Origin of the sequence: Streptomyces sp. 8K308 (assembly GCF_004348315.1) — a bacterium.
Classification (GTDB): Bacteria; Actinomycetota; Actinomycetes; order Streptomycetales; family Streptomycetaceae; genus Streptomyces.
Map to the genome: position 1 here is coordinate 1 of NZ_SMKC01000019.1, position 42,801 is coordinate 42,801.

Consider the following 42,801-nt stretch of genomic DNA (forward strand, 5'->3'; position numbering starts at 1 on the left):
GCGCCCGAGGGCCCGGCAGGCGTCCGCGCCGCGGCTCCTCGGGCGGCGGGCGGCCCGCCTGCTCACCCCCTGGCTGTTCCTCGCCCCCGGCCTGCTGATCGCGCTGTACTTCAAGTTCATCCCCCTCGCCGAGGGCATCCGCTACAGCGCGCAGGAGGTGCAGCCCTTCCTCGGCAACGAGTGGGTGGGCCTGGACAACTACCAGCGGGTCCTCACCGACGAGCGGTTCCGCGAGGCGTTCGGCCACACCCTGCTGCTCGGCATCGGCCAGACCTTCGGCGCCATCGTCGTGGGCTTCCTGCTCGCCCTCCTCCTCGAGGGCCAGGCCCGCACTCTCTGGCTGGTGCGCAGCGCTGTCTTCCTGCCCGTCGTCACCGCGCTGGCCGTCGTCGGCGAGGTGTGGCGGCTGATCTACCAGCCCACGCCCGACGGGTTCCTCAACACCCTGCTCGGCTATCTCGGCGTGGGACCGCTGCCGTTCCTCGACAGCCCGGACAGCGCGCTGTGGTCCGTGATGGCCGTCGGCGTCTGGGTCGGCGCCCCCTACAACATGGTGATCATCCTCGCCGGTCTCGCCGGCGTCGACCGATCCCTCTACGAGGCCGCCGCCGTCGACGGTGCCTCCGTCTGGCAGCGGTTGCGGCACATCACCCTGCCCGCGCTCCGCCCGGCCATCACCATCATGCTCACCCTCGCCGCCATCCGCAGCCTGCGCATCTTCACCGAGGTGTACGTGCTCACCGGCGGCGGCCCGGCCGGCTCCACGGAGGTCTGGATGACCCGCGTGTTCTCCCTCGGCTTCCAGCGCAACGACATCGGTGTGGCCACCGCCGCCTCGATGCTGCTGCTGGCCGTCACCCTGCTCCTGACCGTCGCGGTCCGGGTGCTCCGCCGAGAGGAGAGCCGCTCGTGAGCGCCCGCCCGTCCGCCGCCAGGACCAGCCGGTTCGACACGGCCCTCGGCTGGTCGCCACGCCTTGGCCCCGCCCTGGTCCTGCGCGCCCTGCTGGCCGCGTTCGCGCTGTTCGTCTTCGCCGTGCCGTTCCTCACCATCGTCGCCGGCGCCTTCGGCGGCAGGACCACCGAGCTGTCCCTCTTCCCCGGCGAACCGACGCTGCGGAACTTCCAGGTCGCCGGCGAGCGCGGCCTGTGGGACTTCTTCGCCAACTCCCTCGTCATCGCCGGCGGCGGCCTGCTGCTCCAGATGACCGTCTCGGTGCTGGCCGCCTACGCACTGGCCCGCCGCCGCTTCCGCGGCCGCGCCCTGGTCATGGTGGCCTTCCTGTTGACGATGATGCTCCCCGAGGAGATCATCGCCGTGCCGCTGTCGCTGGTGCTCGGCGACCTGCCCGTGCTGCACCTGAGCCTGCGGGGCACCGTGCTCGGCGTGATCCTGCCCGTGGGTGCCTGGGGCTTCTCGGTGCTGGTCATGACCGAGTTCATGAAGGACATCCCCCACGAGATCGAGGAGTCGGCGCGGCTCGACGGGGTGGGCGAGCTGCGCATGCTGGCACAGATCATCCTTCCGCTGTGCCGCCCGGCCCTCGGCGTCATCGGCATCTTCGGCTTCCTGATGATCTGGGACCAGTACCTGCTGCCGATCATCGTCGCCGACAGCCCCGACGACTACACCCTCACCGTCGCGCTGTCCGTGCTGCGCTCCGACCCCCTCGTCGGCCAGGGCGTGTTGCTGGCCGGCGCGCTGATCGCCCTGCTGCCCAGCCTCATCGTCTACTTCTGCCTGCAGAGCTCCCTGATCCGCGGCATCACCGCCGGCGCCACCAAAGGATGACCCCGTGAGGATCGACGACCTGACCGTCACCCCCATCGCCTTCCCCGACCCGCCACTGCTCAACGCCGACGGCGTGCACGAGCCGCTGGTGCTGCGCTGCGTGTTGCGCCTACACGCCGGGGACGGCGAGGTCATCGGCCTCGGCGAGTGCGCCGGCGACCGCGACCAGCTCGACCGCCTCGCCGTCGCCCGCCGCGTCATCATCGGCATGGACGTGTTCGCCACGACCGCCGTCACCCAGGCCGTCGACCAGGCCCTCGGCGGCCCGGGCGGGCCGCTGACCGCGTTCCAGCGGGCACGGGTCGCCTCCGCCATCGAGGTCGCCTGCCTGGACGCCCAGGGCAGGATCACCGGCCGGCCGGTCAGCGACCTGCTCGGCGGAGCCGTCCGCGACGCCGTGCCCTACAGCGCCTACCTCTTCTACAAGTGGGCCGAGCACCCCGCGCTTGACGGCCGCCCCGCCATCGCCGACCCGTGGGGCCCCGCCCTGGACCCGGAGGGCGTGGTGCGGCAGGCCACCCGCATGATCGACCGCTACGGCTTCCGCTCCATCAAGCTCAAGGGCGGCGTCTTCCCACCGGATCAGGAGATCGCCGCCATCCGGGCGCTCGCCGAGGCCTTCCCTGATCGCCCGCTGCGGCTCGACCCCAACTGCGCCTGGACCCCGGAGACGTCCCACCACGTGGCGCGCGAACTCGACGGCGTGCTGGAGTACCTGGAGGACCCGACCCGCGGCCTCGACGGCATGGCCGACGTGGCGCGGACCGCACCCATGCCGCTGGCCACCAACATGTGCGTCGTCTCCTTCGAACACCTCCGCCCGGCGGTGGAGCGCGGCTCGGTGGGCGTGGTCCTCGCCGACCACCACTACTGGGGCGGGCTGCACCGCACCCGCCAACTGGCGGCCGTGTGCGAGGCGTTCGGCATCGGTCTCTCCATGCACTCCAACTCCCACCTCGGCATCAGTCTGGCCGCCATGACCCATGTGGCGGCCGCGACCCCCAACCTCACCTACGCCTGCGACACCCACTACCCATGGAACGCCGGCGAGTCGGGCGTCGACGTGGTGCGCCCCGGCACCCTGCGGTTCGTCGACGGCAGCGTGCCCGTCCCCACCGGCCCCGGCCTGGGCGTGGAGCTCGACCCGGACTCCCTCGCCCTGCTGCACGAGGCGTACCTGACGGCCGGGCGCGAACGCCGGGACGACACCGGCTACATGCGCCGGATCCATCCCGACTTCGACCCGACGCTGCCACGCTGGTAGCGCGCGTGCGCGGCGCGGCGGTCCCTCACCTGCCCCAGATCTGACGGTACGCCTCGCGGTAGCCGTCGGAGTCCCAGAAGACGGCGCCGCCGCTGTTGGCGGCCGTGGTGACGTGGACGGGCGCCACGTACTCGCTGGCGGGCTGGCCGGCGAAGGCGCGGTTGAACTCGTCGATGATCTGCCACCCCTGCTCGGTGAGCGGCTCCGGCACCGTGGCGGCCTGGTACTCCCGGCCGTTGACGCGCTCGAAGGCCGACGGGTCGCCGTCCCCCGCCCCGATGTTGAACGGCGCGCCGTCGCCCTCGATGCCGGCGGCGCGCAGCACGGGGGCGGCGTGGTCGAAGTACAGGTCGTTGATGGCGGCGGAGTGGGTCCAGCGGTCGCCGAAGCGGTCGAGCAGGGCGGTGATCTCGTCCGGGGTGCGGGCGTTGGCCTCGCCGATGGGGATGTCCTGGGAGCTCAGCACCGTGATGCCGGAGCAGGTCTCGAGCTCCCGCTCGATGAGGTCGGACTTCTGCCTGGCGAAGGGGATCGACGCGTCGGTGAACAGGACCACGCCCGCGTTGCCGTTGGAGTCGGCGATGATCCAGTCGGCGCTGATCCGCGCGACGTCCTCGGCCCTGGACGTGATGTTGGTGAACAGCGCCGGGTCCTGGCTGGGGCCCGGTTGGGCGACCGCGTGCCAGCCGATCAGCGGGATGCCGGCCTCGTCGGCCCGCTGGACCTGTTCGGCCGTGCTGGCGGGATCGAAGCCGCCGATGACGATGCCGTCGGGGTCGAGGGCGATGGCCTCGTCGAAGGCGGCGCCGATGCCCTCGGCCGTGCCCCGGCCGTTCAGGACCTGGACGTCCCAACCGACGACCTGCCCGGCCTCCTGGACGCCCCGGGCGACGCCGGCCACGCCGGGGTTGGTCATGGTCTGGGCGACGAAGGCGATGCGCTGGCCGGAGACGGCCGCCGGCCCCGTCGTGGGGCCCGACCACGTGGCGTCGACGTCCTGGGCCTCCTCCACGGCCTCCCTGGCCGCGTCGACGACCGTGGGGCAGCCGGACTCGGCGGACTCGCCGTCAGGGGGCGTGGGATCAGGGGAACCACTCTCGCAGCCGGCGACGGTGAGGGCGGCCAGGACGAGGAGCACGGCGGCTGGCACGGGCGCCTTGCGGACGGGGTGCACGGGATCTCCTTACAGGGCGCGAGGGTTCGGATCGGGCGGCATGGCGCGGGGCGGCGGGAGCGGAGACGGGACCGGCGGCGAAGGCGGCGGCCATGGCGCGCCCCGGACGGGAGAGGCCCACGCGGCTGACGGCGATGACGCCGGCCGCGACGGGACCACGAGGAAACCCCAGGTGGTGGCCGAGGCTCGTAGGGCAGGGAGGGTAGCAGGGTCCGGTTCCGACCGACACGCCCGGGTCCTGACAGCCGGTGCGGCTTCGTCCTCGACGCCGAAGAACACCTCCAGCACCAAGATTTAACGGAATTTTTGCAATCAGCGGCTGATCACATATACCTCCGAATGGATCACACCGGTAATGTCCCGCACCCCGGCCCCCGTGGTCCCGCGACTAGCGACGCCTCGGTCACCGTTCACCAGCACAACGAAGGAGGGACGTGGTGTCTGCGAACCCAGCGGACCCGTCACTCGCCCCTGAGCCACCCGACGAGGCCACGCCCGCTGACGAGTCGCCACGGCTCCGGACGAGGGCGGGCGCGGCTCTCGACCGGTGGCCGTTCCGCAGAAAGCTCAACGTCCTGGTCATCGCGCCCGTCGTGGTCCTCGGCACCCTGCTCGGCGTCGGCGTCGTCGACCGGGTGCAGGAGGCGGTGCGCGCCGGCAGGACCGCAGACCTGGCGCGCGACAGCGAGGAGGTCGCGCGGCTGATCAACGAGGTGCAGACCGAGCACCGCGAGGCGCTCGTGCTGTCCGTGGAGTACGAGTCCGCCGCACCGGGCGCCCCGTTGCCGTCGTTCAGCGACTACCGCGAGGCGCAGCGGAGGACCGACGCGCGCGTCGAGTCCGTGCGGTCGGCCTTCGGCTCCGACCTGTCGGACGACGAGACCCAGGCGCTCGACTACCTCCGCGGCCTCACCGTCCTGCGCGAGCGGCTCGAACGAGGCCACGTCCCCAGCGCCAACATCGACCCCGCCTACTCGTCGGCGGTCGACTTCCTGATCGACGGCATCGGTCTCGACCGGTTCCGGGAGGGCTCGTCCGCCTCGGTCATCGCGCGGCTCGACACGGTGCTGCGCGCCAACGCGGCGCACGCGTCGTTCGAGACGGCCGTGTTCTCCGCGCAGACCCGTGACTCCAACGCCCTCACCGAGTACTCCCGCGCGGTCGGCGCCCGCGAGCTCTTCGAGCGCCAGTCGGACCGGTTCGTCCGGATCGCCACCCCGGACCAGGCCCTGACGCTGAGCGGCATCGGGCGCGCCGCCGAGGAACAGGGGATCGAGGCCCGGTTCCTCGAGCTCCAGGTCGACCCGAGTTCGCTGCAGGCCCAGACGCCGGACGAGCTGAACGAGGCGATCAGCGCCGGAGCCGAGCAGTCCGACATCCGCCTCGGCATCACCCAGTCGCTGATCGAGGAGCTGGCCGTCCAGGCCGACGACGCCTCAGCCAGCGCCCTGCGCCAGGCGCTGCTGATGGTCGCGCTCTCCCTGCTCGGCTTCGCCGCCTGGCTCTCGTTCACGTTCCTGGTCAGGCGCTCCGTCGTCCGCCCCCTGACCGACCTGACCAGCGCCGCGCAGGACGTGGTCGACGTGGCCGGCGAGGAGCTCGCCCGCGTCGCGGACGACGAGTCGGGCGACGGCACGCCCCTGCGGCCGCGCCCCATCCCCGTCCCGGTCCGCGACGAGATCGGCAGGCTCGCCGAGACCTTCAACGAGGTGCAGGCCACCGCCGCCGCGCTGCTGGAGCGTCAGGTGCTGAGCCGCCGCAACGTCGCCGAGATGTTCGGCCACGTCGGGCACCGAGTCAGCAACCTGGTCACCCGTCAGCTCACGCTGATCGACGCCCTCGAACGCGAGCAGACCGACGCCGACCTCCTGGACCGGCTCTACCGCATCGACCACATCGCCGTGCGCCTCCAGCGCAACGCGGACAGCCTCATGCTGCTCGCCGGAACCCGCGAGTCAGCCGTCGACGCCCAGCCGACCACGCTGGCCAACGTCATTCGCGCGGCGCTCAGCCAGATCGAGGGATACCAGCGGGTGTCGCTCAGGTCCGAGACGGCGTTCTCCGTCGCCCCCGACATCGTCGGCGACCTGACGCTGATGCTCGCCGAACTGCTGGAGAACGCCGCCGCGTTCTCCCCGTCCCACACGCCCGTTGAGGTGATCGTCCGGCCCGGCACCGACGTCACCCAGGACGGCGGCTCCCTGGTCGAGATCATCGATCACGGCATCGGCATGAGCGCGGAACGCCTCGCCGAGGAGAACGCCCGGCTGGTCCGCCGTGCGCGGCTCGACCTCGTTCCGACCCAGGTGCTCGGCCTCTTCGTGGTCGGCGCGCTCGCCCGCCGCTGGGGCGTGCGGGTCGCGCTGAGCCGCACCCCGGGCGGCGGAGTCACCAGCACCGTCTGGATCCCCTCCGCGCTGCTGCTCGACGAGGACGACGCGAACGGCGGCCCGGCACCGACCCCGGTCCTGCCGAGCCCGGCGCCGCCGCGGGGTCCCACCCCGACGCCCGTCGACGCGGAACCGCGCCTCGTGGCCTCGGGGCTCCCCCTCCGCTCCATTGTGAGGCCGGCCGGCGACCCCGCCTCCGGAGCCGCCCCCACCCTCGAAGGGCCTCGTCGCCTGAAGCGGCGGGTGCGGGGGGCGACGCTGGCCAGGACGGCCCCACCGGTCGACCGGGAGACACTCGCCGTACGGCGGCCCCTCGACGCCGACGCGGTCCGCTCGGAACTCGACGAGTTCGAGTCCGCGGTACGCAGGGCGGAGCGGGACAGCACTCCGCCCGGGACGGACGACGCATCATCATCAGCCAAGGCACAGAAGGAACAAGAGGAGTTGGGCAGTGACCACGTCGACCGGTGACAGCAGCCCAGAGCTGGCGGAACCCACCAACCTGCAAGCCGCCGCGGCCGACTTCACCTGGTTGCTCGACCGGTTCGCCACCGAGACGGCGGGGGTCGTCGACGCCATCGCCGTGTCATCGGACGGCCTGCTGATCGCCGTCTCACAACTGCGTGACCAGGGCGACTCCGAGCGGCTCGCCGCGATCGTCTCCGGCCTCACCAGCCTCGCCGCGGGCGCGTCCGGCAACTACGGCCTCGGCGGCCTCAACAAGGTCATCATCGACCTGGAGGGCGGCCACCTGCTGGTGTCGGCCATCGGCTGCGGCGCCGTGCTCGGCGTGGTGGCGACCAAGGAGGCGAAGCTCGGCAACATCGCCTACGAGATGACCCTCTTCGCCAACCGGGCCGGTGCCGCGCTCACCCCCCAGCTGGTGCTCGAGCTGAAGAAGAGCGTCGGCGCCACACCGGCCGGCTGAACGGCATCGCTCGGGAGCGGACGGCATCGCTCAGCATCGCTCGGGAGCGGACGGCAGCGGGGAAGAAGGGATCGTCATGGACGTCGGGGAAGCCGCCGGCACGCCGGAGGAGCCGGCACGCCGCGCTTCGGCGATCCGGCCTTTCCTGCTGACCGCCGGCCGGGTGTCGGGGAACGGCACCGGGCCACCCATCCCCCTGGAGACCCAGGTCGTGTCGACGGCGACCGGGCTCTCCGCCCTGCACTCGCTCTCCTTCGAACACCACGACATCGTCGCCGCCTGCCGCCGACCACAGTCGGTGGCCGAGCTGGCCGCCCAACTGCGACTGCACCTCAACGTGGTGCGCGTGCTGGCCGAGGACCTGTGCACCGCCGGACATCTGGCGATCCACCGGCCGAACGCCGCGACAGTCCAGGACATCTCCACACTGCGAAGGGTTATCGATGGTCTCCGTGCCGTCCCCGACTGAACAGCCGCCGCTGCCGGTCAAGATGGTCATCGCCGGCGGCTTCGGAGTCGGTAAGACCACCGCCGTGGGCTCGATCTCCGAGATCCGCCCGCTCACCACGGAGGCCGCGATCACGGAGGTCGCGGCGGGCGTGGACGATCTCACCCACACCCCGGGCAAGACCACCACCACGGTCGCCATGGACTTCGGCTGCATCACCATCGACCCGACGCTGAAGCTCTACCTGTTCGGCACGCCAGGCCAGGACCGGTTCGGCTTCATGTGGGACGACATCGTCGAGGGTGCGATCGGCGGCCTGGTCATCGTGGACACCCGCCGTCTCGACGACTGCTACGCGGCGGTGGACTACTTCGAGCACCGGGAGATCCCCTTCGCGGTGGCCGTCAACGCGTTCGACGGCCAGGTCGAGCACGATCTGGACGAGGTGCGGTGGGCGCTGGACGTCGCCGCGCACACGCCGCTGCTCGTCTTCGACGCCCGCAAGACCGGCTCGGTCCGCGACGCGCTGCTGGTCGTCCTCGAGATCGCCCTGTCCCGCGCCGAAACGGCCCAGGTCGCGACCAGCGGCCGCGGCTGAGCGGGCCGGCCTTCTGCTCAGCGGTGCGCCCGGCCGCGCCGCTCCCGCGAGGTCGGCGGCGCAGCGCTCCCCGGTCAGCGGCGCCGTTTGCGGCCACCCTTAGCCCCGGCGGGGCGCCGTGCCATGCGAGCCCGGCCGAGGCGGGCGGCGGGGGTGCGAAAGGCGCGGGCGACCAGCTGCCTGAGCTCCTCAAGTCCGGCCCGGTCCGGATGCGCGGAGTCCAGGGCGGCGGCGACCGCGTCCCTGGCCTCCGGCCCCTGGGCACGCAACGCCTCCTCGGCGCCGTCCCGGCCCCCCGCCAGCTCCACGAGCTGGAGCAGGCTCTCGGCGAGCACCAGCAGCTGTTCGGCCTCGGTCATGTCCTCGGGGGCCAGCAGCTCACGGTGTGCCAGTTCGTTCAGCGCGAGCGGCGCCAGCTGGGCATCGCCCCGCAGTTGGCGCAGCAGCCGTTCGCCCTCGCCGTCCGGCAGACCCGTCAGCAGCACGGCCAGCATCGCCTGCGCACGGGTGCGGAAGGCCATGCTCCCCGCGGCTTCGGTGAGTTGTCGCAGTGCGGCGTCCCGCTCGCCGCGTGCCGAGAGCCAGCCCGCCAGCTCCACGCGGGCGGCATCCGGGGGGTAGTCCTCGGCCAGCACCCCAAGCAGGCCGGCCGCCGGCGCCTGGAGCAGCTCACCGATCAGCGGTGCGTCCCGGCCGGCCGCCAGCAGCCGCTGCCGTACGCCCCGGGTGCCCAGCTCGGTGAGACGGACGAGTTCGACCGACTCGGCGGTCAGCTCCGCTCGCCGGGCGCTGGCGCGCTTCCGTACCGCCGGGTCCGCCGCCACCCCGGCGACGCCCAGCAGCTCCGCGATCTCCGGCGGCATGTCAGCGGGCGGCTCCCCTCCGGGTTCGGGAAGGTCGGCGTCAAGAAACACCGGATCGGCCACGCCACGACCGCGGTCGATCGCGCCGAGGTCGACCAGGGCGTCGAGCACCGTGCGCAGGTCCCGGTCGGCGTGGTCGAACCACATCCGGTGTTCGGCGTCCGACCCGCCGTTCAGCTGGAAGCGGGCCCGGTAGGCCAGGTGTACGGAGTCACGCAGCCACGGCCAGGGCATCGGGTGCGGCAGGCTGTAGAGCGTGTTCAGCACGTCCGCCAGAACGTCCTCGTAGATGTCGAAGAGCATCGACTCCACGTGCCAGCCGCCGCGCGGACCGATCAGGGGCTGCCGCAGCTCGAAGCACGCCTCAAAGGCACGCAGCCACAGCTGAAGCGGGTCGGCCAGCACCGGCCGTGCCTTGGCCACCGCGTACAACCGCCCCCTGGTCACCCGGACCAGCCGTGCCTTCTTCGCCCATTCCACCAGCAGCCCGAGACGCGGCAGGTCGGCCGACGAGCGCACCCCCTCGACGTTGTCGCCGGTGCCCAGCACGTCCACCAGCTCACGGGCGTCGGCCATCCGCAGCCGCCCCGTCGCCGTCACCGCGCGGCCGTCGCGCCCCGCCCACTCGGCGAGCCCGCGCAACCGTGCCACGATCGCCGACGACTCGGCCTGTCGGCACAGCTCGTCGTCCGGGGGAAGCGCCACGGGCAGCTGCGGTTCGGCCCGGTCCACGCCGGACAGCGCACGGCCGGTCAGCCTCCGCTCCATGATCGCGTTGAGGACCTGCCTGTCGTAGGCGACCTCTCCGCTCCGCGCCCGCTTTCCGAACCGCTGCAACGCCGCCGGGTCGAAGACGTCCACGCCCTGCTCGGCCGCCGTCGTCGCCCAGAACTTCGCCAGGCCCCAGCGGGTGCGGTCCGCCATCGCCGCCGGATAACGCCCCGCCGCCGCGTCGACCGCCGCGAGGGAGTCCTGGAGTGCGGGGCCGCGCGGGTCCGCAAGACGCTCGGCGTGCAGATAGCTCAGCAGCGTGCGCAGCGTGCCCGGCGCGACGCCGCGCTCCTCCCCGGGGAGCTCGGTGATCGTCTCCGGCAGCCAGGAGAGCAGCAGCTCCTCCACGTGCCGCGGCTCCCAGAGGCCCAGCCGGCCGTCGGCCGTCGCCCGGTGCCGGTAGTCAAGCGCCGCCTCGGCCAGCGGCTCGTCAACTGGCATGTCCCGCTCGCCGGCCCACCGGAGCAGCCGGTCGACGAACAGCCGGCGGGCCGCCTCGTACTCCTCCTCGGCCCCAGCCTCGAACCGCATTCGCATGTGCCCGCCCAACCTGTCCCGGTGCTCTTCCTGCCACGCCACGCTACCGCCGAACCACGACTCGGATGTGGCACGAGCCCTCCAGAGCCCCCTGCGCGACCTGGAGGTGAGCCTGCGCAACTGGATCCATCGTCGAGTTCATGAGGTGCCTGGTCGAGCTGGCGAAGGAGGTGTCCGCCGACCGGGGCCAGGCCAGAACCCTCGGTTTCACGGAAGACGAGCTCGCCTTCTACGACGCACTGGCCGCCGCCCCGTCCGCCGCAGAGCAGATGGAGGACACACTGCTGGCGAAGATCACACATGAGTTGTACGAGCAGATCCGTAAGGCCGTCACAGTCGACTGGAAGGTCAAGGAGCAGGCCCGTGACCGGATCATGGCCAGAGTGCTCCGGCTCCTACGAAAGCGCGGCCACCCACCGGACCGGCAGCCGGCGGCGGCGATCGAGCGTGTGCTGAAGCAGGCGGAGGACATGGCGGACACGCTGGCGTCAACGACGCATCCTGAAGCGCGCCACATGCTCATAGGCCCCCTCGACCAGCGTCGATGTCCGCGAACATCCCTGCCTTGACGGAGGCTATAAGTGCACCGACAGCCATGCGGCTAGTGACGACCACCCGAGTGGGGTCCTCGCTCTCGCGCAGCGCAATGCCTGTGTGAGCTGCGGCAAGCTCAACGCAATTATTGCCGCCTCCACCAGAATGACGATCGCTGCCAACCGGTCCTCACGGCTCCTCTCAGATCTCACGCGCAATAGATGTGATCACACCCTGCGACCTACTCGCGGACAACGCCGACTCCTCCATGAGGTCAAGCAGGGAACGATAATTCGCCAACGGCGTCGCCGCATCCGCGAACAGCGGCCCATAGGCGGTGTCCAACTGAACGGTGTCAAGCTGTGGCACTACCCCCTGCGCATACAGGATGGACTGTCCCGCTCCGTGGAAGCTTCCCGCGCTGAACGGAATCACGACAATGGTGACGTTGTCCCGGTCAGCGGCCTCTGCCAGATGATTCAGTTGTCGACGTGCTACATCCCTGCCACCGAACTGCATGCGCAGCGCGGCCTCGTGAATGATGCCGACATAGAGAATCGACCCGTCCCCATCCGAAATCGCCTGACGGCCAAGCCGGTGAGCCACACGCAGCTCAACCTCCAGACGCGGAAGCGCCGGCACCACGAGATCGAACAGGGCTCGGGCGTGTTCCTCGGTTTGGAAGAGTCCTGGCAGGTGCACCGTCTGCGCCGTCCGGATGCGCGTCGCGTAGTACTCGACCTCGCACACGTCGAGGAAGCCGTCGGGCAGCTTTCCTCGGTACTCGTCCCACCAGTGCTTCGCTGTCCTCGTCCGAGCCATCTCGGCAAGCGCGTCAGTCAAAGCCTGGTCGGGGCACCCGTACAGGCGGGCGAGTTGCCGAACCTTCTGTTCGTGATCCCCGTGCGCCCCGCCTCGATGTTGGAGACCATGGTGCGGTCCACGCCAAGCAGCCGAGCCGCTTCTCCGACAGGGATGGCGGCGTGTTCCCGTATCCGCCTGAGCTCGGTTGCCAGTCGCCGCTGACGCCCTGTTGGCGTGCTCCGCTGAGCCATCGGCCTCTCTCCAAGCGCGCCGCTACGCCAGCGCATCCACACACAGTTAGTGAGCAGCCAGTCAACTCACTCTTTTGTGGAAACTGAACTCACACGTGAGTTCTTCAGCTACTGACGAGACGCCACCACACCGCCACGCGGAAGCGCACCGCCCCACCACCCCGGAGGCGGCAATGACACCGCCGACGGTACAAACCCGGGTGGCGCCGACCCCATCCGTCACGTACGCGCCGCAGGGGGTGCACGTGTATCGAGAGCCCCAGCCCATCCCGCTCACCGAATCCTGGTTCTACGAGCTTCAGTTCCCCCGCGACCCGCGCGGACCGCGTATCGCACGGCTGACGCTGCGCACCGTTCTCACCCACCACGGTCTGGACGAACTCACCGACCGCGCCGAGGTTCTGACGTCGGAGCTGGCCACCAATGCCGTGTGCCACACGACCGGGCCGGCCTCCGTCAGCCTCACCTGGGCCCACCCGACCCTCCGGGTCAGCGTGTGGGACGCGTGTCCTACGCTCCCGGCAATGCTCCCCGACGCCGCACTGCCGCTCGACGCCGTCGGTGGCCGCGGGCTGTTCCTCCTCGACCGCTTGGCCGACCGGTGGGGCGGCTGCGCCATCGGTGATGGACCATGGGGCCCTGGCGGCAAGACCCTGTGGTTCAAACTGCTTCTGGGGAACGCCGAGTCGGCGGCCGCAGCCGCCGCATAACGCGGCCGCCGGTCGAGTAATCGGCCGCGAGAGGCCGAACGCACGTGGGCTGACGCCAGCCCGAGGTGCTTCGCTACCCGGCGGGACCGCTCGGGCGGGACGGTTTCTCCAGCCCGCCTCGGTCAGTGCCGCCGCTCGCGGACACCTGCACCCCTGCGGGACGCCGGGTTCGCCAGGCACGGCCGCGGCGGGGCCAGGGCGAGTGAAAGGCCCCGGCCGCGAACTGCCTGCGCTCTCAAGTTCGGCCCGGTTCGGAAGGCTGGAGTCCGAGGTGCGGCAGGCGACCGACTCCCTGGCCTCCGCCCCCTGGGCGCGCGACGCCTCCTCGACGCTGTCCCGGCCGCCCGCCAACTCCACGAACTGAAGCATGGTCTCGGCAAGCACCAGCGGATACCCGAGCCTCGGTCATGTCCTCGGGGGCGGCAGGTCACGGTGCGCCGGTGCGTTCGGCGCGAGCGGCGCCAGCTGGACGCCGCCGCGAGCCCGGGTGACGCACCCGGCCCGCCGACATCGCACCTGCCGTCCCCACTCGCCGCACGCGGCGGCGGGTGAGACACCGGGGACACCGGCGGCGGCCTCATCGCCCGGATCGTGGAGATCCCCGTTCCCGCCCTCACCGCCCCGGATCTGCACGTGGTGATGCGCTGTGCACGGTGCACGGTCACCTGTGCGGTGTGCTGAGCTACTCCGTGACGAGGGGAATCGAACCCCCGCGCTGCTCACCACGCGCCAGGAAGAGCCGGATCAACCGCCGGCCCACGGTCTGTGCACGCCTCCGAGAACGGCTACCCGCTCCACGATCCCGAGCCTGGCTCAGTCCACCAGGTCGACCTCCCAGTTGGCACGCTGTATCCGTACGTCGACCTCCCGGATCTCGCGGGCCAGCGCATCGGCCTGAGCACGGAGTTCGCCGACCGGCAGCGCGGAAAGCATCCGCAGCTCCGACCGCAACTGGCGGACGGCCCCACGCTGATCCCGACCCGCGGCCGCGTCGGCCGCCGAGGTGATCACCGCGTGCCGCAGGCGCAACACGTCCCGGCGCGCGAGCGCGTCGGTGAGGGTGACACCTCCGTCGATCACCGTCATGGCGTTGGTCCTGTTGATCCGCCGGATCAGGGTCTCGAGCTCGTCCAGGGTCTCCCCGGTCTCGGTCAGCAGGCTTGCCGCGTCCTCAGCGGGCACCTCGCCCTCCTGATAGCGGGCGCTACCGACCACCCGAGCACGCAGCTGCTCGATCCGGCGCGCCGCCTCCGCACGCAGGGCCAGCCCCTCGGCAAGCTTCACGACTCCCCACCTCTCTCCGTCCCACTGGAGTGTGTCCCCCAACGGTCCTCCGTGCACGGGGTTTTCCGGCGTCACTACGCCCACCGATACCGTGCTCCCGGACAGGACGGCGGAGCCACGTGGAGGCGGGATGACGTTCCAGGGCCGGGTCGGCGCGGTGAACCGACTCACGGCACGGTGGGCTGCGACGACCGAGGGCGGCACGGTCTGCTCGGCGGTCGGGGTCTGGCCGCTCCTGGCCTACCTGGCCGACGGCGCGGCGGGCGCGGCCCGGGCCGAGTTGGCCGAGGCGCTGGGGGTGGCGGCGGATCAGGCGGCCACCGCCGCGAGCGAGTTGCTGGGCGCGCTGGACGCCGTCCCCGGCCTGGACGCGGCGCTCGGCCTGTGGACCCACGCCACCATGCGGCTCCGGGAGGACTGGCGGGCCACGCTGCCGGCCGGGACGCACGGAACGTTTGGGGACGACCTCGACGCCGCGCAGGAGAAGCTCGACGCCTGGGCGGCGGAGCGGACCGGCGGCCTCGTGGAGCGGCTGCCGGTGCAGCTGACGCGGGGCGCGCGCATGGTGCTGGCCAGCGCCCTTGCCCTGCGCACGGACTGGCAACAGCCCTTCACGGAAACCCTGCTGCGCCCGGACACCGGGCCCTGGCGGAGACGCGACCTGCTCGGACTGCGCCGCAGGAGCGCACGGCCGGAAGACGTCGAGGTGGCGGAAACGCCGGACGGCCTTGTCACCGGTCTTGGCGTGCACGGCGACAACGGCATCGACGTACACCTGGTGATCGGCGCGGAGCGAATGACGCCCGGCCAGGTGCTCACGGCCGGCATCCGGATCGTGACGGGCACCCTCACCGCCACCGACGGCGGCCGGCTCTCGGTCGGTCACACCGGTCCCGGGCTGCGCGTCGAGCGGGAACCCGCCGGCACACCGGAGTCGAGAACGCTGGACGTGCGTACGGTGGCCTACGAGGTGCGAGCCGACCACGATCTGCTGAAGCGGCACGCCCTCTTCGGCCTCACCACGGCCCGGGGCCACCGCCGGGGCCACTTCCCGGGGGTCAGCGAGTCTCCGCTCGCCATCGGGGCTGCCCGGCAGTCGGCCCTCGCCCGGTTCGGCGCACGTGGTTTCCACGCGGCCGCGGTGACCGCGATCATGGCGAGGCCGGGCAGCGCGCCGCGCCACCACCACGAGGCGACGGTCGTCCGCGTCTCCCTCGACCGCCCCTTCGGCTTCCTCGCGGTCCACCGCGAGTCCCGGCTGGTCCTGGTGGCGGGGTGGGTGACGGACCCGGCGCCCTACCGCGCGCCCACGCCGCCCGGCGGTGCGGTCACACGTTGAAGCGGAACTCCACGACGTCGCCGTCGCGCATCACGTAGTCCTTGCCCTCCATGCGGGCCTTGCCGCGGGAGCGGGCCTCGGCGACGGAGCCGGCTTCGAGGAGGTCGTCGTAGGAGATGACCTCGGCCTTGATGAACCCCTTCTGGAAGTCGGTGTGGATGACGCCGGCCGCCTCGGGGGCGGTGGCGCCCTTGGGGATGGTCCAGGCGCGGGCTTCCTTGGGCCCTGCGGTCAGGTAGGTCTGGAGGCCGAGGGTGTCGAAGCCGACACGGGCCAGCGTGGCCAGGCCCGGCTCCTGCTGGCCGACGGTCTCGAGCAGTTCGAGGGCCTCGTCGTCGTCGAGCTCGGCGAGGTCCGCCTCCAGCTTGGCGTTGAGGAAGATCGCCTCGGCCGGCGCCACCAGGGCGCGTTGCTCGGCCTTGAAGGTCTCGTCGGTCAGCTCGTCCTCGTCCACGTTGAAGACGTAGAGGAAGGGCTTGACCGTCAGCAGGTGCAGCTCGCGCAGCGGCTCGGCCTGCTCGGAGCCCTGGGCGATGCCGGCCGAGAAGAGGGTGCGGCCGTCCTCGAGGATCGCCTTGGCCGCCTCGACGGCGGCGACGACCGGCTGCCTGTCCTTCTTGATCCTGGCTTCCTTCTGGAGCCTGGGCAGCACCTTCTCGACGGTCTGCAGGTCGGCCAGGATCAGCTCGGTGTCGATGGTCTCGATGTCGCTCTTCGGCGACACCTTGCCGTCGACGTGGACCACGTTCTCGTCCTTGAAGGCCCGGATGACCTGGCAGATCGCGTCCGACTCGCGGATGTGGTGGAGGAACTTGTTGCCCAGGCCCTCGCCCTCGCTCGCGCCGCGCACGATGCCCGCGATGTCCACGAAATCGACGGTGGCCGGCAGGACCCGCTGCGAGCCGAAGAGCTCGCCGAGCCGCGCGAGGCGCGAGTCGGGCACGCCGACGACGCCGATGTTGGGCTCGATGGTGGCGAAGGGGTAGTTGGCCGCCAGGACGTCGTTCTTGGTCAGGGCGTTGAACAGGGTCGACTTGCCGACGTTCGGCAGGCCGACGATTCCGATCGTGAGCGACACGTGAGACTTCCCGGGCGAGAATGCGTGGACGGTGGGCCGACGGACCGTGGGCCGATGAACCAGTCTACGGGCGCGCCCGGGGCCGACTACCCCCGACGGGTGAGCCCTCGACCGACTGTCATATGGGCCGCAAGCGTGTCCATCGCCCTTTTCACCCCCTTCGCCACCTTACCTTGGTGACGTGGAACACATTACGCACACAACCCGTCACCCAGAGCACTACACGGCGGCCCCGGTGCGGACGAGGGTGCCCCGGCCGGCCGGGCGGGTGCCCGCGGTGGGAAACCCGCCGCGGCCGAGGCGGCGACTCCCCAGGGCGCGCCTCACCGGGCTCGGCTGCGGGGTCCTCGCGGTGGCGTCGATGGTCGCGGCGGCCTGGCTCTGCGAGCTGGTCGGGGACGACGGGGCGCCGACCTACTACGGGGCGCTGTTCGTCGTCACGGCGGCGGCCGTCTCGCTCTGGGTGCGGCCGGCCGACCTGGTCTGTGCCCCGGTCGCGGCCCCCATCGCGTTCGCCATCGGCCTGCTCACCACGAACGGCCTGCTGGAGACGGTGACGAGCCTGGCGCTCAGCGCGCCCTGGGTCTTCGCCGGCACCATGACGGCCTGCGCCGTCACGCTCTCCCGCTCCTGCCACCAGCTGCTGCGCAGGCGGGCCGCGCGGCGGGCCGCGGCGCGCGGCCGCTAGCCGGGCTCAGGTGCCGGCCCCGGCCCCGGCCTCGACGCGCAGCGCGGCCGCCTCGGCGCGCAGGTCACGGCGCAGCTCCTTGGGCAGCGAGAACTGGATGTGCTCGCGCATCGGCTGCACGACCTCGACCTGGCCGAAGCCACGCTCGGCCAGCCACTCGAGCACGCCGTCCACCAGCACCTCGGGGACCGAGGCGCCCGAGGAGAGCCCGACCGTGGTCACGCCGGCCAGCCACGCCTCGTCGATCTCGCCGGCGTTGTCCACCAGGTAGGCGGCCCCGGCGCCGGCGCCGAGCGCCACCTCGACCATGCGGGCCGAGTTGGACGAGTTGCGCGAGCCGACCACGAGCACCAGGTCCGCCTCGGCGGCGACCTGCTTGATCGCGGTCTGCCGGTTCTGCGTGGCGTAGCAGATGTCGTCGCTCGGCGGGTCGTTCAGCAGGGGGAAGCGGCGCTTGAGGGCGCCGACGGTCTCCATGGTCTCGTCGACCGAGAGCGTCGTCTGGGAGAGCCAGACCACCCGGGAGGGGTCCTTGACCTCGACCTGCTCGGCCGCCTCCGGGCCGTCGACCAGGGTGATGTGGTCGGGCGCCTCGCCGCTGGTGCCGACGACCTCCTCGTGGCCCTGGTGGCCGATGAGCAGGATCTCGTAGTCGTCCCTGGCGAAGCGGACGGCCTCCTTGTGGACCTTGGTGACCAACGGGCAGGTGGCGTCCACGGTGGCCAGGCCGCCGCGCTCGGCCTCGCGGTGCACCTCGGGGGCGACCCCGTGGGCCGAGAAGACCACGATCTCGCCGCGCGGAACCTCGGAGGTCTCGTCGACGAAGACGGCGCCCTTCTGCTCCAGCATGCGCACCACGTACTTGTTGTGCACGATCTCGTGGCGCACGTAGATGGGCGCCCCGTACTGCTCGAGGGCGCGCTCGACGGCGATCACGGCCCGGTCCACGCCCGCGCAGTATCCACGGGGGGCGGCGAGAAGTACGCGGCGGTTGGTGTCAGACGGGTCAACCATGCGCCTATCGTACGGGGGCGCTCCGACAACCCCGACGGCCGCTTCGGCCGGCTGTCGGTGGCCGACGATAGCGTGAGGCCATGGCTGTGCAGACGTCGGCGGAGACGCCGATCCCGGTGGGCGAGGTGTCCAGGCTCATCGGGAGTTGGGTCGAGCGCCTGGGCGCGGTGTGGGTGGAGGGGCAGATCACCCAGCTGAGCCGCCGGCCCGGCTTCGGGGTGGTCTTCCTCACGCTGCGGGACCCCGCGCAGGACGTCTCGCTCCGAGTCACCTGCTATCGCGGGGTGTTCGACCGGGTCGCGGACGTGATACGCGAGGGCGCCCGGGTGGTGGTCCTCGGCAAGCCCGAGTGGTACGCGCCGCGTGGCGAGTTGTCGTTGCGCGCGTCCGAGATCCGCGCGGTGGGGGTGGGCGAGCTGCTGCTCCGCCTTGACCGGCTCAAACGCGCCCTGGCCGCCGAGGGGTTGTTCGCGGCCGAGCGGAAGCGGCCGCTGCCGTTCCTGCCAGGCTGCGTCGGCCTGGTGACCGGCCGCGCCTCGGCCGCCGAGCGCGACGTGTTGGAGAACGCGCGGCTGCGCTGGCCCGCGGTCCGCTTCGCGGTGCGCAACGTGGCGGTGCAGGGCGTGCACGCCGTGCCCCAGGTGGTCGACGCGGTGCGGGAGTTGGACGCGGATCCGGCGGTGGACGTGATCATCGTGGCCCGGGGCGGCGGCAGCGTGGAGGACCTGTTGCCCTTCTCCGACGAGGCGTTGGTGCGGGCGGTGGCCGAGTGCCGCACGCCGGTGGTGTCGGCCATCGGCCACGAGCCCGACACCCCGCTGCTCGACCTGGTGGCGGACGTGCGGGCCTCCACGCCGACGGACGCGGCCAAGCGCACCGTACCGGACGTGGGCGAGGAGCTGGCGCGGGTGCGGCAGCTGCGGGAGCGCGCCAGGCGGGTGCTCGGCTCGCTGCTCGACCGGGAGGAGCGGGGCCTGGCGGCGGCGCGCAGCCGGCCCTCGATGGCCCATCCGCACCGGATGGTGGACGGGCGCCAGGAGGAGCTCGCGGCCCTGCTCGAGCGCTCCCGGCGCACGCTTCGGCACCTGCTCGACCGGGCGGCGGGCGATCTGGAGCACACCAGGGCGCGCGTGGTGGCGCTCTCCCCCGCGGCCACCCTGCGCCGCGGCTACGCGGTGCTCCAGCGCGCGGACGGCGCGGCGGTGCGCGCGGTGGGCGAGGTGGCGGCGGGCGAGCGGCTGCGGGCCCGGGTGGCGGACGGCGCCTTCCCCGTGACGGTGGAGAACGAGCGTGAGGCGACGTGAGGGAGCGGCGGACCGGTGGAGAGGCGGAGCTTAGGGTGACGGACGTGACGAATCTGACGGATGCGACGGACGGGACGGACGAGGAGGCCGCGGCGGACGGTGCCGGCGCGGCGGCACTCGGCTACGAGCAGGCGCGGGACGAGCTGGTCGACGTGGTGCGCCGGCTTGAGGCGGGCGGCGTGACGCTCGAGGAGTCGCTCGCGCTGTGGGAGCGCGGCGAGGAGCTGGCGCGGATCTGCGGCCACTGGCTGGAGGGCGCCAGGGCCAGGCTGGACGCGGCGATCGCGGAGAGCGAGGGCGCCGCCGCGCGGGAGGCGGCGGACGGCACCGGGGAATAGCCACCCCGGGGCGCCGGTTGCGCGGTGTGTGCGGCCGGTCGCGCCGCTCACCCCCGCTCCTTCCCACCTTGCGAAAGGCACGCCAGGATGACCAGTCTCGCCCTCGACTCCGCCGCCCAGGACCTGCTCTTCCACGAGGCGCACACGGCCCGCGCCTTCACGGACGAGCCGGTGACCGACGAGCAGGTCGCGGCCGTCTACGACCTGATCAAGCTGGCGCCGACCGCGTACAACTCGTCGCCGCTGCGGATCACGCTGATCCGCAGCGCGGAGGCCAAGCAGCGGCTGCTGCGGCACGTGGCCTCCGGCAACCAGCGGCAGACGGCGGAGGCCCCGGTCACCGCGATCCTCTCCGCCGACCTGCACTTCCACGAGAGGCTGCCGGAGCTGTTCCCCGCGGTGCCGACCCTCAAGGACGACGCCTTCGGCGACGCCGAGGCGCGCGCCAGGCAGGCCCAGCTGAACGCGACGCTGCAGATCGGCTACTTCGTGCTCGGCGTGCGGGCGGCTGGACTCGCGGCGGGCCCGATGTCCGGCTTCGACGCGGCGGGCGTGGACAAGGAGTTCTTCGGGGACGGCAGGCAGCGCTCGCTGGTGCTGGTGAACATCGGCCGGCCGGCCGAGTCGGCGTTCGCGCCCCGGCAGCCGCGGCTGGCCGCCGAAGAGGCGGTCAGCTCGCTCTGACCTCGAGGGACTCCGCGAAGGCGGCGAGTTGGTCGGTGGCCGCCGTGCCGAACACCACGGTGGTCACCTCCGACTCCCTGAGCACCAGCGCGTCGTACCGGTCGCCCTCGTAGCGGGCCCAGTCCCGGCCGGCCACCGCCACCGTCTCGCCGGTGTCCTCGGCTTCCCTGGTGATCGAGGCCACGAAGGGCTCGGGGCCGGCGACGATCGCGTCGGACTGGGCGAGCGCGACGTAGTCGTCCTCCGGATCGATCATGCCGAGCCGCCAGGTGGCGCCGAACTCGCCCTGCGGCTCGTACCGGACGGAGGTGGCCCGCCAGTCGGCCGGCAGCCCCTCGGGCGCCAGCAGCTCGTACGGGGCGACGCGGGCCGCGGTGCTGGCCGCCACGTCGTACTCCACCTCGCGCACCGGGTCGATGGACTCGTCGTGCGGGATGAAGAAGTACATGGCGAAGGCGCCGACGCAGATGATCGCCATGGACAGCACCATGTTCCTGATCGTCTGGAGGCGGAGGCGCTGCCGCGACCTCCCGGCGGGCCGCTCACCCGCCGGCTCCGTCTCCCCCGCCGGCTCCGCCCCGCTCACCGTCTCCGCCTGCCGCTCGCTCTCGGTCGTCTCGCTCGCCACCCAGCCATCGTCGCGCACGCCGCCCGGCGCCGAGCAACCGCCCCCGGCAACGCTCATCCGAAGGGCACTCTGCTCATGTGTACGGTTCCGGGCTAGAGTCGAAAGTACCCTCCGCCCAGAAAGGCGTGTTTCGATGCCCGAACACCTTCCGCCCCAACTCGACGTCGATCCGCAGGCCCCCGACCGCAACCTGGCCCTGGAGCTGGTCCGGGTCACCGAGGCCGGCGCCATGGCCTCCGGTCGCTGGGTCGGCCGCGGCGACAAGAACGGGGCCGACGGCGCCGCCGTGCGGGCCATGCGCACGCTGGTCTCCACGGTGTCGATGAACGGCGTGGTGGTGATCGGCGAGGGCGAGAAGGACGAGGCGCCAATGCTGTTCAACGGCGAGCGGGTGGGCGACGGGACGGGCCCCGAGTGCGACGTGGCCGTCGACCCGGTGGACGGCACCACGCTCACCGCCAAGGGCATGGGAAACGCGGTCTCGGTGCTGGCCGTGGCCGAGCGCGGCGCGATGTTCGACCCGAGCGCCGTCTTCTACATGGACAAGCTGGCCACGGGCCCCGAGGCCGCAGAGTTCGTCGACATCGACGCGCCGGCGGCCGTCAACATCCGCCGGGTCGCCAAGGCCAAGGGCGGCAGCCCGGAGGACGTCACGGTGGTCATCCTGGACCGGCCGCGCCACGCGGACCTGGTGCGGGAGGTGCGGGAGAGCGGCGCGCGGATCAAGTTCATCTCGGACGGCGACGTGGCCGGCGCGATCATGAGCGTCCGCGAGGGCACGGGCGTCGACCTGCTGCTCGGCGTCGGCGGCACCCCCGAGGGCATCATCGCGGCCTGCGCCATCAAGTGCCTGGGCGGCACCATCCAGGGCAAGCTGTGGCCCAAGGACGAGGCGGAGCGTCGGGCGGCGCTGGACGCCGGCCACGACCTGGACCGGGTGCTGCACACCGACGACCTGGTGCGCGGCGAGAACGTCTTCTTCGTCGCCACCGGCATCACCGACGGCGAGCTGCTCCGCGGCGTCCGCTACCGCGGCGAGACGGCCACCACCCAGTCCCTGGTGGTCCGCTCCCGCTCGGGCACGATCCGCCAGATCGACTCCACCCACCGCCTCTCCAAGCTCCGCGCCTACAGCGCCATCGACTTCGCCCGCGGACGCTAGGCGCGGGCGCTCAGCGCGCGAGCGCTGGGCAGCGACGCGGGCTTCGCCGACCCGCCGACGGCGGCCGGCGCGCCGGCCGGATGGTGGATCGGCGCGGCACGGCGGCACGACGCCCCGGGGCATGCGCCGGGGGCCAGACGCCCTGGGGCGGACCCAACGCCAGGCGCCTCCCGGAGGCGCCGGCCGCGAAGCGGGACCAGCGAGCCCGGAGTGGGCGTTGGGGCCCTGTCCCGACACGGCGGCGCGGGCGCTGCGCGCGGCGCCGGCTGTGCCGGGTCACTGGGTGCGGCCCGGCAAGGCCAAGCGCCCGGGACCGAGACGGGCTCGCCGGTCCGGGGCCTGGCCCCCTTCCGGCCGGGGCAGGGCGGCCACGGCCGAACTGCGGCCAGCCGGAAGGCGGCGAGCAACGGACGGAGGCCCCTCCCACGGCCGGAACCGCCGGCCGGCGGAGGGGCCTTGCGGCCGGGGCGGGTAGGGCGGCCACGCCCGAACCCGCTCTCCCCGGCCGGCCAGGCCATCGGTCGGGGAGAGCAGCGAGTCGCGGGACGGCTGCCCCGGCGCCTGATACCGCAGGTGGCGAGGGGCCTTGCGGCCGGACGGGCAGGGCGGCCACGCCCGGACGGCAACCGGAGCCGGCTGGCCCCCGGTGACAACCGGGACAGGCAGGGCGAACGCCCGGTCCGTCAGGCGATGCGGCTGATGTCGGCGGCCCGGCCGCCAGGGCCGGTGGCCTCGCGCCGCCGGCGCCTGCTCAGCACCACGCGCCGCTCCGCGGCCGTGAGGCCGCCCCACACCCCGTAAGGCTCCGGTTGGAGCAGCGCGTGCTCCCGGCATTCGAGCAGCACCGGGCACCGGGCACAGACCGACTTGGCGGCCTGCTCCCTGGACAGCCGCGCCGCGGTGGGCTCCTGAGACGGAGCGAAGAACAGCCCCGCCTCATCCCGGCGGCAGGCGGCCTCCGAATGCCAGGGACCGGCCAGGTCCCTCGGGCTGCGCTGAGTGGGTACGGCTGGGGACCACTGGGACTCTTGTGGCGGTGACGATTGCAGCACGGTCAACTCCTGATGACGGCTACGGAGGTCGCTCCTGGCGTGGACCCTCACCCGTCCGTGGGGGAGCCGCGGTTCGCCCTTCCCACCATGCGGCCATACGAGTGACGGTCCCCCGAGCCCTACCCGCTGTGCGCACGCTTATGCACGGAGCGACAACAAGCCGGTCGTATCAGTCGTTACGTCAGTCGTTCCGGTTAATCGTCCCCGTTATGCGTCGCCGAGCGGTGTTGTTGGCCGTCATGCGTCACGGAGGTCGCGGATCCGCTTGCCGCGCACCACCTTCGCGTCCACGCCGCCCCAGATGGCCACGCCCTGGACGGTGATCACCGGAGCGCCCGGCTCGGTGGACTCGATCTCCCTGACGTCGAAGCCACCCATCACGCCGCTGCCCGCGCTGCGCAGCGTCACGTTCTCCGGGACCTTGATCTCGATGCCGCCGCAGATCGCCGTGGCGTTGATGACCACCTGCTGCTGCTCGAAGATGGCCTCGGTCAGGTCGAGTTCGACGCCGCCGCAGACGGCGACCGCGTTGATCTTCGCGCCGACCCGCCAACGCCCCTGCCGGTTGGCGCCGCTGAGCACCGCCACCACGTTCTTCGCGCCGGCCACCTGGATCCCGTGGCCCGCGGCCCGCACCCCGGCGGACCGTGGCCCGACGCCCACGGCCGGAGAGGCGGCGGGCGCGGCGTATCGCTGACCGGCCGGCAGGTCGCCGATCAGCGGCTCGAGTTCGGCCAGCGTCTTGGCCCGGTAGACCGCGTCGATCCGCTCGGCGTGCTCCTCGGCGTCGATGCGGCCCTCGGCCAGGGCCTCGCGCAGGATGTCGGCTATCCGGTCCCGGTCCGCGTCTGAGGCGCGGACCGCCGGCGGACCGGCAACGGCTTGCTGCGGCGCCGCCTTGTCCAGCGGCACCTTCCCCAACGGCACGGCGGGCGGGTTCTCGGCTGTCACTCGTTCAGCGTACCGAAACGCGATACATCGCGACCAGTCCCGAGGGCGCCGAGTCGGCCCCGCGGGCGCCCAATCCCCGTCAACCACGAAACCACCCGAAACGGTGATTCCGGGAGCACTGCCGCGTATGCGACGGTGGGAACTTCCATCCGCACAACCACGATCATGGAGCCCCGTCACATGCTCACCATCGGCGACCAGTTCCCCGCCTACCGACTGACCGGCGTGGTCGGCCCGTCCGACGCCTTGGAGTTCCGCACCTTCTCCAGCGAGGACCGAGAGAAGAGCTGGACCGTCGTCTTCTTCTGGCCCAAGGACTTCACCTTCGTCTGCCCCACCGAGATCGCCGCCTTCGGGCGCCTGCACGAAGAGTTCGCCGAGCGCGACGCCCAACTCCTCGGCGTCTCGGGGGACTCCGAGTACGTCCACCACGCCTGGCGCCGCGACCACCAGGACCTCCGCGAGCTGCCGATCCCGATGCTCTCCGACGCCCGCCAGGACCTGATGCGGGCCTGCGGCATCCGCGGCGCCGACGGCTTCGCGCAGCGCGCCGTGTTCATCGTCGACCCGCACAACGAGGTCCAGTTCACGATGGTCACGGCGGGCTCCGTGGGCCGCAACCCCGCCGAGGTGCTCCGGGTGTTGGACGCGCTGCAGACCGACGAGCTGTGCCCGTGCAACTGGAACCGGGGCGACGAGACCCTGGACCCGGTCAAGCTGCTCGCGGGCGTCTGAGGCGTCGGCACCGATGGCACTCGACGACCTCAGGGCCGCCCTGCCCAACCACGCCAAGGACCTGCGGCTCAACCTCGGCTCGGTGACCACCACCTCCCAGCTCTCCCCGCAGCAGCTCTGGGGCACCCTGCTGGCCTGCGCCGTCGCCACCCGCTCCCCGCGGGTGCTGCGCGAGCTCCAACCGGAGGCCCGCGCGCGGCTGACGGCCGAGGCGTTCGGCGCGGTCAGGGCGGTGGCCGCCACCATGGCGATGAACAACGTCTACTACCGCGCCCGGCACCAGCTATCCGATCCCGGCTACGGCACGCTGCGGGCCGGCCTGCGGATGTCCGCGCTCGCCGACCCGGCCGTGCCGAAGGCCGACCTGGAGCTGTGGTCGTTCGCGGTCTCCGCGGTCAACGGCTGCGGCCAGTGCCTCGACGCGCACGAGAAGGCCCTGCGCGAGGCCGGCCTTGCGCGCGAGACCATTCACGACGCGCTGCGCGTCGCGGCGGTGCTCCAGGCCGTGGCCACCACACTGGACACCGAGGCGGCGCTGAGCGGCGCGCCCGAGGCGCTGCCGCTCGGCGAGCCGGCGACTTAGGGAGCCGGCCTAGCCGGCCGCGGCGGGTGGGGCCACCTCGAACCAGACCAGCTTGCCGGTGGACAGGCGCGTCGCGCCCCACTGCCTGGCGAGCCGCTGGACGAGGTACAGGCCCCGCCCGCCCTCGTCGGCCGGTCCCGCCTGCCGCAGCCGCGGCAGCTGCGGCACGTCGTCGCCGACCTCGCAGCGCAGCACGTCCGTGCGCAGGAGACGGACGGTAACCGGCCGTTCGGCGTACCGGACGGCGTTGGTCACGACCTCGCTGACGAGCAGCTCGACCGAGTCCTCAAGCTCGCCGAGCTGCCACTTCTCCAGGCTCTCGCGCACCAGCCGCCTGGCCTCGCGCACCGACTCGGCGCGCGGGTCGAGGCGGCGGAAGGCGACGCTCTCGGGCGCGATGCCCTCGAACCTGGCCGCCAGCAGGGCGATGTCGTCGTCCCGGTCGCCGGGGCCCACGATGTCCAGGATCTCGTCGCACAGCGGCTCCAGCGGAAGGGCCGCGTCCGGCCGGGTGAGCCCGGAGATCGCGGCCAGCTTCTCGCGCAGGTGCTCCACGCCGGTCCACACGTCCCTGGTGCGCGACTCGACCAGGCCGTCGGTGTAGAGCAGCAGCGTGGCGCCGGCCGGCGCGTCGAACTCGACGGTCTCGAAGTCGACGCCGCCCACGCCGATCGGCGCGTTGGGCGGCAGCTCGACCAGCTCGGTCGAGCCGTCGACGTGCAGCAGCACGGGCGGCGGGTGGCCGGCGTTGGCGGCGGTGATGCGGTGTGCGACCGGGTCGTAGACCGCGTAGAGGCAGGTGGCCATCCGGTCGGTACCGAGCCGCTGGGCCTGCTCGTCGAGGTGGTGCAGCACCTCCTGCGGCGGCAGGTCGAGCCCGGCCAGGGTCTGCACGGTGGTCCGCAGCTGGCCCATGATGGCGGCCGAGGTGGTCGAGTGACCCATCACGTCTCCCACGACCAACGCCACCCTGCTGCCGGGCAGCGGGATGGCGTCGTACCAGTCGCCGCCGACGCGGGCGGACTGGGCGGCGGGAAGATAGCGACTGGCGAGCCGCACCCCGGTGGGCGCCGGCAGATCGTCGGGGAGCATCGTGCGCTGCAACTCGTCGGCGATGGACGCCTCGCGGCCGTACAGCATGGCCTTGTCGACGCCGAGCGCCGAGTGGGTGGCCAGCTGCGCCGCGACCTGGAGGTCCTCGTGCTCGAACGGCTCGCGCTCGGGCGACCTGAGGAAGACCGCGATGCCGATCACCCGGCGCCGGCCGCGCAGCGGGGCGATGATCGCGCGCCGGTCCTCGGGGACCGCGTCGGCACCGGTCAGCTCGCGCAGCGCCGCCCTCGGGACCTGGGACTCGGTGAACAGCGGCCGCACCCCGCGCATCACCTCGGCCAGCGGCCCGTTGCCCCTGACCTCGACGGTCGAGGTGGCGCCGGCCAGCAGCGGCAGCAGCCAGCCGCCGGCGTCGGCCGTGCCGGGGGCGCGGGTGTTGCCAAAGGCCAGCTGCTCGGGGATGCGGTCGGTACGGCGGAGCTTGAGCACCCAGGGGGTGGCCGGCATCTCGTCGCCCACCGGCATGGGGTTGAGGAGGTAGACCAGGATGGCGTCGGAGAAGGCCGGGACCGAGGCCCGGCACAGGCCGATCACGATCTCGTCCACGTCGATGCCCCGCGCGATCCGGCGGGTGGCCGACCCCACGAACCGCAGCCGGTCGGTCTCGCGCATCCCGCCGTTCAACCCCTCGCCGGCGGCGGGGTGAACGGGCGGGTGTTCGGCGGTACCGGGCTCGGAGCGGGCGTGCGGCAGCGCTGAGCTCTCGGCGAACGAGGGTACGTCCGCCGTGCGAGCCACGGGCTGCGGTGGGGTCGGGTCCGTCACGAGGGGATGTCCATCCAGGCGGGGAACTAGCGTGCGGTGAGGGGGCATTGTGCAGTTGTGTGGTCGTGGGGGTGATCCTACGTTTGGCGCCCCGGTCGACTTCAAGAGCCTCTCGGGTGCCTCGGCAGTCTTGCCACCTCGGTCGAGGGCGCCATGGGCGCCTCAGGTGAGGGTGCCATGGCAGGACCTGATCTGTCCCAGCCGTGCGGCAACTTGGCCCAGTCGGGGGGCAGCCGGGGAACGTCCCAGCGGGGGTCGGGACGCCACGAGACCCAGCGCTCCGAGAAGGGCGGGCCCCAGTCGCCGATCAGCGCGGCCGCCCGGCGGCCGGCCTCCCGGACGCCCGCCGCCTGCTCCTCGGTCAACAGGCCGGCCCGCAGCGCCTGGGCGAATTCGTCCTCGTCCCGCCACTCCCAGCTGTGATCGGGGTAGACCGCGATGTCGAGGAAGTGGTCCTCGGAATCCACCCCGCCCGACCACCTGCTCCGGGGCTCTTCAAGGTTGACGTACCAGTTCTTGAAGCGCCAGCCCCGCTCCCAGAAAAGCCAGACCGACCAGGGCTCGTCGGGGCGCGCGAGCTTGAGCACCCCCGCGCCCAGCCACTGCGTTCGAACGGTGACACGGGGCTTGGTGTAGCGGGTCGCCAGCGGCTCCAGGTGGATGGGGGTGCCGTCAGCGAGCTCGGGGCGCACGCACTCGGTGCCGGGGGCCATCCAGACGGCCAGCAGCTCGGGGGTGTCGTGGACCACGGTGACGGGCCGGCAGATGTGGAACCCGGTACCGCCGTTGGCCCGGTAACGCCACAGGATGTGGTCACCGGGCCGCCAGCGGTCCGCGCCCTGGGGCCGGTCAGTTCCCGTTGTCATCTCCTCATGCTATTCGGGCCGGCGCGGGGAGTGGGCGCATCCGGCCGCGCCGACGGGAGCGCGACCTGCCGTGGAACGGCTGGGAAACTCCCGGGAAATACTCAGGGCCGCGTCATGCGCAGCACGTCGAGCGCCTCGTCCAGTTGCTCGACGGTCAGGTCTCCCCGCTCCACGTAGCCGCCGTCGAGCACCGCCTCGCGGATCGTCTTGCGCTCCCTGAGGGCGCGCTTGGCGACCTTGGCGGCCTCCTCGTAGCCGATGTAGCGGTTGAGCGGGGTGACCACGGATGGCGAGGATTCGGCGTACTCGCGGGCCCGCTCCTCGTTGGCGGTGACGCCGTCGACGGTGCGGTCGGCCAGCAGCCGGGAGGCGTTGGCCAGCAGCCGGACGGACTCCAGCAGGTTCTTGGCGATGACCGGCAGCATCACGTTCAACTCGAAGTTGCCGGAGGCGCCGGCCGTGGTGACGGTGACGTCGTTGCCGATGACCTGGGCGGCCACCATCAGCACGGCCTCGGGGATCACCGGGTTGACCTTGCCCGGCATGATGGAGGAACCGGGCTGGAGGTCGGGCAGGTTGATCTCGGCGAGCCCGGTGCGCGGCCCGGAGGACATCCAGCGCAGGTCGTTGCAGATCTTGGTGAGCGAGACGGCGATGGTGCGCAGCTGCCCCGAGGTCTCGACCAGGCCGTCGCGGGCGCCCTGGGCCTCGAAGTGGTCCCGGGCCTCGGTGAGCGGCAGTCCCGTGGTGCGGGCGACCTCGGCGATGACGGCGGCGGAGAAGCCGGGCGGGGTGTTGATGCCGGTGCCGACGGCGGTGCCGCCGAGCGGCAGCTCGGCGAGGCGGGGCAGCGAGGCGTTCAGCCGCTCGATGCCGTAGCGGATCTGGGCCGCGTAGCCGTCGAACTCCTGGCCAAGGGTGACGGGGGTGGCGTCCATCAGGTGGGTGCGGCCGGACTTGACGACGCCGGCGAACTCCTGGCCCTTGCGCTCCAGCGACTCGGCCAGGTGGGAGAGCGCCGGGATCAGCTCGCCGGTGACCGCGCCGGTGGCGGCGATGTGGATGGAGGAGGGGAAGACGTCGTTGGACGACTGGCTGGCGTTGACGTGGTCGTTGGGGTGGACCGGCCGGCCGAGGCGCTCGCTCGCGAGGGTCGCGAGCACCTCGTTGGTGTTCATGTTGGAGGAGGTGCCGGACCCGGTCTGGAAGACGTCGATCGGGAAGTGCTCGTCCCAACGCCCCTCGACCACCTCGTCGGCGGCCGCCACGATCGCCTCGGCCATGTCCTTGTCGATCACGCCGAGTTCGGCGTTGACGGTGGCGGCCGCCGCCTTGATCCGGGCCAGGGCCGCGATGTGCGCGCGCTCGATCCGCTGGCCGGAGATCGGGAAGTTCTCCACGGCCCGCTGGGTCTGCGCGCGCCACCGTGCCTCGGCCGGGACCCGCACCTCTCCCATGGAGTCGTGCTCGATCCGGTACTCATTCGTCCCACTCATAAGGACGAATCTACCGGCAGCCCTCGCCGCGCCGTCCTCCACCCGAACGAGCCACGCCCCCACGTCGCGCGGCCGCCCGGGCGACGGCCCCGCTACTCGGTCCGCAGCCCCTCAGGACGCATCACGTACCAGAGGGAAGGCAGGCTGACCAGCGTCACCAGGACGATCACGCCGCCGCCGACGGCCGCCATCGGCAGGAAGGCCAACCAGTCGCCCACCGGGAGGTTGACCATGCCCATCAGCAGGGCGCCGAGCCCTGTGCCCACGGCGGCGGCCAGCGCCAGGCCGAGCACCACCGGAATCGCCGTCTGCCAGAGGAGGGACGCGCTGAGGGTGCGACGCCGGGTGCCGACCGCGACCAGCGCGGACAGCAGGCGCCTGCGCTCCCGCAGCTGCTCCACGGTGGTCACGATCATGCTGGCGCCTATGAGGACCAGCACGCCGGTGGCCCCGATCAGCAGGCCGAGCTGGATCCGGGCCATGGTCCGGTCGGTGCGCTCGTCCTGGAGCTCCATGACGGACGGGTCCCCCGGGGTGCCCCAGACGGCGTTCCGCACCCGCTCGACGGCGTCCCGGTCGGCCGGGTCAAGGCTGAGCAGGACGTCGGTCGAGGCGTGGCCGAGCAGTTCGGTGTCGAGCGCGGCGGGGGTGGCGAGGATGCCGGTGTAGACCACACCGACCGGGTCCGGGTGGGCCGGCACCTCGGTGATGGTCTCCGGCACCGTCCACTGGGCGGCGGCCGGCTCCGGCTCGACCGACGGCTCGCCGACGCTCAGGTCGAGGAGTACCCGCTCACCGGGCTGGAACGCCGCCTCGCCGCCGCCCGCGATGGAGAAGACGTCCCCGTCGACACAGCCGGCGACCTCGGCGAGCTCCCGCAGGGCCGCGCAGTCCCCCACGGTGACGGGGGAGGTCAGCGGGTGTCCCTCGGCGTCCTGCCGGTTGGGACTGCTGGCGGTGCCGGTGACCACGGCCCGGGCGGACTCGACGCCCGGCAGGCTCTCCAGGCCGCCGACGAACCTGACGCTCTCCGCTCCCTTGATCCCCGAGGCCGAGACCTGCACCTGGGCTCGGCTCGTGTCCTGGCCGGTCTCGACGGTGTTCGCGGTGCGGACCCCGGCGAAGAACATGTAGAGGGCGGTGGCCGCGGCGACCGCGACGGTGATGCCACTGACCGCACGCGTCGCCGGACCGCTGCTCAACTGGAGCCGCCTGGTGGCCAGCTGCCAGGAGAGCGGACCGCCGCGCAGCGCGCCGACCAGCCGCTCGACGAGCCAGGGCAGCACGACGGTGGCGCCGGTGAGCAGCAGCACGATGCCCACGCCGACCTGAGTGAGGGTCCCGTCGCCTGCGCCGACGAAGCGGAAGGTGAGCGGCACCAGCAGGAGGAGGCCGAGCAGCAGCGGCACCGCGCGCCAACCGAACCGGCGGGGCGTGCCCTCGGCGTGCCTGACCACCCCGAGCGGCTCGACCGTGACGCCGCGCAGCGCGAAGAGGGTGACCATGAGCGCGGAGGCCGGCACGGACACCAGGACGATCAGGATCAGGCCGACCCCGGGCGACAGGTCCTCGGGGTAGGCGCTGAGGTCGGCGGCCCTGAGGGTGCCGAGGTGCTGACGCACCGCCAGGAAGAGCGGAGTGCCGACGAGCAGACCGAGGAGGGAGCCGGTCAGCGACTCGCCCGCCGCGATCCGGCGGGTCATGGCCATGTCGGCACCGACCAGGCGCAGCGCGGCGAGCCTGCGGTCCCGGCGCTCGCCGCCGAATCTCGCGGCGGTGCCCATGAAGACGGCGACGGGCATCAGCAGCCCGACGCAGATCACGAGCACGAGCAGGGCCATCGCAGGCGTCAGCGGCTCGCGGAAGACGGGGTTTCCGAAGCCGAGGGCCCGGGGCGCCTCGTCCGCGAGGGAGTCGCTGCCCAGGTAGTAGTAGAGGTCTCCCGGGCCGTCGAGACCCTCGTCGCCGATGATGCCGACCCGCTCGTGGTCGAGACGCTCGGCGAGCAGCCGCCCGTCCGCCGAGTCGAGGAGCTCGGCGAGGGCGGGCGAGACAACCATCTCGCCCGGGCCCGGGAACGCGTCGAGTCCGGGCGGCGGGGTGGCGGTGGCGGCCTCCGGCTGGAGGACCAGGCCGTCGATCCCCTCGCCGTGGTACTCGGTGGCGGCGCCTGCGGCCAGGAAGCTGTCGGGCCCCGGCCCGGTGTCGTCCATGTCCCAGAGAGGCTGGCGCGCGTCCACCCGCTGCGAGCGGGCCTCCAGGGCGCTCGGGATCGAGGCGGCGAGCAGCAGCACGACCACCCCGAGGCCGACGCCCACGGCCGTGAGCGTGGTGCGGGCCCAGCCGGAGCTGCCGCCCGCGAGCGCGAACCGGGCGCCGATGCCGAGGTCGCGCGCCCAGGCGCGGACGGCGCTCATGCCACCCCCGCCATGTCCCTGGCGCGCCCGTCCCGGACGACGACCTCGCGGTCCGAGTACGCGGCGACACGCGACTCGTGGGTGACGAGCACCACGGCGGCGCCCGTGTCCCTGGCGGCGGCGACCAGCAGCTCCATCACGCGCTCGCCGTTGAGCGAGTCGAGCGCGCCGGTGGGCTCGTCGGCGAAGATCACCCGGGGGTTGTTCACCAGGGCGCGGGCGACCGCGACGCGCTGGCCCTGGCCGCCGGAGATCTGCCCCGGCCGGTGGTGGCGCACGTCCGCCACCTCGAGCCGCTCAAGCCACTCGGCCGCCCTCGCCTCGGCGGCCCTGCGCGAGACGCCGGTGAGGCGCAGCGGCAGCGCCACGTTCTCCGCGCAGGTGAGCTCGGGCACCAACTGGCCGAACTGGAAGACGAAGCCGAAGTCGGAGCGGCGCAGCGCGCTGCGCTCGGCGTCGGATCCTCGGGACACCTCGCGACCCGCGTAGCGCACGGTGCCCGCGTCGGGCGGGACGATGCCGGCCAGGCAGTGCAGCAGCGTGGACTTGCCCGATCCCGAGGGGCCCATCACCGCGACCACCTCCCCGGCCCCGATGGCGAAGCTCGCGCCGGCCAGGGCCGGCGTGGCGCCGTAGGTCTTGTGCAGGTCGGTGGCGGTCAGCAGGAACTGGTCGGTCATGAACGGACCTCCGAGGCGAGCCGGTCAAGGCGGGCCGCGGTGAGCTCTAGCCAGCGCAGGTCGGCCTCCAGGTGGAACAGGGCGTGGTCGCAGATCAGCTGGTCCGCCAGGTCCCCGCCGGTCTTGCGCCTGGTGAGCTCGCGCATCAGCCGCAGGTGCTCGGCGCGTTGGGTGTCGAGCAGCACCCCCGCGTCCCGGCCGGTGAGCAGCGCGAGCACGACCTTGGTGTAGAGCACACTCTGCAGATAGGGCTCGGGCTTCTCGGGTCTGGTGAGCCAGCCCTCCACGTCCGTGACCCCGGCGTCGGTGATGGCGTACCGCTTGCGCTCGGGGCCACCGCCCGGCTCGATGCCGTCGACCTCGACCAGGCCGTTCTTCAGCAGGCGGGACATCGTCGAGTACACCTGCCCGTAGTGCAGCGGGCGGTCCTGCCCGAAGTGGGCGTCGAAGGTGCGCTTGAGGTCGTATCCGTGCCGGGGGCCGGACTCCAGGAGGCCGAGAAGCGTGTGACTGATGGACATGGGGACGACTATACACGGCGTGTATAAACACAGTGTATACATCTCCGGCATACCTGTCCGGCCGGCGGCGAGGACGACCGTCACCCCCGTGGCACGGATCGGCATAGGACAGGCAACGCCGCATACCCGAGCGGCGTCTGACCATCTAGCGTGGACTACAGCGAGTGCCGGCCTGGGGCTGAGGTGGACGGGGGCCTTCCGTGGACAAGCAGATCGCGCGGGAGGAGCCGCCGGCGCCCGCGCCGGAGGAGCGCGCGGACGTACCCTCCACCCCGCACGCGCTGCGCGCCGCCGGCGCACGGGCCTTCGAGCGCGCCGCCGCCGTCGCCCGTCACCCCTACTGGGAGCGCCCGAGCAGCGAGTGGCTGATCAGGCGCTGGCCCGACCTCACCGCCGCGCTCGCCGCCACCTTCTTCTTCTGGCTCTCGCTCACCCCGTCCCTGGTGCCCCGCCCCTGGTACTACCAGGGCGCCATCGGCGGCATCACCGCCGCCATCGGGTACGGGCTCGGCGCGCTGCTCAGCTGGATCTACCGGCTGTTGTTCCCGTGGCGGCCGAGCGAGCTCGTCAGGGCCCGCTGCTGGCTCGCCTTCCTGGTCCTGCTCCCGTTCGCCATCGCCTTCCTGCTCGGGCGCAGCGCGGACGGGCAACGCGAGCTGCGCCGGCTCCAGGAGCTGCCGCCCACCCTCACCTGGCACTCGCTGATGATCGCGCTGATCTCGTTGACGGTGCTCGGACTGCTGCTGCTCCTCGCCAGGTCCATCAGGCTCGGCACCCGGCAGCTCACCAGGCTCCTCAACCGGATCATGCCCTGGCCGGCGGCGGTCGCCCTCGGCCTCACGCTCAGCACCGCGATCGTGGTCATCGGCATGCGGGACGTGGTCTGGGACCGCGGCATCCTCGAGATCGCCGACCGGCTCGCGGCGGCCAAGGACGAGTCCACCGACCCCGGGGTCATGCGGCCCTACACGCCCACGCTCTCCGGCAGCCCCGACTCGCTGATCTCCTGGGACGACCTGGGCAACAAGGGCCGCACCTTCACCGGCACCGCCCTGTCCGCCGACGAGATCGCGGAGTTCGGCGGCGAGGAGGCGATCGACCCGATACGCGTCTACGTGGGCCGCAAGGCGTACGACGACTACGCGGACGGCGCGGAGCTCGCGGTGCGCGAGCTGGAGCGCACCGGCGCGTTCGACCGCGAGGTGCTGGCCATCACGGGCACCACCGGCACCGGCTGGGTCAACCCGACCACCGTCGAGGCCCTGGAGTACATGCACGGGGGCGACACGGCCGTGGTGGCCATGCAGTACTCCTACTTACCGAGTTGGGCCTCGTTCATGGTGGACAGGGAGGAGGCCGGCCGGGCCACCGAGGAGCTGTTCGACGCGGTCCACGCGCGCTGGGAGCAGGAACCGGCGGACGAGCGGCCGAAGCTGCTGGTGTTCGGCGAGAGCCTGGCGGTCTCCGCGATCGAGTCGGCCTTCGACGACCTGGACGACCTGCTCTCCCGCACCGACGGCGCGCTGCTGATCGGCCCACCCGACTTCAGCCCGATCCACTCAGAGCTCACCGAGCGGCGGGACGCCGGCAGCCCGATCTGGCGGCCCGTCTACGACGACGGGCGGCACGTCAGGTTCGCCCAGTTCCCCGACCGCGACCTGCGGCTGCCGGAGGGCGAGCCGTGGCTCGAACCGCGCGTCGTCTACCTGCAGAACGCCTCGGACCCGGTGGTCTGGTGGTCACCCGACCTGCTGTTCCGGCGCCCCGAGTGGCTCAACCGCCCGCTCGGCCCCGATGTCACCTCGTCCATCGACTGGTTCCCGTTCGTCACCTTCTGGCAGACGACGGTCGACATGGCCAACTCCTACGGCGCCCCGGCCCCGCACGGCCACCGCTACGGCTCCAACCCGGTCGGCGCCTGGGCCGCGATCGCCCCGCCCGACGACTGGACCGAGGCCGACACGGAACGCCTCTCCTGGCTCCTCGAAGTCCGCCACCCACCACGCCACGGCTGGGCGGGCTAGGCCGGGCCGGCCTGCCGGCCTGCCGGCCTACCGGCCTACCGGCCCGAAGGGGCGCGGCACGTCAGCTCAACTGACGGCGAACGGCCGTGCCAACAGGCCGGTCACGTGCGCCGCGCCGGGCCCGGGCCGCGTGCGCGACGGGCCCGCCCGTCCGGCCTGCCGGCCTACCGGTTCGAAGGGGCGGAGGGGCACGGCACGTCAACGCGACCGACGGCGAACGGCCGCCACGGGCGGCCCGGGAGATATTGAGCCGGCCGGCGGCCGGCGGCGGAGGGCCACCGGCCAACCGTCCTGGCCGAACGAACCGTCGAGCCCGGCCTGCGAGTCCGGACTTCCGCCCAGAAGAGCGGGGTCTCAACGGCCGGTTCGGAGAAACCGCCCGCAGCGGCGGCTCATGGCCGTGGGACGGGGCTCACCGGTCCGTAGGCGCGGTGAGCCCCGGGGAAGCCGACGCCGGTCGGCCGGTCGGCCGGTCGGCACCCGGCGATCGCCGGCTCCGCCCGAAGGCGACGCACCGGCCGCCAGGCCGGGCCCCGCTCCGGAGGAGCGTGGCCGCCGGCGGGCCCTCGGCCCGCCGAGGCCGAAGGCCCTTCGGACCGGCAGGCCGGACGGGAGGCCGGACGGGAGGCCGGACGGAAGGCCGGTCGCCTGCCGGGCCGCGGGACCAGGGGCCTGCGCTCCTTCGGAACGGTAGGCCGCCAGGCCGGTCAGGCGTCGCCCGCCGAAGACGGTTTCGTCGGGGCGAGTTCGGCGATGGTCGCGCCGCTGATGGCGGCGCGGCCGGCGCGGGCGTCGAGTTCCTCCTGGTAGGCCCGCAGGTAGCCGACGACCGTGCTGGTCACCGCGATCAGCGGCACCGCGACGACCGCGCCCGGGATGCCGGCCAGCATCGAGCCGGCGGCGACGCCGAGCACCACGGCCAGCGGGTGCACCCGCACCATCCGGCCCAGGATGAACGGCTGGAGGATGTGCCCCTCGATCTGCTGCACGAGCAGCACCACGCCCAGCACGATCAGCGCGTCCACCGCGGTGGTGGTGACGAGGGCCACCACCACGGCGAGGGCGCCGGAGGCGATCGCGCCGACCAGCGGCACGAAGGCGGAGAGGAAGACGATCACGCCGAGCGGCACGGCCATCGGCACCCCGACGGCAAAGAGGCCGATGCCGATGCCGAGCGCGTCGATCAGCGCGACTATCACCGTGCCCCGCACATAGCCGGTCAGGGTGATCCAGGCGCGGGGCCCGGCGCCCGCCACGCCCTCCCTGGCCGCCCGCGGCACCAGCCGCAGGAACCACTGCCACACGCCGGCGCCGTCGTAGAGCAGGAAGAGCACCACGAAGAGCGCGAGACCGGCGCCGGTGAAGAACTCCACCGCGTAGTTGACGCCTTCGAGGCCGGCCGAGGTCAACTCGGAGCTGTGGTCAGCGATCCAGTCGTTGATGTTATCGGTCCACTCGTTGATGTTCTCCTCGGTGATGTCGAACGGCAGCTCGAGGACCCAGTTCCGCAGCTTGTCGATGCCCTCCTGCACCTGATCGACCAGTCTGTCCGAGTTCTCGATGACCTGCCAGACCACGAACCAGCCGACCAGGCCCATCGCCGCGAAGCCGCCGAGCGCCGTGATGGCGGTAGCCGGGCCCCGGCCGATGCCGAGCCGCCTGAGCCAGCCGACGAACGGCTGCAGCGCGGCGGTGATCAGCAGGCCGGCGGCGAACGACATCACCAGCAGGCTGACCGAGCTGACCACCTGCATCACGACCCAGACCACGCCGGCGAGCACCAGCATCCGCCAGCCGGCCTCGGCCGCCACCCGCACGCCCCAGGGGATCGCCTCCGCCGGCTGGGGTCGGCGCGGCACCGGCGCCTCGGCCGTGCCACCGGGCGGCGGCTCCTCGCCGCCGCCCCCCTCGCCGGCCGCCTTCGGTTCGAGCGCGGGCCCACCGGTCAGCACGGCCTGCCTCGCCCTGGGCTCGAGCGACTTCCCGCCCCCGCCCTCGGGCCCCGTGTCGGCGCGCGCCGCCGACACCTCCGCCTCGCCGCGCTCGCCGGCCTCGCGCTCCCGGCGCTCCTGCTCGCGCTCGGCGTCGCCGCGCAACCGCGACACCCGCGAGCCGACCCGCGACAAACCGGCCCCGAGCCGGCCAAGTCTCGACATCCCTGGTCCCTCCGCCCCCAGCTTTCGTCTCACGCAAACGCGCCTCGACGTTACCTTGGGCCGCCGGACACCGGGGTATCCAACCGGAATCAGTGCTGTCACAAGCGAGGCCCCCGAGCCGCATGGCTCGGGGGCCTCGCGTGAAAGATCGCCGGGATCCTCCGGATCAGTACCAGTTGTTGACGGTCCAGAAGTCCCACGCGCCGCACGGGCTGCCGTACCGCTCGTTCATGTAGTTCAGGCCCCAGCGGATCTGGGTGGCCGGGTTGGTCTGCCAGTCGGCGCCGGCGGAGGCCATCTTGGAGCCGGGCAGGGCCTGCATCAGGCCGTACGCGCCGGACGAGGGGTTGGTGGCCTGGTAGTTCCAGTCGCTCTCGTGGTCCACGATGTTCGAGAAGCACTGGAACTGGTCGGCGCCGACGATCTCCCTGGCCATCTGCTGGATCTCGGCCACGGTGTACGAGGACTGGACGGCGTAGTCGGCCGACGCGCTCGCGGACTGGGCCTCGGCGGCGGCCGCCGCGGCGGCGGCCTCCGCGGCCTCGCGCTCGGCGCGCTCCTGGGCCTCACGCTCCTCGGCGGCCCGGCGCTCGGTGGCGTCCTCGGCGGCCTGGATGCGGGCCGCCTCCTGGGCGGCGATGCGCGCCTCCGCGTCGGCGGCGACGGACTGGATCTCCGCCTGCTGGGTCAACGACGCGGTGTGCAGCTGGGCATTCGTGCCAGCGGGTATCTCCGAGAGCAGCGTCGCTGAGGCCGGGACGACCTCAAGACCCTCGGCGGCGGCGCCCTGCTCGTCCCCCGACGCCACGCCTACGACGGCGCCGACGCTGGTCACAGCGGTGGCGGACGCCACTGCGAATCCCCGGACCGAAATCCCGGTCACACGGTTTCCTTCCGACATCGCCCGCTCGTCACCTCACGGGCACAATCGTGCCCCTGACTCGGGCCTCCCCTGGTGCCGTGGTGGCGGGAGGCGCTGGCCCGGACGGGACCCGGCGCGCGGCGCGCTTGGGGACCCGCGTGGTGCTTCGGGCGGCATACGGCGAGCGGCTGTTCAGTTGTGAAAACGCAGTCCTTGCGGTGCCCTTGGGGGCATCGGTTGCCGTATGCGGGGCCTGACAGACGCACACACTGCCGGAAGCGAGAGCCGGGAAGCAATTCGACCCCGTGTGGGAAAGCTCACACGGGGTCGGGGCTTGTCAAGCTGGGGAATATCGGAATTGACGCGCCTGCCTGGGATTTCGCCGAGGGACCGGGCGGCCCGGCGGGTGGATAACCGCCGAGACGCCCGGTTCACGCCCTTGGGGCGACTAAATGCGCCCCTCCTCCAGCATTTCGGTCACCAGTGCGGCGATCGGGGAGCGTTCCGAGCGGGTGAGGGTGACGTGCGCGAAGAGCGGATGGCCCTTCAACTTCTCGACCACGGCGACCACTCCGTCGTACCGGCCGACCCGCAGGTTGTCCCGCTGGGCCACGTCATGCGTCAACACCACCCGGGAGTCCTGCCCGATCCGGGAGAGCACCGTCAGCAGCACGTTGCGCTCGAGCGACTGGGCCTCGTCCACGATGACGAACGCGTCGTGCAGCGAACGGCCGCGGATGTGGGTGAGCGGCAGCACCTCGAGCATGCCGCGCGCCACGACCTCCTCGATGACCTCGCGGGTGGTGACCGCGGACAGGGTGTCGAACACGGCCTGCGCCCACGGGTTCATCTTCTCGGCCTCGGTGCCCGGCAGGTAGCCGAGGTCCTGGCCGCCGACCGCGTACAGCGGTCGGAAGACCATCACCTTGCTGTGCTGCCGCCGCTCGAGCACCGCCTCGAGGCCGGCGCACAGCGCGAGCGCCGACTTGCCGGTGCCGGCCCGGCCGCCCATCGAGACGATCCCCACCTCCGGGTCGAGCAGCAGGTCGAGCGCGATGCGCTGCTCGGCGCTGCGGCCGTGGATGCCGAACGCCTCCCGGTCGCCCCGGACCAGCCGGATCCCGCCGTCGGGCGCGACCCGGCCGAGCGCGCGACCGCGCTCCGAGGAGATCACCAGGCCGGTGTGCACCGGCAGCTCGGCGGCCGCCGGGTCCTTGACGGTCTCGGCGGCGAAGAGCTCGTCGACCGCCTCGGCGCCCAGCGAGATCTCCACCATCCCCGTCCAGCCGTCGGCCTCGGTGATGGCCAGCTCGGCCCGGTACTCCTCGGCGGCGAGCCCCACCGACGACGCCTTGATGCGCAGCGGCAGGTCCTTGGAGACGACCGTCACGTCGTGGCCCTCGGCCTGCAGGTTGCGGGCCACGGCCAGGATGCGGGAGTCGTTGTCGGGGAGCCGGCCGCCGCCGGCGCGCATGGCCGGGGGCAGGATGGTCGGGTCCGAGTGGTTGAGCTCGACGCGGAGCGTGCCGCCGAGCTCCCCCACGGGCAGCGGGGTGTCGAGCCGCCCGTGCCTGACCCGGAGTTCGTCCAGCCGGCGCAGGACCTGCCGCGCGAAGTATCCGAGCTCTGGGTGGTGCCGCTTGGCCTCCAGCTCGGAGATGACGACGACGGGCAGCACCACCTCGTGCTCGTCGAAACGGGTGATGGCCGCCGGATCGGCGAGCAGGACACTGGTGTCGAGGACGTACATGCGCCGGTCGCTGGAACGCTTCTTGCTGCTGGCCACGTGTGGACGAACCCCCTCGGACGAGGTGTGGAATCAAGGCGCCGCCCAGGGCGCCGGGGGCTGAGAACCGGCCCCGGCCCGCCGCGCACGGGCCAGGACCCGGCCCAGATCCCCGCGAGAGAAGGGGGTGACGTGGTGCGCAAACGGGCCTCCCGGCGGACCGTGCCGACGCACGGTCCGCCGGGAATATGCCCGCCCCTTGCGCATCTCATGCGAAGAACACCCTGGGCGGCCATCTCGCGACAGTGTGGTGACCGCCAATGGCCTCGAGGCTATCCGCCCGGAAATAGGGGTGAAAGTGCCGACGGTCCCTAGCTGAAGTCGCCAGCGCTCCCCGGTGGGGGTGACCGGCGCCTAGACGCCGTACCTCCGGTGCCTGGCCGCGTAGTCGCGCAGTGCGCGCAGGAAGTCGACCTTGCGGAAGGCCGGCCAGTAGGCCTCGCAGAAGTAGTACTCCGAGTGGGCGCTCTGCCAGAGCATGAACCCCGAGAGCCGCTGCTCGCCACTGGTGCGGATCACCAGGTCGGGGTCGGGCTGGCCGCGCGTGTAGAGGTGGTCGGAGATGTCGTTCGTGGTGAGCGACTCGGCGACCTCGTCCAGGGACTGGCCGTCGGCGGCCCGCTTGGCGAGCAGCGAGCGGACGGCGTCCGTGATCTCCTGCCGGCCGCCGTAGCCGACGGCGACGTTGACGAGTATCCCGGGGCGCTTTCCGGCCAGCTCCTCGGCCTCGCGCAGCACCTGGCGGGTGCGCTCCGGCAGCACGTCGAGCGCGCCGACGTGGTTGACCCGCCAGCGGCCGTCCTCGGCGAGGTCGCGCACGGCGCCCTCGACGATCCCGAGCAGCGGGTTCAGCTCCTCGGCCGGCCGGTTGAGGTTGTCCGTGGAGAGCAGCCAGAGCGTGACGACCTCGACGTCCGTCTCCGAGCACCAGCCGAGCAGCTCCTGGATCTTCGCGGCGCCGGCCTCGTGGCCCTCTCTGGTGGTGCCGCCCGCCGCCTTGGCCCAGCGGCGGTTGCCGTCCAGGATGACGCCGATGTGCTTCGGCCCCCGTGCGGTGTCGAGGTGGCCCTCGACCCGCCGTGCGTACAGCCGGACGGCGATGCGACGCAGGGTCTTCTTCATCGCGCTCTTGATCGCGCTCATCGTGTGTGTCAGCCCCTCCTGGCCCTCTCCCCGTGCCCGGGCACTCTAGCGCCGCCGCCCCCGGGCGCGAACCGGAACCGGTGGATCCGGCCAGCCGGGGCGGCGGCGCCTCGGGCGAATCCAGGCATGAAAAGCGGGCCGGTCCGTGGGGGGGGTTACGGACCGGCCCGAGGGGGGGTTTCCACCGTAACGCATGTCGGTGCCTGTCGCATGCATCTGGACGTGAATTAGCTGCCGAGTCCCGCCAGCGCGAGGCCGGCGAGCGCGCCCAGCGCCATGAAAGGGCCGAAGGGCACGGCCGTCCGCCGGCCCGCCCGGCCCGCGATGACCAGGGCCGTCCCGTAGCCGGCGGCCAGCAGGAAGCCGACGAAGGTGCCGGCGAGCACCGCGGGCCAGCCGTACCACCCAAGGGCTACGCCCACGGACAACGCCAGCTTGACGTCGCCGAAACCCATGCCGTTCGGGTTGACGAGGAACAGCACCAGGTAGCAGGCGCCGAGCGCCAGGCCGCCGAGCAGCGCGCCCGGCCAGCTGCCGCCCGCGCCGGGCAGGAGCGTCGTCACGCCGAGCCCGGCGGCGAGGCCGCCGGCCAGCGGCAACGTCAGCGGGTCGGGCAACCGCTGCACCGCGAGGTCCACCGTGGCGAGCAGCACCATCACGGGCGCCGCGAGCAGCCAGACCACGAGTTCCGGGCGGGCGCCGACGGCGGCGGCGAGCGCGGCGCAACAGCCGGCGGTCGCCAGCGCCGTGCCGATCGCGGCCCTGGGCGGCGCGGCGGTGGGCGGGCAGCCGGCGCAGCGGGCGGCGCCCAGCCAGCCGGCGGCGCCGCGGCCGGTCAGCCGATGCCCCGCCGGGCAGGTGGCGCGCCACGGCTCGCCGGCGGGCACCGCGAATCGGTAGGCGGGGCGGGCGAGCAGCGCGCCGGCGAGCGCGCCGTAGCCGGCGGCGGCGACGATCAGCAGCGGATGCACGGAGCGAGCGTAGGCGAGCGTGCGGGGCTGAGAACCCATGCGGGCCGGTCTGCCCGAGTGGGGGGATGGGCAGACCGGCCCGTGAGATGGGCCGGACC

General features: G+C 72.6%; 40 protein-coding genes. 18 read left to right on the forward strand and 22 right to left on the reverse strand.

Features of this window, described 5'->3' with window-relative positions:
* Positions 1-58 precede the first annotated feature (58 nt).
* From E1265_RS05065 to E1265_RS05075, 3 genes are read left to right on the forward strand one after another with little or no spacing between them, the layout of a single operon-like run.
* Positions 59-913 (forward strand): sugar ABC transporter permease, encoded by an 855-nt coding sequence (locus E1265_RS05065; protein ID WP_132929025.1) that lies wholly within the window; start codon positions 59-61, stop codon positions 911-913.
* Complete coding sequence (locus tag E1265_RS05070; RefSeq protein WP_132928997.1) at positions 910-1,791, forward strand: carbohydrate ABC transporter permease; 882 nt, start codon at positions 910-912, stop codon at positions 1,789-1,791. Before E1265_RS05065 ends, E1265_RS05070 begins: the two co-directional genes overlap by 4 nt.
* A 4-nt stretch (positions 1,792-1,795) precedes the next feature.
* Entirely contained in the window at positions 1,796-3,055 is a 1,260-nt protein-coding gene (locus E1265_RS05075) for a glucarate dehydratase family protein (RefSeq protein WP_132928998.1), read from the forward strand.
* A 25-nt stretch (positions 3,056-3,080) separates the two neighbouring features.
* Here E1265_RS05075 and E1265_RS05080 read toward each other — a convergent pair whose 3' ends face one another.
* Positions 3,081-4,229 (reverse strand): substrate-binding domain-containing protein, encoded by a 1,149-nt coding sequence (locus E1265_RS05080; protein ID WP_132928999.1) that lies wholly within the window; start codon positions 4,227-4,229, stop codon positions 3,081-3,083.
* A 437-nt stretch (positions 4,230-4,666) separates the two neighbouring features.
* On the opposite strand from E1265_RS05080, the gene E1265_RS05085 reads away from it, so the two are divergent.
* The 4 genes from E1265_RS05085 to E1265_RS05100 all read left to right on the forward strand — a co-directional run bounded on the left by E1265_RS05085 (position 4,667) and on the right by E1265_RS05100 (position 8,593).
* Positions 4,667-7,090 carry an ATP-binding protein gene (locus E1265_RS05085; protein ID WP_132929000.1) on the forward strand — a complete coding sequence of 808 codons (2,424 nt, stop codon included), beginning with the start codon at positions 4,667-4,669 and terminating at the stop codon, positions 7,088-7,090.
* A complete protein-coding gene (locus E1265_RS05090; RefSeq protein WP_132929001.1) occupies positions 7,071-7,547 on the forward strand; it encodes a roadblock/LC7 domain-containing protein in 477 nt (158 codons plus the stop codon). Before E1265_RS05085 ends, E1265_RS05090 begins: the two co-directional genes overlap by 20 nt.
* A gap of 76 nt (positions 7,548-7,623) precedes the next feature.
* A complete protein-coding gene (locus tag E1265_RS05095) occupies positions 7,624-8,016 on the forward strand; it encodes a DUF742 domain-containing protein (RefSeq protein WP_132929002.1) in 393 nt (130 codons plus the stop codon).
* The gene (locus tag E1265_RS05100) at positions 7,991-8,593 is read left to right on the forward strand and encodes an ATP/GTP-binding protein (protein WP_132929003.1); all 603 of its coding nucleotides are present in this window, start codon (positions 7,991-7,993) and stop codon (positions 8,591-8,593) included. Before E1265_RS05095 ends, E1265_RS05100 begins: the two co-directional genes overlap by 26 nt.
* Positions 8,594-8,667: 74 nt before the next feature.
* On the opposite strand, the gene E1265_RS05105 is transcribed toward E1265_RS05100, so the two are convergent.
* Positions 8,668-10,764: a hypothetical protein gene (locus E1265_RS05105; RefSeq protein WP_243740544.1), complete on the reverse strand. Its 2,097-nt coding sequence runs from the start codon at positions 10,762-10,764 to the stop codon at positions 8,668-8,670.
* A gap of 140 nt (positions 10,765-10,904) precedes the next feature.
* Between E1265_RS05105 and E1265_RS05110 the strand changes: the two genes are divergently transcribed.
* A complete protein-coding gene (locus E1265_RS05110; RefSeq protein ID WP_243740545.1) occupies positions 10,905-11,333 on the forward strand; it encodes a type I restriction enzyme endonuclease domain-containing protein in 429 nt (142 codons plus the stop codon).
* Here the strand turns inward: E1265_RS05110 and E1265_RS40615 are convergent.
* From E1265_RS40615 to E1265_RS40620, 3 genes are all read right to left on the reverse strand, one after another.
* Entirely contained in the window at positions 11,284-11,412 is a 129-nt protein-coding gene (locus E1265_RS40615; RefSeq protein ID WP_347877158.1) for a hypothetical protein, read from the reverse strand. The two genes, E1265_RS05110 and E1265_RS40615, sit on opposite strands and share 50 nt — an antisense overlap.
* A gap of 87 nt (positions 11,413-11,499) precedes the next feature.
* Positions 11,500-12,141, reverse strand: a complete 642-nt coding sequence (locus E1265_RS05120) for a DUF5753 domain-containing protein (RefSeq protein WP_347877154.1) — start codon at positions 12,139-12,141, stop codon at positions 11,500-11,502.
* The gene (locus E1265_RS40620) at positions 12,138-12,389 is read right to left on the reverse strand and encodes a helix-turn-helix transcriptional regulator (protein WP_347877155.1); all 252 of its coding nucleotides are present in this window, start codon (positions 12,387-12,389) and stop codon (positions 12,138-12,140) included. Before E1265_RS40620 ends, E1265_RS05120 begins: the two co-directional genes overlap by 4 nt.
* 209 nt (positions 12,390-12,598) lie before the next feature.
* Here E1265_RS40620 and E1265_RS05125 point away from each other — a divergent pair, with 209 nt between their 5' ends.
* Positions 12,599-13,063: an ATP-binding protein gene (locus E1265_RS05125; RefSeq protein WP_243740546.1), complete on the forward strand. Its 465-nt coding sequence runs from the start codon at positions 12,599-12,601 to the stop codon at positions 13,061-13,063.
* A gap of 813 nt (positions 13,064-13,876) precedes the next feature.
* On the opposite strand, the gene E1265_RS05130 is transcribed toward E1265_RS05125, so the two are convergent.
* The gene (locus E1265_RS05130) at positions 13,877-14,347 is read right to left on the reverse strand and encodes a DIP1984 family protein (protein WP_132929005.1); all 471 of its coding nucleotides are present in this window, start codon (positions 14,345-14,347) and stop codon (positions 13,877-13,879) included.
* Positions 14,348-14,477: 130 nt separating this feature from the next.
* Here E1265_RS05130 and E1265_RS05135 point away from each other — a divergent pair, with 130 nt between their 5' ends.
* Entirely contained in the window at positions 14,478-15,686 is a 1,209-nt protein-coding gene (locus E1265_RS05135) for a serpin family protein (RefSeq protein WP_132929006.1), read from the forward strand.
* Here the strand turns inward: E1265_RS05135 and ychF are convergent.
* Positions 15,676-16,764 carry a redox-regulated ATPase YchF gene (ychF, locus tag E1265_RS05140; RefSeq protein ID WP_132929007.1) on the reverse strand — a complete coding sequence of 363 codons (1,089 nt, stop codon included), beginning with the start codon at positions 16,762-16,764 and terminating at the stop codon, positions 15,676-15,678. The genes E1265_RS05135 and ychF overlap by 11 nt on opposite strands.
* Positions 16,765-17,041: 277 nt before the next feature.
* Here ychF and E1265_RS05145 point away from each other — a divergent pair, with 277 nt between their 5' ends.
* On the forward strand, positions 17,042-17,452 hold the full coding sequence (locus E1265_RS05145; protein WP_207930956.1) for a DUF6542 domain-containing protein: 411 nt from the start codon (positions 17,042-17,044) through the stop codon (positions 17,450-17,452).
* Between the two features lie 6 nt (positions 17,453-17,458).
* On the opposite strand, the gene E1265_RS05150 is transcribed toward E1265_RS05145, so the two are convergent.
* Positions 17,459-18,466, reverse strand: coding sequence for a 4-hydroxy-3-methylbut-2-enyl diphosphate reductase (locus E1265_RS05150; protein WP_132929009.1), 1,008 nt, complete (start codon positions 18,464-18,466; stop codon positions 17,459-17,461).
* A gap of 80 nt (positions 18,467-18,546) precedes the next feature.
* On the opposite strand from E1265_RS05150, the gene xseA reads away from it, so the two are divergent.
* The 3 genes from xseA to E1265_RS05165 all read left to right on the forward strand — a co-directional run bounded on the left by xseA (position 18,547) and on the right by E1265_RS05165 (position 20,792).
* Positions 18,547-19,770, forward strand: a complete 1,224-nt coding sequence (gene xseA, locus E1265_RS05155) for an exodeoxyribonuclease VII large subunit (protein WP_132929010.1) — start codon at positions 18,547-18,549, stop codon at positions 19,768-19,770.
* Positions 19,771-19,823: 53 nt separating this feature from the next.
* Entirely contained in the window at positions 19,824-20,108 is a 285-nt protein-coding gene (locus E1265_RS05160) for an exodeoxyribonuclease VII small subunit (RefSeq protein WP_132929027.1), read from the forward strand.
* Between the two features lie 87 nt (positions 20,109-20,195).
* Entirely contained in the window at positions 20,196-20,792 is a 597-nt protein-coding gene (locus E1265_RS05165; RefSeq protein ID WP_132929011.1) for a malonic semialdehyde reductase, read from the forward strand.
* Here the strand turns inward: E1265_RS05165 and E1265_RS05170 are convergent.
* Positions 20,779-21,420 carry a DUF4245 domain-containing protein gene (locus E1265_RS05170; RefSeq protein WP_243740547.1) on the reverse strand — a complete coding sequence of 214 codons (642 nt, stop codon included), beginning with the start codon at positions 21,418-21,420 and terminating at the stop codon, positions 20,779-20,781. The two genes, E1265_RS05165 and E1265_RS05170, sit on opposite strands and share 14 nt — an antisense overlap.
* Before the next feature lie 133 nt (positions 21,421-21,553).
* Between E1265_RS05170 and glpX the strand changes: the two genes are divergently transcribed.
* Positions 21,554-22,582, forward strand: a complete 1,029-nt coding sequence (gene glpX, locus E1265_RS05175) for a class II fructose-bisphosphatase (RefSeq protein WP_132929013.1) — start codon at positions 21,554-21,556, stop codon at positions 22,580-22,582.
* A gap of 683 nt (positions 22,583-23,265) precedes the next feature.
* On the opposite strand, the gene E1265_RS05180 is transcribed toward glpX, so the two are convergent.
* Together E1265_RS05180 and E1265_RS05185 are read right to left on the reverse strand one after the other, a co-directional pair.
* The gene (locus tag E1265_RS05180) at positions 23,266-23,631 is read right to left on the reverse strand and encodes a WhiB family transcriptional regulator (protein WP_132929028.1); all 366 of its coding nucleotides are present in this window, start codon (positions 23,629-23,631) and stop codon (positions 23,266-23,268) included.
* Positions 23,632-23,871: 240 nt separating this feature from the next.
* Entirely contained in the window at positions 23,872-24,555 is a 684-nt protein-coding gene (locus E1265_RS05185; RefSeq protein WP_207930957.1) for a DUF1707 domain-containing protein, read from the reverse strand.
* A gap of 210 nt (positions 24,556-24,765) precedes the next feature.
* On the opposite strand from E1265_RS05185, the gene E1265_RS05190 reads away from it, so the two are divergent.
* Both E1265_RS05190 and E1265_RS05195 read left to right on the forward strand, forming a co-directional pair.
* Positions 24,766-25,320, forward strand: a complete 555-nt coding sequence (locus E1265_RS05190; RefSeq protein WP_132929029.1) for a peroxiredoxin — start codon at positions 24,766-24,768, stop codon at positions 25,318-25,320.
* A 13-nt stretch (positions 25,321-25,333) separates the two neighbouring features.
* Positions 25,334-25,903: a carboxymuconolactone decarboxylase family protein gene (locus E1265_RS05195; RefSeq protein ID WP_132929015.1), complete on the forward strand. Its 570-nt coding sequence runs from the start codon at positions 25,334-25,336 to the stop codon at positions 25,901-25,903.
* A 9-nt stretch (positions 25,904-25,912) separates the two neighbouring features.
* Here E1265_RS05195 and E1265_RS05200 read toward each other — a convergent pair whose 3' ends face one another.
* The 6 genes from E1265_RS05200 to E1265_RS05225 form a co-directional block, all read right to left on the reverse strand.
* Positions 25,913-27,781: a SpoIIE family protein phosphatase gene (locus tag E1265_RS05200; RefSeq protein ID WP_347877156.1), complete on the reverse strand. Its 1,869-nt coding sequence runs from the start codon at positions 27,779-27,781 to the stop codon at positions 25,913-25,915.
* Between the two features lie 101 nt (positions 27,782-27,882).
* Positions 27,883-28,647 (reverse strand): DUF402 domain-containing protein, encoded by a 765-nt coding sequence (locus E1265_RS05205; protein WP_132929017.1) that lies wholly within the window; start codon positions 28,645-28,647, stop codon positions 27,883-27,885.
* Between the two features lie 101 nt (positions 28,648-28,748).
* A complete protein-coding gene (locus E1265_RS05210) occupies positions 28,749-30,143 on the reverse strand; it encodes a class II fumarate hydratase (RefSeq protein ID WP_132929018.1) in 1,395 nt (464 codons plus the stop codon).
* 92 nt (positions 30,144-30,235) lie between these two features.
* The gene (locus E1265_RS05215) at positions 30,236-32,560 is read right to left on the reverse strand and encodes an ABC transporter permease (RefSeq protein ID WP_132929019.1); all 2,325 of its coding nucleotides are present in this window, start codon (positions 32,558-32,560) and stop codon (positions 30,236-30,238) included.
* A complete protein-coding gene (locus E1265_RS05220; RefSeq protein ID WP_132929020.1) occupies positions 32,557-33,240 on the reverse strand; it encodes an ABC transporter ATP-binding protein in 684 nt (227 codons plus the stop codon). Before E1265_RS05220 ends, E1265_RS05215 begins: the two co-directional genes overlap by 4 nt.
* The gene (locus E1265_RS05225) at positions 33,237-33,761 is read right to left on the reverse strand and encodes a PadR family transcriptional regulator (protein ID WP_132929021.1); all 525 of its coding nucleotides are present in this window, start codon (positions 33,759-33,761) and stop codon (positions 33,237-33,239) included. Before E1265_RS05225 ends, E1265_RS05220 begins: the two co-directional genes overlap by 4 nt.
* Before the next feature lie 200 nt (positions 33,762-33,961).
* Here E1265_RS05225 and E1265_RS05230 point away from each other — a divergent pair, with 200 nt between their 5' ends.
* Positions 33,962-35,785, forward strand: a complete 1,824-nt coding sequence (locus E1265_RS05230) for an alpha/beta-hydrolase family protein (RefSeq protein WP_347877157.1) — start codon at positions 33,962-33,964, stop codon at positions 35,783-35,785.
* A gap of 707 nt (positions 35,786-36,492) precedes the next feature.
* On the opposite strand, the gene E1265_RS05235 is transcribed toward E1265_RS05230, so the two are convergent.
* The 5 genes from E1265_RS05235 to E1265_RS05255 all read right to left on the reverse strand — a co-directional run bounded on the left by E1265_RS05235 (position 36,493) and on the right by E1265_RS05255 (position 42,742).
* Positions 36,493-37,941, reverse strand: coding sequence for an AI-2E family transporter (locus E1265_RS05235; RefSeq protein ID WP_132929022.1), 1,449 nt, complete (start codon positions 37,939-37,941; stop codon positions 36,493-36,495).
* A 166-nt stretch (positions 37,942-38,107) separates the two neighbouring features.
* Complete coding sequence (locus tag E1265_RS05240; RefSeq protein WP_132929023.1) at positions 38,108-38,824, reverse strand: transglycosylase SLT domain-containing protein; 717 nt, start codon at positions 38,822-38,824, stop codon at positions 38,108-38,110.
* A gap of 427 nt (positions 38,825-39,251) precedes the next feature.
* A complete protein-coding gene (locus tag E1265_RS05245) occupies positions 39,252-40,553 on the reverse strand; it encodes a PhoH family protein (protein WP_132929031.1) in 1,302 nt (433 codons plus the stop codon).
* A 390-nt stretch (positions 40,554-40,943) separates the two neighbouring features.
* On the reverse strand, positions 40,944-41,732 hold the full coding sequence (locus tag E1265_RS05250; RefSeq protein WP_243740548.1) for an isoprenyl transferase: 789 nt from the start codon (positions 41,730-41,732) through the stop codon (positions 40,944-40,946).
* Positions 41,733-41,959: 227 nt separating this feature from the next.
* The gene (locus E1265_RS05255; RefSeq protein ID WP_132929024.1) at positions 41,960-42,742 is read right to left on the reverse strand and encodes an A24 family peptidase; all 783 of its coding nucleotides are present in this window, start codon (positions 42,740-42,742) and stop codon (positions 41,960-41,962) included.
* Between the last annotated feature and the right edge of the window lie 59 nt (positions 42,743-42,801).

Bases quoted from the DNA above. Each gene is read 5' to 3' on its own strand.
- E1265_RS05245 (WP_132929031.1), bottom strand. From the start codon at position 40,553: ATGTACGTCCTCGACACCAGTGTCCTGCTCGCCGATCCGGCGGCCATC.
- E1265_RS05195 (WP_132929015.1), top strand. From the start codon at position 25,334: ATGGCACTCGACGACCTCAGGGCCGCCCTGCCCAACCACGCCAAGGAC.
- E1265_RS05150 (WP_132929009.1), bottom strand. From the start codon at position 18,466: ATGGTTGACCCGTCTGACACCAACCGCCGCGTACTTCTCGCCGCCCCC.
- E1265_RS05250 (WP_243740548.1), bottom strand. From the start codon at position 41,732: ATGAGCGCGATCAAGAGCGCGATGAAGAAGACCCTGCGTCGCATCGCC.
- E1265_RS05110 (WP_243740545.1), top strand. From the start codon at position 10,905: ATGAGGTGCCTGGTCGAGCTGGCGAAGGAGGTGTCCGCCGACCGGGGC.
- E1265_RS05255 (WP_132929024.1), bottom strand. From the start codon at position 42,742: ATGGGTTCTCAGCCCCGCACGCTCGCCTACGCTCGCTCCGTGCATCCG.
- E1265_RS05165 (WP_132929011.1), top strand. From the start codon at position 20,196: ATGACCAGTCTCGCCCTCGACTCCGCCGCCCAGGACCTGCTCTTCCAC.
- E1265_RS05215 (WP_132929019.1), bottom strand. From the start codon at position 32,560: ATGAGCGCCGTCCGCGCCTGGGCGCGCGACCTCGGCATCGGCGCCCGG.
- E1265_RS05135 (WP_132929006.1), top strand. From the start codon at position 14,478: ATGACGTTCCAGGGCCGGGTCGGCGCGGTGAACCGACTCACGGCACGG.
- E1265_RS05095 (WP_132929002.1), top strand. From the start codon at position 7,624: ATGGACGTCGGGGAAGCCGCCGGCACGCCGGAGGAGCCGGCACGCCGC.
- E1265_RS05235 (WP_132929022.1), bottom strand. From the start codon at position 37,941: ATGTCGAGACTTGGCCGGCTCGGGGCCGGTTTGTCGCGGGTCGGCTCG.
- E1265_RS05210 (WP_132929018.1), bottom strand. From the start codon at position 30,143: ATGAGTGGGACGAATGAGTACCGGATCGAGCACGACTCCATGGGAGAG.
- E1265_RS05190 (WP_132929029.1), top strand. From the start codon at position 24,766: ATGCTCACCATCGGCGACCAGTTCCCCGCCTACCGACTGACCGGCGTG.
- E1265_RS05225 (WP_132929021.1), bottom strand. From the start codon at position 33,761: ATGTCCATCAGTCACACGCTTCTCGGCCTCCTGGAGTCCGGCCCCCGG.
- xseA (WP_132929010.1), top strand. From the start codon at position 18,547: ATGGCTGTGCAGACGTCGGCGGAGACGCCGATCCCGGTGGGCGAGGTG.
- E1265_RS05220 (WP_132929020.1), bottom strand. From the start codon at position 33,240: ATGACCGACCAGTTCCTGCTGACCGCCACCGACCTGCACAAGACCTAC.
- glpX (WP_132929013.1), top strand. From the start codon at position 21,554: ATGCCCGAACACCTTCCGCCCCAACTCGACGTCGATCCGCAGGCCCCC.
- E1265_RS40620 (WP_347877155.1), bottom strand. From the start codon at position 12,389: ATGCGCTGGCGTAGCGGCGCGCTTGGAGAGAGGCCGATGGCTCAGCGG.
- E1265_RS05100 (WP_132929003.1), top strand. From the start codon at position 7,991: ATGGTCTCCGTGCCGTCCCCGACTGAACAGCCGCCGCTGCCGGTCAAG.
- E1265_RS05105 (WP_243740544.1), bottom strand. From the start codon at position 10,764: ATGCGAATGCGGTTCGAGGCTGGGGCCGAGGAGGAGTACGAGGCGGCC.
- E1265_RS05205 (WP_132929017.1), bottom strand. From the start codon at position 28,647: ATGACAACGGGAACTGACCGGCCCCAGGGCGCGGACCGCTGGCGGCCC.